Genomic DNA, 51057 nt, shown 5'->3' with positions numbered 1-51057 from the left:
ATAAAGTTACACACACACCAACAACAACACAAATCGCCAGTTCAGACAGCATTTTTATAACTTCATATCAGGGTTCTTTTGGGCTCCGTTTACACGTCCCGCGACGTACAGCGTGAGCGTCGCGAGTGCCACCAGCAATGCGCATCCAACTACTGGCAGCGTCCAGGCCAAGGGCTCTGGGTCGCGGATGAACTGCCAGAGGATCATGACGGCCATGAACGTCACTAGCTGGTTGCGCCCCCATGCCAACGGCATCGCAAGTCCGGTGAGGACCAAGATGAACGTCGCCCAGACAGGTGCGGTGGTGAGGGTGTGGGCGTCGAAAAGTGTGGGAAGGGAACGCAGCGCTACGTAGATCCCGGCGGACACCACCACTGCACCCAGCCCATGCAGACCCCACGTGCGCCGGGGGATTCCGTACGCGCGAGCAGTAGCCGGGGAAGCCGCGCCCCACGAGTAGATTACCGCGAAAGCGCCGAACAGGAACAGGTCAGGGACGGTCGCCACGAACGAGACCCACTCTTTGTCGACAAAGCGCTGGAACAGGAGCTGCATGGCAATCGAGACGAGACCGAGGGCAGCGGCCAGGAGAAGCGGCTGCTTCCAGAAGAGTTGGAAGATGAGGGGCTGGTCCAGACGCAGCCCCATGATGGCCGAACCGTTGTCGGAAGAGTTGAGTTCTTCGCCGGTGGTGGAGTCGTCAGCTACGTATAGGGCAAGCCAGCCGGTGACCAGTGCGATGGCGAGCAGGCCGTACAGCGATGGGCTCACGATCAGCGTCGGGATGCAAAGTACGGCCCAGACCACGAGGGCGGCGCGGCGCTTGTACGCGAGGGCGCGCTTGCGGTTCATCCCATAGGAGCGAAAAACGTCCGATTCGGGGATGAAGGTCGCGTAGAGGAGGAGCGAGGAGAATGTCGCGGCTGTAATGACCAGCGGGACGCTGCCCAACCAGTCGGCAAAGATGGTCGCTGCGCCCATGAGCAGGCCGAAGAGTGTCATCCAGAAGCGCCATTTGGAGCCTGCGAACATTTGGGCGCGGAAGAAGCCGGGGCGGACAAAGGTCTGCATTTAGCTCACCTCCAGGAGGTGCTCGATGACGTCGCCGAAATCGACAGGTCGCAGGGGGTTGCTCAGGTCGAGGCGCTCGGCGTGGGCGTCGGCATCGTCGGCGGTCACGTGCGCACTGACCTTGCCGTCGCGGCCCAGCACCAGGGCGCTGCTCAGAATTTTCGACGCCTCTTCGATATGGTGCGTGGCCATCACAAACGTGCGCCCGCCCTCGGCGACGTCGAGGAGGTGGCGGTAGAACACGTTGGTGTTGTGGACGTCGAGGCCGACGTAGGGTTCGTCGAGAAGCGTGAGCTCGGCGCCGGAGGCGATGCCGATGATGTTGCCAACCATCGCGCGCTGACCGCGCGACATCTTGCTGTACGTGGTGCCGAGCGCCTCGCCGAGGTCGAAGTCGTCGATGAGGCGGCGCGCGAGCCCATCGTCCCAGTTCGGGTACCGCAGCTGCGCGCCTTTCAGGATGTCCTTGCCGCTCCAGCTCGCCGGGTAGCCGACGTCGACGCCGGTGAGCGCGACGCGGTCCATCACCTCAGCATTATCGAACGGTGCCAGGCCGAACACCTCGACGGCGCCACCGGAGGATTTCAGTTGGCCCGCGACGATCTGCAACAACGTCGACTTACCGACGCCATTTCGCCCCAGCAGCCCGTGAATACCACCAGACGGCAGGTCGAAGGCCACCCCGTTGAGGACGTGCTTCTTACCAAAGTGCTTCGCTAGCCCATCGGCGCGGATAATCATGGCGTTCATTGATACATTCCTCTACTTTCTGCTACTCGATGTACAAGGTCGATCAAGTCGTCGCGGCTCAGGCCGACGCGGACGGCTTCGTCGATAAGAGGGGCGACGAACGTACCCGGGAACGCTTCCCGGCGGGTTTCCAGGATCCGTTCGCGCGCGTCCGGGGTGACGAACATCCCGAGGCCGCGGCGCTTCTCGAGGACCTGGGCGTCGACAAGTAAGCCGAGGCCCTTGCGTGCTGTCGCGGGGTTGATGTTGTGGAAGGCTGCGAGCTCGTTTGTCGACGGCGCCCGCTCGCCCGACTTCAGTGTCCCGTCGACGATGAGGTCCTCCACCAACTTCGCGATCTGCACGAAGAGTGGCTCTGAATCCCCAACCACCATTTCTCCCTTCGAGCTCGTTGGTTAGTTACTGCACTAACTAACTATAGAACCGTGGCCAGGTGGCTCGCAAGGACCCCTACGAAATTTCTTGAACTACTAGCATGAGTAGGCACACAAACATATGTAGCCTTGTGATGAAAAGAATTTAACGACAATAAAGAATCGGAATTTAGGAGCCATGCTTGAACGCACACTGGTGTTCGTCGACACTTCTTACCTACTGGCGAGCTTTTACAACTCATGGGAAATCGGCGCGCGAGCACAATTAGAAATCGACTTACCCGAGGTAGTCGCCAACCTCGGAGTCATGATCAGCCACCAACTCCACCAACCCATCCACCGTCAAATGTGGTACGACGGCATCCCCGACTCCGGACCCCACCGCTACCAGCGCGCCCTGCGCTCCTGCGACGGGGTCCAACTCCGCACGGGGCAACTCATCGAATGGGGTGAGCGGCGCACCCAAAAAGGCGTCGACACCCGACTCGTCGCCGACCTGGTCATCAACGCAACACGTGGCCAGTTCAGCGACTTCGTCCTTGTCTCCGGCGACGCCGACATGATCCCAGGCGTCGAAGAAGCCACCAACAACGGCGTACGCGTCCACCTCTACGGATTCGGCTGGGACTCCATGTCCTCCGCCCTCCGCCACGCCTGCGACACCACCACCATCCTCGACCCACGCGAAGACTTCGCAGACTCCATGCAACTCCGCGTCCTCGAAGGGCCCCTCCCACCAAGCATCCGGGAACGCCCGATCGCCGACGCCGAACCCGTCGAAGACAACCAGGGCCCCACCGAAGTACCCGGCCTGGGACCCGATCCACTCGCTGCGCCGGAGGAGCCTGCCGCTGAGGAGCCTGCTTCGGACCAGCCGGTCGATCCACCGGCCGCGGAAACCCCAGTTACCCCGGCGACCCCATCGCCTGCCGATATGCCGAAGCCCGGCCCAAAGCCTGGCCCGGTACCCACGGAACCACCGGCACCGGTCAAGTCGGCAGAGCCTGCAACACCTGCCGAGGACCCGAAGCCGGAAACCATCTCCGACGAGGACACCGACGACGTACCGGCCCCCAAACCGGCACCGAAGCCGTCGATGATGGCACCGCGCCGCAAACTCCGCTCGCGCTACGTGCCGCTTCCGGAAGAAGTCTGGACGTCCTCCGGCTTCCAAACCCCCTACGACGTGGGACAACAGTACGCAGCCTGGTGGTTCGAGAACGCCGCATCCAGCGAACAGCGCGACAAGGCCCACATGCTTTCCGGTGGCGGTCTGCCGCCGGAGATCGATAGGCCGCTGCTCCAGTTCGCCTGCGAGACCCTGCACGAGTACACCCTGACGGAAACCCAGCGCGTCAACCTTCGCGACGGCTTCCACTCCGGCATCCGGGGCGTACTCATCAATATTCGCCGCGAAAGCTAACACACTTTCGAGACAGCAAGGCCCCTGTCCGACACATTCAGGTCGGGCAGGGGCGTTCTTTTTGCGTTGTGCGCTGCGGTTTTTCTAAATGTGAGCAACAGGATTGTAGTAATCCCCATTTCGAACGTATTTTCGGGGATTACTACAATCCTGTTACTACAGTTTGCGGCGCTGAGGTTTTCCTAGTCCTTGTTGTCCTCGATTTCCTTCGGAGCCTCGGATGAGGATGAGGAGGACTTGCCGCCGGAAAGCTCAGCGCGGATCTGATCCAGGCGGGCGCTGGCGGCGACATCGCTGCCAGCGGACTCGATTTCGGCCATGCGGTCGGTCATGGAGGACTTGGCCAGCTCCTGCTCGCCGAGCGCCTGGGCGTAGCGGCGTTCGATCTTGTCCCGAACGCCGTCGAGGGTCGGGACGTTGTCGTCGCCGCCGAACTGGTTGAGGGAGTCCATGGCCTTAGTGGTCTGCTCTTGCATTTTCGCCTGGTCAAGCTGGGATTCCAGCTGGGAGACCTGGGCGAGCTGTTCCTGCAGGCGCGCCTCGGATTCCTTCTGCTTCGCTTGGGCTTCCTGTGCGGCTTGCTCGGCGGCGGCGTAGGCCTGCTTGGTTTGCTCGAGTTCCTGCTCGACGGACACCAGCTGGGTGGCGATGACCTCGGCGGCGGCGTCATCGTTCGTTTGGAGGGCGGTCTTGGTCTTCGCCTCGAGGTCCTGTTGGGACTTGAGCAGGCGGTCCAGTTTCATGCTGAGCTGGTTGCGGTTGCCGATGATGGCGGCTGCGTGCTCAGTAATTTCCTGGTGCTGCTTCTTCGCGGCGGCGACGGCCTGCTGGATTTGCACCTTCGGGTCGGCGTTTTCGTCGATCTTGGTGTCGAAGGACTGCATCAGGTACTTCCAGCCCTTCACGAATGGGTTTGCCATTACTGTCCCTCCTGCGCGTTTTGGGCCTCGACCTGGCGGCGGACCTCGTCCATGTCGAGTGCCTTGACTTGCTCGACAAGGTCGTTGAATGCGGATTCCGGCAGGGCACCGGCTTCGCGGTAGACCATGATTCCGTCACGGAACGCCATGAGCGTCGGGATTGCCTGGATATCCAGGGCGACCGCTACTTGCTGGTATTCCTCGGTGTTGAGCTTCGCAAAGGTCACATCCGGGTGCTTCTCGGAGACCTTTTCGTAAACAGGCGCGAACTGGCGGCAGGGCCCGCACCAGGACGCCCAGCAGTCGACGATGACAATACCCTCTCCGAGAACGGTTTCCTGGAATGTTTCCTCAGTGAGGTCGGTTGTGGCCATTAGGTAGCTCCTTTTCGCTTTTTGTTAGATTGGCAGCTATCAATGCAACACTAACAAGTGCGGGGCGATTCCCGCAGGAAGGAAGGAAATATTATGGCAACGCAAACATTCCAGGTTGAGGGCATGAGCTGCGGGCATTGCGAGCTCAGCATCCAGGAAGAGGTCGGGGAAATCCCGGGCGTGACCTCGGTGAACGCTGATCACACGACCGGCAAGGTTGTGGTTGAGGGCGCAGAGGTGAGCAGGGAGGACGTCGATAAGGCGATTGAGGAAGCGGGGTTCAAGCTACTCTAATGTCGAATGCACAGATAGAACTCGGCGTTTCGGGCATGACGTGTACGTCGTGCTCGTCCCGGGTGCAGCGGAAACTGAACAAGATGGAGGGCGTCGAGGCGTCGGTAAACTTTTCGACGGAAACCGCATCCGTCGAGTACGATCCGGCGCTCGCTGACCCTGATGCGTTGATCAAAACGATTCGGAACGCGGGCTACGACGCCTTCACGTTCTCCGACGCGGACGAGCCGCTTGACGACGCCCCCTCCGAACCCGAGCGCGACACCCTCTTGTGGACCATCGTGTGGTCCGCGGTGGTGTCGCTGCCGGTGATGTTGGTGTCGATGATTCCGGCACTGCAATTCACGTACTGGCAGTGGGCCGCATTCGCCGCGACGACCCTGGTGTATTTCTCGGCAGGGTCGCTTTTCCACCGCGCGACATTGGTGAATTTGCGCCACGGCAGTATGACCATGGACACACTGATTTCCATGGGCACCACGGCCGCCTACGGGTGGTCGATATACGCACTGTTCTTCGGCAACGCGGGCGAGCCGGGCATGAAAATGCACATGAGCCTCATGCCGAACTCGGCGGCGATGGACGAGGTCTATCTGGAGACGGTGTGCGTCGTCATCACGTTCTTGCTGCTTGGGCGCTGGTTTGAGCACCGCGCGAAGGGGCGCAGCTCCGAGGCGTTACGCAACCTGCTGCACATGGGCGCGAAGGACGCGACTGTGCTGCGCGACGGCGTGGAGACGCGCGTGCCGATCGCCGACGTGAAGGTCGGCGACACGTTCGTGGTGCGCCCAGGCGAGAAGGTCGCGACGGACGGCACGGTGGTCGAGGGACGCTCGGCGATCGACGCCTCAATGCTCACCGGCGAGTCTGTTCCTGTCGACGTCAAGGAAGGCGACGACGTCACCGGCGCGACCCTGAACACACACGGGCGCCTCCTTGTACGGGCGACGCGCGTTGGTTCGGACACGACGCTCGCGCAGATGGGTCAACTGGTCAAGGACGCGCAGGCAGGCAAAGCGCCGGTAGAGCGGCTGGTAGACAGGATCGCGCAGATCTTCGTCCCGACCGTGATCGCTATCTCGGCGGTATCCCTGGTGGTGCACCTCCTGTTGGGCTACAGCGTGGCTGCCGCGTTTACGGCGGCGGTGGCGGTGCTGATCATCGCGTGCCCGTGCGCGCTCGGCCTGGCCACCCCGACCGCCATCCTGGTAGGCACCGGGCGAGGAGCCGAGCTGGGCCTGCTGATCCGCGGCCCGGAGATCCTGGAATCCACCCGCCAGGTGGACACCATCGTGATGGACAAGACCGGGACCGTCACCACCGGCGAAATGACCGTGGTTGACGCGAATGGCGGCAGCGACGCACTCGCACTCGCCGCCGCGGTGGAGGCGCACTCAGAGCACCCGATCGCCCGTGCCATCACCGCTTACGTCCAGGACGCGCCCACAGCAACCGCAACCGACTTCCGCAACGAGCCCGGCATCGGCGCCAGCGCGACCGTCGACGGCAAGCACGTCCGAGTCGGCAGGCCATCGGGTGACCTGGGCGAGTACCGTGGCGCCTTCGACGCCATGGAGGCGACTGGTGCCACCGTGGTCGTTGTCGAGGTCGACGGCGTGCTTGAAGGGGTTATTGCGGTGCGCGACGCCGTGAAGGAAGACTCCCGGGTGGGCGTCGAGAAGCTGAAGGAGCTGGGGCTCGAGCCGCACCTGCTCACCGGCGACAACCGCGCGACCGCGCTCGCCGTGGCGAAGGAAGTGGGTATCGACGCCGCCAACGTCACCGCCGGCGTGCTTCCCGCCGGCAAGGTCGAGCTCGTGCGCAGCCTACAGGACGCGGGCAAGCGCGTAGCGATGATCGGCGACGGCGTGAACGACGCCGCGGCGCTCGCGCAGGCCGACCTTGGCATGGCGATGGGCGCCGGTACCGACGTGGCCATCGAGGCCTCCGACATCACCCTGATGAATAACTCGCTGGTCAGCGCCGCCGACGGCATCCGCCTGTCGCGCGCGACGCTGCGCACCATCAAAGGCAACCTGTTCTGGGCCTTTGCGTACAACGTGGTGCTCATCCCCGTGGCAGCCATCGGGCTGCTCAACCCCCTGCTTGCAGGCATAGCGATGGCATTTTCATCCGTGTTCGTGGTGACGAACTCGCTGCGGCTGCGCCGCTTCCGCGCTACGCGCTAAACAGGCCGCGGAGGCGGTGCAGGACACCGCTTGGCTGGGAGGTGGCGGCCAGCTCGTCGATGCTGCGGGGGAGGTTCAGCAGCATCGTCGAATCCTGGTTCTTCGCGACGGTAATACGTTCCTCTAATTGGGCCACCGTGTGGGCGCACGCGGACGGTGCGTCGTGCATCATTCGGACAGACATTGTGACTTTTCCTTCGTTCGTAACTGTGTTAGGCCACAATGCTAGCCAGAAACGCGCAGCGTGTCATGCATGGCGAGCCAACCCTAAGCAAGGACAGCCTTGGCTGTCCACCCCCGGACGGGTGCAGGATTAGCCGTGCGCCATGTTCACGAAGCGCGAGTAGTGCAGCTGGTGCGCAACCGGAATCGTGTCGATTGGTCCACCGCGGTGCTTCGCCACGATGATGTCGGCTTCGCCGGCGCGCTCGTCGTCGCGGTCCTGCGAGTCCGGGCGGTAGAGCAGGAAGACCATATCCGCGTCCTGCTCCAGGGAGCCGGATTCGCGGAGATCAGCGAGCTGCGGCTTCTTGTCCGTGCGGGCCTCAGGGCCACGGTTGAGCTGCGAAATCGCGATCACAGGGACCTCGAGTTCCTTCGCCAACAGCTTCAAGTTACGGGAGAACTCGGAAACCTCCTGCTGACGCGACTCCACACGCTTGCCGGAGCTCATCAGCTGCAAGTAGTCCAGCACGATCAGGTCGAGGCCCTGCTGCTGCTTCAACCGGCGCGCCTTCGAGCGGATCTCCATCATGGTGAGGTTGGGGGAGTCGTCGATAAAGAGTGGGGCGTCCTGGATCTCCTCGAGACGACGGGTGAGCTTCTCCCAGTCCTGCTCCCCCATCTGACCCGAGCGCATCGAGGACAGCTTGATCTCCGTTTCGGCGGAGAGCATGCGCATGATGATTTCGGACGCGCTCATTTCGAGCGAGAAAATCACTGAGGTCTTGCCCTGCTGGATTGAGCAGGAGCGCATGAAGTCGAGCGCCAGCGTCGACTTACCGACGCCCGGGCGCGCCGCGATGATGATCATCTGCCCTGCGTGCAGACCGTTGGTGAGCTTGTCCAGGTCAATGAAGCCGGTGGGCACGCCCTGCTCCAGGCCACCGCCCTGCGCGATGGCTGCGAGCTCGTCGACGGTGTCCTGCAGCAGGTCACCGAGCACCTTGTAGTCCTCGCCGGCGTTCTTGCGCGAAATCTGGAAAAGTTCCTGCTGCGCGCGGTCGACGACGGCGTCGATCTCCATGCCGTCCTCACCCTCGTAGCCGAGCTGCACCACGTGCGTACCTGCGTTGACCAGCTGGCGAAGAATCGACTTCTCTTCGACGATCTCCGCGTAGTAGCGGGCGTTTGCGGCCGTCGGCACCTCGGAGATGAGCGTGTGTAGGTAGGGGGCGCCGCCGACGCGCTCAAGCTCGTTGTTGCGGTCCAGCTGGCCCGCGACGACCACCGCGTCAATGTCGGATCCGTGCGAGTACAGGTCGGTGATGGTCTTGTACACCAGCTGGTTCGCTGGGAAGTAGAAGTCTTCCGGGCGCAACGCGTCCGAAACGTCAGTGATGACGTCCTGGTTGAGCAGCATGGCACCAAGCACGGAACGCTCCGCGCGCTCGTCGTGCGGGGGCTGGCGGTACTCCTGCAGGTCCTTGCGGCCCCGGTTAAAGTTCGACGACCCACCGTCCCACTGGCGTGGCTCCGGTGGCGCCGAGGACTCTGGAGGCTCCGGTGGTGGAACGTAGTCGTCGTCAAAATCGTCGAAGCTCGCGGCACTCGAGTTCTCAGCCATGCAGCACCCTTTACCCTTTCGTGTTGCACAACAGCGTACCGGATACCCCGGAAATTCACGTACCGCCAGTTGAGTTATCCACAGGGGCTGTGAATAGTTTTCCATTGTGCCTGGGATCTATCCACAGGGGGTGTGCACAACGTGTGGAGAGTGTGTGGAAAAGCCATCGAAGGCGCGCCCTACAGCAACCTCTTCGCAGGTCACACCACTTTTATTCAAGACGATACCCATTGGCACCCCCGGTGGATAACCCGCTACCAGCCGGTTTGACTAGGCGCCTTCGGTGCGCTAAATACACCGTCACATGAGGGTCACACCGCCTCGCTGTGGAGAGTTATCCACAAGCGCAGGTAGGCAAACGAAAACGGGCCCCGCTCCTCACAAGCGGGACCCGTTCTCAAGCTGTTGTCGTTGGACTACCTATCGGTAATCGTCGTTATTTGCTAACGACCTCGAAGTTCACTTTGCCTTCCACGCTGTCGTGGAGGTTCACCTTGACCTGGTATCCACCGGTCTTGGTAACAAGGCCCTTCGGTACATTGATGCGGCGCTTGTCCAGGGATGGACCGCCGGCTGCCTTGACAGCTGCTGCGATGTCGCCAGGCTTGACGGAGCCGAACAGCTTGCCCTTCTCGGAGGTACGCACTGGCACCTTCACGCCGGTCAGCTGGTCGAGCTGATCACGCAGCTCCTTTGCGTGGTCCAAGTCGCGGACCTCGCGCTCCTTCTGTACACGCTGAATATCACGGATCTGCTTCTCTGCACCGCGGGTGGCTGGGATAGCCAGGCCACGTGGGAGCAGGAAGTTACGGCCATAGCCGCCCTTGACCTCGACGATCTCGCCTGCCTCGCCAAGGTTATCAACGGCAGCGGTGAGGATCAGTTTCATGAATCCTAACCTTCCTTGAGTTGAAAATGCTTATGTGTGGGAAATGCTTAGAACGGGGGCTCGTCGTCCATCCCGCCGAATCCACCGGCAGGTGGAGCCGAATTCCACGGATCGTTTTGCGGCTGCGACTGCTGTGCCTGCTGCTGTTGCTGTGCAGGCTGCTGCGGTGCCTGACCAAACCCACCCATGTTCTGAGGCTGCTGCTGTTGTTGCTGCTGCTGTGGGCGACCGTAACCCGAGTTGCCCTCGCGTGGCGTGCGCTGCACGTTCGCGGTGGCGTACTTCAGGGACGGGCCCACCTCATCAACTTCGACCTCAAACACGGTGCGGTTTTCACCCTCGCGGGTCTGGTAGGAGCGCTGCTTCAGGCGACCGTTGACGATAACGCGCATACCCTTGGTGAGGGACTCTGCGACGTTCTCCGCCATCTGACGCCAGCAGTTACAGGTCAAAAACAGGGCCTCGCCGTCTTCCCACTGATTCGTGTCGCGGTTGAACTGGCGTGGCGTGGAAGCGATGCGGAAGTTCGCTACCGCTGCACCACTTGGAATAAACCGCAGTTCCGGGTCCGCAACCAGGTTGCCGACGACGGTGATCGGTGTATCGCCTTGTGCCATTGTTTTGACTCCTTCGTTTCCGTGGTTCCGAAAGCCGTTCTTTACTTGTCGGTTCGCAGAACCTTGGTGCGCAGCACTGATTCGCTCAGGCTCAGCACACGATCGAGCTCTTGGACGGTATCTGCTGCGCATTCAAGATTGATGACAGCGTAGATGCCCTCTTCCTTCTTGTTGATTGGGTACGCAAGACGCTGCTTGCCCCACACATCAACGTTTTCTACCTTGCCGTTTTCCTTACGGACGATCTCGAGGAACTTGTCCAGGGACGGGGCAACGGTGCGTTCATCCTGCTGTGGATCGAGGATGATCATTACTTCGTAGTGACGCACGGACCTCATCACCTCCTATGGTCTAGATTTGAATGTTTTCGGCCGCCGCATTGTGCGGTGGCAGGAGGGTCGTTGCGTCAAGCAACCCCACCAGCGTACCCCACCCGTTACGCTGGGCAAAATACTTCTCGACGCCCCCTCCGCCCTACTGCGGATTGGGCACGGCTACGAAGACCGCGAGGATCACCGGAATGACGGTAATGAAGACAAAAGCGGCAAGACCGTAGCCGACGGCGCGAGGGATTTCTTGACGGTTCGTCGCTACGAACGCTGCGGCGATGAAACCGAATCCGACTGCGATTGAGGCGATTCCGGTAACGGTTGCGGATCCCATGCTGGCTCCTTCCAATCTTCAGGGGTAGTCAGAAGCGGGTCGTGGCCGTTGTGCGCGGCAGCAACTTTGTCCTCGCGTTTGCCGAACATCTGCTGGATAACCAGCACCATGATGGCGATGATGAGTGCGTCGCGGGAGATGATGACGGTGTCCAGCAGCGCGCCAGGAGCACCCTTTTGGTCCTCGCCCATCATGTGCCACATCAGCACTGGCCACACCATCATGTCGACCGTCATCCAGGAAAGCAGGAGGCGCCAGTACGGCAGCGCCAGGACAGCGGGAACGATGAACCAGATGGAGTACTGGGGGCTCCACACCTTGTTGAAGAGGAGGAAGAACCCGACGATGAGCACGAACAGCTCGGCGACGCGCGGCGTGCGCGGCGCCTTCAGGCCAAGCACGAGGACGGCTGCGCAGCCCGCGAGGAAGAGCACCAGCGTAACCGTGTTCAGGATGACGGGGGCGCCTTCACCACTATCAAACCCGCTCCAGCCGAAGACGCGGTTGATCACTGCGTAGATGGTGGTCCACTCCCAGCCGCGGTCAGTGTTCAAGCGGTTGAACTCATTCCATGCCTCCGGGTTGTGCAGGTACACCGGTAGGTTCACCGCAGCCCAGGTCAGCGCCGTGGTGGCAACCATCTTGAGGAAGGGCACGAAATTCCGCTTCCGGATGGCCAACACCAGGTATGCGCCGAGGATAAACAGCGGCCACAGCTTGAACGCGGTACCGGCGCCAATCAGCACGCCTGCCAGCCAGTACTTCTTATTCCGCACGGCGAGCATCGCCGCCACCACGAAAAAGATTGAGGGGATGTCCCAGTTGGTAAACAGGTGCATGATCAGCAACGGGGAACCGACAACGAGCAGCGTGTCCCAGATTCGGTTGCCGGCAAGCTCCGCCACCATGCGCGCTGTAACCACCCAAATGGCGGCCAGGATGAGCACTGTTACGTAGAAGTACCAACCGGACTCCGGCAGGATGCGCGAGACTGCGAAGTAGGTGTTGCGGGAGATGAACGCGCAGAACTGCTGGAACAGGCCGGCGAGCACCGGGTACTCCATGTAGCGAGTCAGGTCGCCCTCAACCCAGGAGAAGTCGTAGACGAAGCCCGGCTGGTCCAGGCCGCGGCCGCCGTACAGCGGCAGGATGTCGTTATAGCAAAAGGAGGTGTACTGGCGGTTGCCGTCCCAGTTGACCTGCATCACGCCGGCGTCGTCAAGCTTGCCCATCGCGCAGTTTGACTTTGAGAGCGCGCCGAGGCCGATGAAGACGTAGGCGAGCGCGAAAATGGTGCGCAGCGGCGTCCAGAACTTAGAGCGTCCAATTTGGGCAAAGCGCCCCATAGGTCCGCCGAGGAACTCAACCCAACCGCGGGCGGCGGGTTCGGTGAGGGCTGGCTGGACGCGATCCTTCGGGTCAGGCCACGTGGTTGCTGTCATCGTTGCTCCGTTATCCAAAGATATCGTTTATAACCTGGTCGATTGCGTCCTGTACCGGGTCCGGCCGCGGCGCGGGCGCCGGTGCTGGCGCCGGAGCCGGAGCCGGTGCGGGGGCTGGTGCCGCCGGCTGGCCAGGTCCGGCCTCGCCCGTCGGCGCGTTGGCGTCGGCGCTTGGCGACGCCGCATCAGCCGGAGCACCCGTGGTCGAATTACCGGAGAAGCCACCGTAGTAGCCGCCCAGGTTCACGCCGCCCGAGTAGGGGTTGACGCCCCAGTACACAGGGGATGCCTCAGGGAAGTACTCGAAGTCCTGGCCCTGCAGGAGGGAGTCCAGCACGTTCTTCCAGATCCGGCCTGGAGTGTCGGCGCCGAACATGTTGCCGCCGTAGGAGTTGAAGATCGCCGAGGTGTTGTCGGCGGTACCGACCCACACGGCCACGGCGAGCTGCGGCGTCGAGCCGACGGTCCACGCATCCTTGTTCAGGCCGGTGTTACCAAGCTGGGCGGTACCGGTCTTCGCGGCGGACGGGCGACCGCCTGCCAGCACGGCGTTGGAGTACGGGACGACGGACTGCATCGCCTTGATCACGTTGTCAGCGACCTGCTGGGAAACGCGGCGTTCCGTGTAGCCGGGGTCGAACTCGTAGAGGACCTCGCCGTAGGCGTCGGTGACGCGCTGCACGAAGTGCGTCGGGTGCGCCAGACCGCGGTTCGTCAGCGTGGAGACGGCGGTGGCCATGTCGAGTACACGGGACTGATACTGGCCCAGCACGATGCCCTCGTAGGGCTGGCCACCGTTTTCACGCAGCGTGACCGGGATGCCCGGGATGGAGCGGGCCACGCCGAGGGCGTGCGCCATGTCCGCGGTGTCCTGCGTGGTGTTGTCCAGGTCATCCTGGATGCGCATGAACGCGGTGTTCGAGGAGGTGCGGGTGGCGTCGAGCATGGAGAGCATGCCGGAGCCGCCGCCGTCCCAGTTGGTCACTACGTGGCCGCCTGGCAGCGTCACCGGGGTGGCCGAGTACATCGCGTTGAGCGGGATGCCCTGCTGCAAGGCCGCGGCCAGCGCGAAGATCTTGAAGGTGGAGCCGGTCTGCAGGCCGGCGTTGGCGTAGTCCCAGCCGGAGGGGTCGTCGCCGCCGTAGTAGGCGCGTACTGCGCCCGTCTTCGGGTCGATGGCCACGACGCCGGTGCGGGCGTCGTCCTGCAGGAGCGAAAGCTGCTCGCGGGAAATCCGCTCAACCTCTGACTGCGAGTTCGGGTCAATCGTGGTGGTGATCTTCAAACCACGGTTGGTAAGGTCCGACTCGGAGATGCCGATGGTGGCCAGCTCCGTCATCACCTGGTTCTTAATCAGGCCGTTCGGGCCGCTCGCCTCGGTGTAGGCGGAGTAGGTCGACGGATCGCGGGTCTCCGGGTACTGCAGCCCGGCGCGCTTCGCAGGGTCGAGCTTGTTCGTCTCAACGAGCCCATCCATCACGTAGTTCCAGCGGGCTTTCGCGCCATCAGGGTTGGTCCACGGGTCGAGCTGGCTCGGCAGCTGGATGGAGGACGCAAGCACGCCGCCCTCCTCCAGCGTCAGCTCGCTGGCCGGTTTGTCGAAGAATGCGTGCGCGGCAGCCTCGATGCCGTATGCGTTGCGCCCGAAGTAGACGGTGTTGAGGTAGGCGTTGAGGATTTCTTCCTTGGTCCAAGAGTGGGTCATCTTGATGGAGTAGACGAGCTCTTTGGCCTTGCGCTCATAGGAGTGCTCATTGCCGACCAGGGCGTTCTTCACGTACTGCTGCGTAATCGTGGAGCCACCACCGGCTGATGCGTTGCCGGTAATCTGGCCGATCACGGCGCGACCGAAGCCGGTGAAGGAGAAGCCGGAGTTGTCCCAGAAGTCGCGGTCCTCGGCAGCGAGGACGGCGTTTTGCACGTCAACTGGCACCTGCTCCAGCGGGATCTGAACGCGGTTGCCCTCCGGCGGCACGATGCGAGCCAGGTCGGTTTTGCCGTCGTTAAAGTAGAGGTTTGAGATCTGCGCCGTTTCGATCTCATGCGGCTCCGGGATGTTCGCCCGCTGGTAGTTCCAGATAAACCACACAGCTGGGATGCTGGCCAGCAGCACCAAGAGCAGGAGCATGGCTAGGACCCATTGGCCCGTCCGCGACCGGGACTTGGATGGGGTCTTGGTTTTCTCGTCTACGTTAGTCACACATTGTCCCTGTACGATCACCTACAGAATTGCTACAGCACACACTACCCGTACCGGGCGTTTTTACCGCACTGGAGTGGCGGTCCATTCTTGCAACAAGTGGTTCCAGTGGCAGTGGGGGCACACTTCCACCTTGTGCACGGTGATGGGGCCGACCTCACCAACGAGGGTGTCAATCTCGGCCTCGCTGCGTGCTGTGCCGGTGCGACGTCCAAGCTTTTCGCTGTACACCCAGCGCACTTCTCGCATGTCACGGCCGCAAATTGGGCAGTTTCTTTTCGACGCCTCTCCGTGATGTTCTGCGGCTGCGCGGAGGAGGAAGTCGGCGTCGCAAAGCTCTTCTTTGGGAATGTGCCCGGCGTGATAGGCGCGAAGGGCCGCCCGGCGTTGCCATTCGTGCGAAACTTCGTGCTGGTAGGTGAACATCGCCGCCATACTAGCGCAACAACATAGTTTCCTTCGCCTATGTATAGAATGATGCGTTGCACGTTTTGTTCGTCTCTTTTGTACAAGGCAGGTCCTTATGGCTGATCGTCCTGACCCGTTGGAGTTGGCACAGCGTATTCGCCCGGCGATGACGAGTTTGTATGTCGCGTATTTCCGAAATACGGAACGCTCCGACCTCACCGGCCCCCAGCTTTCGATCTTGCGTCGCCTCGAGGTGGAAGGGCCAAGCCGGATCAGCCATATCGCCACGTCAGAGGGCGTGCGAATGCCGACGGCCTCGAACACCATCAACCAGCTGGAGAAGCGCGGCCTAGTGCACCGCACGCGCTCCGCGGAGGACAGGCGCGGCGTGCTCGTCGACCTAACTGACCAGGGCAAACGCGAGCTGAGGCGAGTGGGCAAGGAGCGCACGCAGTACCTCGCGGATATGCTCGCCACGCTTGATGACGCCTCGCTGCAGCAGCTCGACGCCGCCACCGAGGCAATTAATACCCTGGCAGACGTCTACGCGAACCCGGAAAGCTAATACACTAGGTCGGTATGGCGCCACGATCTTTCTCTTCTGAACTAGCCCAGTCCTTTGAGTCTGAGCGCCCACTTCGAGTGCTCGTTGGTTGGGATGCTTCCAACTCGGAGGCGATCGAGTTCGCCGCCTGGCTGGGGCGGAGCCTGCCCGTGACGGTGCGGGTTGCGGCGTCGGTGTCGGGTTCGTGGACGAAGTCGCTGTCGTCGAAGAAGTACGACAAGTGGCTGCAGAAGCAGCGAGACACCATCAGCGAGAAGGCCACGAAGGCGCTGAAGCACGAGTTGCCGCGTTCGCAGTGGGCGGACCCGGTGGCGCAGGTGCTGGAGCGCGGCAGCCTCGCGGAGTGCCTGTTCGAGATGGCGGACGGTTTCGAGGCTGATATTTTGCTGCTCGGCTCGAAGTCGAAGACATCGAAAGGCCGCTTCCGGCCGACCTCCGACGCGGACGAGATGATGCACTCCTCCCCGCTTCCGCTGGGCCTGGCGCCGAAGGGCGTGCAGCTTTCGAAGAAGGGCATCACCCGCGTCACCTACTCGCTCATCGACTCTGGCGCGGTGCAGCCGAGCTTCTCCGGCCTGGCGTACGCCACCACGCTCGCCTGCCTTCTCGACGTCCCGCTGCGCATCATCGCGTTTTCCCCCAGCGAGGGCGGCGGTTTCGACGATCAGGAAGACCAGATGGAGTGGAACGAGGCCGCGCTCGGCCTGTTGGACCGCGCACGCGACTCGGCGTTTGCTGTCGCGGAACACCTCGGGCCGGAGCACACCGAACGTCTCGACGTCTCCAACTTCGTCGCCACCGGCAAGGGTTGGAAGAAGGCCATCGACTCGGTGAAGTGGAAGAAGGGCGACATCTTGTGCCTGGGCTCGAAGTCCTCGGGCCCGCTCAAGCGCGTGTTCGTTGGCACCCGCGAGGGCGAGTTCATCCGCTTCGCCCCCGTGCCCGTCATCGTGTACCCACGAGGGAAGCACTAACCATGGCTGACGTATTTGACCACCCCGAAAACGATCTGCATTCCGGCGCGGACCGCTTCTCCCGCGTCCGGCCGGAGCCTGCCAGCTTCGACGAGCTTGCCCTAGAGCCGGACCCGCTGGAGGTCGCGCGGCGCAACAAGGCGTCGACGAAGCAGGCGATCACGCTTGCGGTGGTGACGGTGCTTGGCACGCTGCTGTTCGCGTGGGCACTCGCCGCCGTCGCCCGCGTGCAGGGCGGCCCCCTGTGTGAGGCCGGGGACGCGACGTGGCTGTGCACCGAGTCGTGGCGGACCTGGTGGGCCGTCGTCACCTCGATTCCGCCGGTGGCGGGCCTGCTCACCTGCGCGGTGCTGATGGTGCGCAAGCTCAACCGCTACGAGCGCTGGATCCCCTGGATGGGCGTGTTCTGGCTGCCCATCGTGCCGTTCACCATGTGGTGGCTGACGGTCACGATTGGGATGCTGGCGCTTGATGCGACGCACTAGCGCAATCAGCGCAGTACGGGTTCTCCTCCCGGCAGGCCTCGCAGCTTAAGTACTGGTGGCGGCACTCCGGTTCGTTCGCGCAGTTATAGAACATGTTCGACGGCGCCCCGCAGTGCACGCAGTGGCCCAGCTGCACATAGTCCGGGTCATTCTCCGGGCCGAACTCGGTGTGCATCCGTTTATCGAACACGTACAGCGAGCCCTCCCACAGGCCCGAGTTGCCGTACTTCTCGCCGTAGCGGACGATGCCGCCGTCGATCTGGTAGACCTCCTCGAAGCCGCGGTTCTTCATCAGGCTGGACAGGATCTCGCAGCGGATACCGCCGGTGCAGTAAGAGATGACTGGCTTGTCCTTCATCCAGTCGTACTTGCCGCTCTCCAGCTCCTTGATGAAGTCGTGGGTGGTGTCCACGTCCGGGACCACGGCGTTCTTAAACTTGCCGATCTCGGCCTCGCGGGCGTTGCGGCCGTCGAAAAACACAACATCCGGGTTGTTGGCCACCAGCTCGTTGACTTCCTCCGGCTTCAGGTGTGTGCCGCCCCCGACGACGCCATGCTCGTCCACCTTCAGCTCGCCCGGCGCGCCGAACGCCACGATCTCATCGCGCGCCTTGACCGACAGCTTCGGGAAGTCCTCCGCGCCGCCCTCGGACCACTTGAACTCGATGCCCCGGAAGTACTCCTTCGTCTTCTTCACGTAGGTCTTGCAGGCCTTAATGTCGCCGCCGACGGTGCCGTTGATACCGTCCTTCGAGATCAGGATGCGGCCGGTCAGTCCCAGGCCCTCGCAGAGGTCGCGCTGCCAGAGGCGTACCGCGTCCGGGTCCGCGATGGGCTGGAACTTGTAATACAGGAGGATCTTGCTCGTCATGCCCACGAGTTTAGCGCTTGTGGTAGAGCCCCTTCTTCCAGTACTTCGGCTCCGAGGTCACTAGCACGCCCAGGTTACGGAAAATGCCCTCGTCGACGGAGCCAAGAATGGTGCTGGTGTGCGCGTCGCAGCCGCGCAGGTTCTTCAGCTGCTCCAGCGCCGCCGCCGCATCACTACTTGTCGACGCCGACACCGACAACGCAATGAGCACCTCATCAGTATGTAGCCGCGGGTTCACGGACCCGAGGTGGCGCGTCTTCAGCGTCTGGATCGGCTCGATGGAATCCGGCGACAGGAGGTGGACAGAATCGTCGATGCCCGCGAGCACCTTCAGCGCATTGAGCAGCACCGCCGCCGACGGGCCCAACAGGTCCGTAGTCTTGCCGGTCACGATGGTGCCGTCCGGCAGCTCCAGCGCAGCGCCCGGCGAGCCGGTGGTTTGTGCGACCTCCAGGGCCGGAGCGACCACCACGCGGTCCTGCGGGGTCACCTCCGCCTTGCGCATGATGTTCAGGATCCGGTCGGAGACGGTGTGGTCGGTGTCGTCGCGACGCTCGTCCACGAGCGTCTTGTAGTACCGGCGCACGATCTCCTGCTTCGCCGCGTGGCGGCAGGCGGCGTCATCACTGATGCAGTAGCCAGCCATGTTCACGCCCATGTCCGTCGGTGACTGGTACGGCTCCTCCCCCGTCACCTCACGCAGCAACGCCTTGAGCAGCGGGAACACCTCAATGTCGCGGTTATAGCTGGTGACGGTCTCCCCGTAGGCGTCCAAGTGGTACTGGTCGATCACGTTGACGTCATCAAGGTCGGCCGTCGCGGCCTCGTAGGCCAGGTTCACCGGGTGCGACAGCGGCAGGTTCCAGATGGGGAACGTCTCAAACTTGGCGTAGCCAGCGTTAATACCGCGACGGTGCTCGTGGTAAATCTGGCTCAGGCACGTGGCCAGCTTGCCGGAGCCCGGGCCCGGTGCCGTCATCACGATCAGGTCGCGGGACGTCTCCACGTACTCGTTGCGGCCAAAGCCTTCCTCGGAGACGATGCGCTGCGTATCGTGCGGGTACCCGGCAATCATGTAGTGGCGCGACACCGTCAGGCCCAGACGCTGCAGCCTCTCAATGAACGCCTCCACCAGCGGGTTCTCACCCTCCAGCTGGGTCACCACCACATTCTCGACGAGGAACCCGCGCTCCCGGAACACATCCACGAGGCGCAACACGTCCTCCTCGTAAGAAATCCCGAGGTCCGCCCGCATCTTCTGACGCACCACGTCACCCGCGTTAAACGCGATCACGATCTCGACCTCATCCTTGATGCGGTCCAACATCGCAATCTTGTTATCCGGCGTAAACCCCGGCAGAACGCGGGAGGCATGATTGTCGTCGAAGAGCTTGCCACCCATCTCTAGGTAGAGCTTTCCCCCAATTGCTTTTCGTCGGGTCGAAATGTGCTCCGACTGCATCGCAATGTACTTATCCCGATCAAATCCAACGCTATATGGCATGGAACCTGAAGTATACCGGGCCAGCGCGCGCATCTCTATTTGTGCACGTTGGGGCGGGTTGGTTCCCGTCGACCTCTTACGGTCGACCAACCCTGGTCAGCGCGGAATCAGGTTTTTGGCGTCGAAAAGCCCCAAATTGCCGTGACCTGCATTGGTCGACGCTAAGAGGTCGACCGGAGCGGAAGCCGGCGCGCACTGTACCTTAATCGGTGAGATATAAGGAGTAGCAGAGTCCAATGCCCGAAGGCCACGTCATCCATCGCCTCGCCCACCACCTGAACGACACGTTTGCGGGGCAGCTCATCGAGATTTCCTCACCGCAAGGGCGTTTCGACGTCACCCCGCTCGCCGGCGCCACCCTGACGGAGGCCCGCGCGGTGGGCAAGCACCTGTTTTTGGAGTTCTCCACGGCAACGGTGCACGTGCACCTGGGTCTGATTGGCTCCTTCCGTTTCGAGCCCGCCGAGGACGTGTGGGGCCAGATCCGGCTACGCCTGGCCAACGAGGACGTGGCGGCGAACCTGCGCGGCCCGCAGTACTGCCGCTACGTCTCCCCACCGGAGGAGCAGGTGATTCTGGACCGCAGCGGCGAGGATCCCCTCGATCCGGGCGCGGATCCGGAGGCGTTGTGGAAAAGGGTGCGGGCGTCGAGACGCACGATTGGGTCGTTGATGATGGACCAGCAGTACTTCGCGGGCGTGGGCAATATCTATCGTGCGGAGCCGCTGTTCCGCCTGGGTATTTCGCCGTTTGTGCCGGGCTGCGCGTTGGACCATGGGGAGTTCCTGCGTCTATGGCAGGACGTGCGCGAGCTGATGGAGTATGGGGTGGAGCACGGCCGGATAGATACTGTGCGCCCCGAGCACAGCCCCGAGGCGATGGACAGACCACCCCGGAAGGACGACCACGGCGGTGAGGTCTACGTATACCGCCGCGCCGGCGAGCCCTGCTTTGTGTGCGGCACGCCGATCGAGGTGCGCAAGTACGAGGGGCGGAATTTGTTCTGGTGCCCCTCCTGCCAGGCGGAATAGCGCGTAGAATAGCGGAATGTTTGCTGCACCGTTTGCGTATTCCGCCGCGGAGATTCGGGCCGCGGAAGCTCCCCTCCTTGCCGCCGAGGCGTCTCCTGACGCGTTGATGCAACGCGCCGCGCATGCTGTGGCGCGCGTGGCGCGCGCGATGTCGGGGCCGCGAGAGCGTGTGCTGCTGCTGGTGGGTCCGGGCGGCAACGGTGGGGATGCGCTGTACGCGGGCGCGGAGCTCGCCAGGGAGGGGTGGCAGGTCGAGGCCTGGCTGCCGCTGGGCAGGGCGCAGCAGCGGGCGTTGGATGCGTTTGTGGGGGCCGGAGGTGGGGTCGTCGAGAAGCCTGGGGTGTGCGACCTTCTTATCGACGGCCTCTTCGGCCTCGGCGGGGCCGGCGACCTGCCCGACGGTGTCGCCGACATCGAGGCGAGCCAGGTGCTGGCCGTGGACGTGCCGAGCGGCGTGGATGCCGACACCGGCGAGGCCGGCCGCAACGCGCTGCAGGCCGACGTGACGGTGACGTTCGGCGGGTGGCGCTACGCGCACGCCCTCTCGACGCGCTGCGGGAATGTACTGTGCGCGGACATTGGCCTACCGCTGCCGGAGAGCCACGTGCGGACGTACCGCGCGGTGCCCAACACGGGCCTGGACCTCGAGGGCATCAGGCCGATGGGCCCAGTGCCGGTGGACGCCAAGGAGCCCGGCGCCGATGACGACAAATACACAGGCGGTGTGGTCGGCATCCACGCTGGCAGCGGCACGTATCCGGGCGCGGCGCTGCTGTGCACGGCTGGGGCGGTGACGGCGACACCGGCGATGGTGCGGTTCGCGGGCGCGCAGGCGCTTGAGGTGGTACGGGCGCGGCCGGAGGTCGTGGCCACCCGCGAGTTGGAGCAAGCCGGTCAGGTGCAGGCGTGGGTGTGCGGTCCCGGAATTGGACTCGGCGAGGAGGCGGATGCTGCCGTCGATTGGGTGTTGCGGCAGGGTGTGCCGGTGGTGCTCGACGCGGATGCGCTCACCCTTGTGGCCCGCGCGCCGCGTAAGTTGGCGCGGGTTGTGGTGACCCCGCACGACGGTGAATTTTCACGCCTGTATATAGGTATGATCAAAGATCGCGTCGGGGAGACTGCCGACTGCGCCCGCCAACTTGGTTGCACTGTGGTCCGCAAAGGGCGCGCCACTGTCGTTTCAGACGGTCAGGAATCCATCCTTATCGACGCCGGCTCCTCCTGGGCCGCCACACCCGGCTCCGGCGATGTGCTTGCCGGGATTATTGGGGCTCGTGTGGCGCGCGACGGGATAGACGACGTCCTACTTTTGGCCCAGTCGGTTCAGGTACACGCGGTGGCTGCGTGGCTCGCTTCCCGGACACCGTACGGCCACGCACAGACTTCTGCTAGCGAAATTGCATCCAATGTGCGTAGCGCTACGGCGTGGTGCGCACGTTTTTAGCAAAAGCAGTGTAAGGCCCCTAAATTACAGCGGTGTAATTTAGGGCCGATGAACTGCATTTTCACCCCGTACACCCCCAGAAAGGGTTAGGTGGGGTATGGTCCCTTTGTTTGGTTTGTGGCTTCCTTAAATGTAGATGTTGAACAATCCCGCAAACACATGTCATGGACCTGCGAGTATGTGAATATTAAGGTTTATTTACGGTTTTTCCTGGATAAATACAGAAACACGCGTCAACGAACGAATACGTTTCCGCAGCTCCCTCGGCTACACTCAGAAATATGTTCAACAATCGGAGACTCCAAGCAATCGCAATCGCGCTCTCGCTCGGCGCGTGCGCCATGGTCGCCCCTTCCGCTGAAGGTGCCACCGTTGGCGAGAATGTCTCCGGCGTATGCTCCATCCGCCTTAACGCCGAAGAGACAAAGCTTTATGAGCAGTCGAAGGGCAAGGCAGCAAGCTTCGACGTCGACAAGGCGTGGAAGCTCGCATTCGAGCAGGCTTTCCCAGCAGCCAAGGTGCACGGCGAGAAGCTGTACAACGATCTGAAGTCGGACTTTGCGTACCAGCAGCAGTTCCAGCCAGATCCTCGCCCGAAGCTCGCTGAGCTCGCTAAGCAGGTCGCTGAGGACTCGGAACTGCCAGAGTCTGTCGCACTCGACTACGTCACCCACAAGTGGAGCGACGCAGTCGTGGCAGGCTTCGAGAACCCGGGTCGCCTCCCAGAGATCCTGGAGTACGACAAGTACTTCGAGAACGGCGAGATCCCAGCCTCGAAGCAGTCGTTCCGCGCACCGGAACCAGTCTTCCCGACCATCGGTGACCGCGACGCCCTGATCCAGGAGAAGAAGGACCAGTTCAAGGGCCTCACCGACGAACAGGCAGCTGCTTGGGTTGACCAGTTCGAGAACCAGGAAGGCGTCGCAGAGACCCGCACCATGGCGGAGGTCGAAGCAGCGCTGAACCAGTCGAAGGACAACTGCCGCGACGGCAAGTCCGGCATCGTGCTCTTCCCAACGCAGCACTCCAACCCGGACGCAGTCTCGCAGGGTGCTGAGGGCACGGACCGTAACAAGGAACAGCAGCCAACCACCACGCCTTCCTCTCCGACCACCACGGTTTCCGTTGACGTTCAGGTCAACCCATTGAACGGGAAGACCACTGTGAACCAGGAGCCTTCGAAGACAGTCGATACGAGCGATAACTCGGCTGCCCTCATCGGTGGCATTGTTGGCACCATCGTGATTGCAATCCTGGCGGTCCTCGGCCTGACAGCAGCCAAGATGCTGTAATCTCATCTCCATGGAGTCTCGGAGATTTTTCACTGGCGTTGTAGCCCTCGGGCTCAGCGCCAGTTTGCTATCTCCAGTTGCGGACGCCGCCGTCATCGGCCCCCAAGATCCCGCAACGAAACTCTGCGCGTTCTACCTCTCCCCCGCCGAATACGCCCGCCTCATGAACGCAGCGCGCCTCCACTTCTCCGCGCCCGAAAAAGAGTACGCGCTGGACTATCAAACATTCCGGCAAGCGTTTCCGGAGCTGGGGAAGGTCGAAGAGGACGTCTATAAGCGGATTAGGGAAGAGGAAGGGCGAGAGTTTCTCGCTCCCAGCAACTTCGCGCGGCCCGACTCGCTGCAGCACACGTACGCGGTTGAGGCCTTCACTGAGGCGGGGCTGCCCGCGAGCGTCGCCGAGTGGTACCTATTCAAGTACAGTCCGCAACGCACCACACCGCAGGCGTCGGCGGATGACGTGCTGACCTACCACTACTACGAACTGATGGGGCAATACCAGGTGCTCGGGCCAGGGCAACGCGCCCTGTTCCGGCCGGTCACCCAAGCCACTGAAACCCCAGACATCGCGCGCGAGCTCCAAACCCGCTTCCCCGGGCTCAGCGACGCCGCCGCAACCGCCTGGGCGCAGCAATACGCAGACACGTTCTTCTACACCAACCTGCGGCGCGTCAAGGAATACGTCACTCTGCGGGATCGGGCTGAGAAGCTCTGTGCCGCCGGCGGCGACGCCACCCTGGCGCTACCGATCCCGCCGAACGCGGTGAATACGGTGGTGCCGCCGATCCCGACGCTGACTACCAGCACGGCACCAAAGCCCACGCCCACGACACCGGCCACGCCAACCACCCAAGCACCCGAGCCGACCGCAACGGCCACAACGAGGCCCGCGGCAAAGCCGACTACGGAACCGACCCCAACCACGACTACGCCCGAGACCGTGGAAGAGAAGGAGCTCACGCCGCTCGCAATCGCGGGAATCGTGCTTGGGGTACTCGGCGCGGTGCTAGCGGGAGGCACCGTGATCATGCAGGCGCTGAACCTGGGGGCGTTCGCCTAACACGCGCGGTGTAGGTTGTCACGTGTGAGTAAACAGTCGTCGCTCCCTATGCTGCCGTTGTCCGCGATGAGCTTCGCGGCGTTCGTCTACGTCACCTACGAGATGTTCGCGGTGGGTCTGATTCGGCCCATGGCACAGGACCTCGGCGTGACGGAAGGCCAGATCGGCCTCCTCATGAGCGTGTACGCCGGCCTGGTCGCCGTGGTGACCATCCCGCTGATGCACTTCACGCGCAACTGGGACCGCAGGCCCGTCTTCCTGGCCACGCTCGGCTTCCTCGCCGGGGGCGTGATCCTGCAGGGCATCGCGAACAGTTACGCGGTGCTGGTGGCGGCGAGGGTGACCGCGGCGTTTACGCACGGGCTGTTCTGGTCGCTGATCAACCCGATGGCGGCACGGCTGGCGCCGAAGGGAAGGACGGGCAAGGCGGTGGCGACGGTGTCGTTCGGGTCGACGATGTCGGCGGTGATCGGTACGCCGTTGACCACCATGCTCGGCGGGATGATCGGGTGGCGTGGCGCTACCTGGGTGTTGGGCGTCGCGGTGATTTTCTCGGTGCTGGCGTTGGTGGCGTCGCTACCCTCGATGCCGGCGAAGCACCCGGAACCGGCAACGGGCACAAAGCGGACAAAGTCGGCGATCCCGTCGCTGGTGCTCTTCCTGACGTTCAACGTCACCGCCGTGTTCACCACCTTTACCTACCTGGCGCTGCTCATGACGACGACAGCAGGGCCGAAGCTGGTCCCGTTCGGGCTGTCCCTCTTCGGCATCTGCGGGGTGATTGGCGTGCTGACGGCGGGCAACACGGTGGACCGGCGCATGATCCGGGTCAACGGGTTCGTCGCCGTGCTGCTGGTCGGGTCGGCGGCGCTGGGGCTGCTCGCGCTGGAGACGAAATCGGTGCTGCTCATTATCGCGATGATCATCGTGTTCGGGCTAGCAAACGGGGCGCTGCCGCCGTCGGCGACCACCATCTTCCTGCACGCCGGGAAGCGCAACGAAGACCTGGCAAGCTCCATCTACGTGGTGACCTACCAGGTCGGGATCGCGGCCGGATCCGCGCTCGGCGCCGCGGTGGTGGACGCCGGCTTCCTGCCCGGCACGCTCTGCATGATGGCCGGACTGGCGGCCTGCGCGTTCATCACCTTGGCGCTTGGGTCGCGCCCGAAGCTACGCTAGCGCGCGTTCCCGCGACACACGACCGTCGCGGACGCGGACAACCTCGTCGCTCTCGGAGATAAGGCTCGCGTTGTGGGTGACGAACCCGCAGGCAATATCGTGCTCCTGCACCAAGGTGCGCAGCAGCGCCACGATCTCGTGGGAGCGCTCGGAGTCAAGCGCCGCGGTCGGCTCGTCCGCCAGGATCAGCTTCGGCTCCCCCATCAGCGCGCGGGCAATGCCGACGCGCTGGCGTTGCCCGCCCGAAAGCTGCTGCATACTGCGGTCCCCGAGGCCGTCCAGGCCGACTTCCGCGAGCAGTTCGTTCGCGCGGTCCACGCGGGGCTTCACACCACGGATATGGTCGGTGACCAGCAGCTGATCCCGGACATTCAGCGCCCCGATCAGGTTGGCCTGCTGGAAAATCATCCCGATCTTCTGCAGACGGACTTCGTCGGAGACCGGGGTGGCGTCGACAAGAATGGTGCCACTGTCGGGCTTCAGTAGCCCAGCCGCTGCGGAGAGCAGCGTGGACTTGCCGGAGCCGGACTCGCCGATGATGAATGTGAGGTGGCCGGGGTTGGCGTCGAAACTGATGTTGTCCAGCGCCGTGAGTGTGTCCTCGCCGTCTTGGTACGTGACGGTGACGTGTTCCATGTGCAACATTTACGCAATACCTCCCAGTGCGAGCTGCGGCTCAACTTTTGTAATTTGGCGCGTCGCGATGAACGCGCCCACCATCCCGATCGCCCAAATCGCCAGCGGCGGACCGGCGACTGTGAGCACCGTCAGCGAGAACGGCGCCACCTTCGACGCCGCCAGCCCAATGCCCAGCGCAATCAGGGCGCCAACCGCCGCGCCGATGCCCAGCAGCACCGCCGCCTGACCCAGCGCATCCTTGCGCAAGTAGCTATTCGACGCCCCAATCGCTTTCAAAATGGCCAGGTCACGGGTGCGCTGCATGGTCCACACCGTCAAGAAGGCCACAATGACCAGCGCCGCGATGGCGTACAGGAAGCCCAGGATCATGTTGAAGGACGCCTGCTCCGACTTGTACGCAGCCAGGCCGTTGAAGGAGTCCTTCATGCTCATGCCGCGGTCATCGCTAGCGAGCAGCACCGTGCCGTCCGCGTCGGTGTGCATGGCGGCCTTCCAGTCCGCCGTGTTCACCCACAGGACCGCGGTGTGGGAGAAGTACAGGTCATCCGTGACGGCGTCGACGGTGATCGGGGTGCCGCCGACGGAGAGCTCGTCGCCAGGCGCGACGTGTAGCTCACGCGACGCGACCGCGCCGTCGCCGAGCACCTCCCCACCCGGAAGCTCAGTGCCCTTCGGCAGACCCAGGATGGAGATGGACTCCTCCTTGCCGTTCTCGCGCAGCAGCAACGTCTGGCCGGTGCCCAGCGGGACTGTGCCCTCCTCCGCCGTCACGCGCGACGTCATATAGGAAGGCTCATCCATGTCCTGGAAGACCACCGACTTTGCATCCAGTGCCTCCAAGGCCTCCGTGTTCTGCTCGCCCAAACCGTTGGTCAACCCGGTCAGCATCACCACGAGCAACGTGATCAACCCGACCGTGCCAACAATGAGGCCGAAGCGACCCTTGGCTTTCATAATTTCTCTCAATCCGACGAACATGCCCACATTGTGCGTGTGAGCAGGCACGTTCCACATCGGGAGCGGGGTTGAACCTCGAATCAACCGTCCGGTTGATCCGCCCTCCATCGGATGTCGGGTGCACCGTCTAAGGTGAGCAACGTGAACACCACCAACCGGATCCTCACCTTCCTGCGCGTCAGCCTGCACGTGCTGGTTGCCGTGCTGCTGCTCGTCGGCGTTGTCTCCAGCAGGTGGAACCCGCTGGCCATCTGCATGGCGGTCCCCTTCGCGCTGCTCTACCTGGCCGGGACCGTGGCCTACAACGAAGGCAAGCGCTTCCCCCGCGCTGCCATGTACACCTGGCTCGCCGCCGTCCTCGCGCTGTGGGTGGTTATGGCGCTGCACGCCGCGGAGTTCGTCTGGTTGGAGTTCCCGCTGGTCATCCTGGTCTCCGTGGTGCTGCCCACCTGGTCCGGTATCGCGGTGGCGGCGCTGCTGCTGGCCTTCACGCTGTCGGTCACAGCGCCGGGCGCGGGAATCGGCGGAGTGGTCGGACCGCTGCTCGGCACCGTGCTGGCGCTACTGATCTACCACTCCTACCGGGCACTCCGCGCCGAAGCCGACCACTACAAACACCTCGCCTACGAACTCCAGGCCACCCACATGGAACTCGCCGCCGCCGAACACGCATCCGGCGTCCTCGAAGAACGCGCCCGCCTCTCCCGCGAAGTCCACGACACCATCGCGCAAGGCCTCAGCTCCATCGTGCTGCTCGGCCGCACGCTGGACAAACAAATCACCGAGCCCGGCGCGAAACAGATCCTCGACACCATCCGGGCCACCGCCTCCGACAACCTCGCCGAAGCACGCCGCTTCGTCGCCGTCAACGCCGGGCCCGCCGAACCCCTGCCACGCAGGCTGGAGGAGCTCGCGCGGGGAGCGGAGGGGCGTCAACAAGCACTCGGGCAGCGGCTGACGGTGGACCTCAACGTCGAGGACGTGCCCGAGCCCGCCGCCGGCGTCATCGAGCGAGTCGTGCGCGAGGGGCTCTCCAACATCGTGCGCCACGCCGGCGCCACCCGCGCCGTGGTCACGGTGGAGAAGCTTGGGGACGTCGCCACCGTCGACGTCTTCGACAACGGCCGCGGCATCACCGGGCCCGAAGGCTACGGCCTGCGCGGGCTGCGGGCGCGCGTCGCGGAAGTCGGCGGCACCCTCAGCGTCGAAGGTAACGTACTAGCAGCAAGCATCCCCCTGGGAAAGGACACCCATGAGTGAGATCAACGTCATGCTTCTCGACGACCACCCCGTCGTCCGCGCCGGCCTCCGCGCAGTACTCGACTCCTTCGGCGACATCACCGTTGTTGGCGAGGGCGCGGACGGGCGCGCCATCGAGCGGATGCCCGACAACGTCGACGTTGTGGTCACCGACATCCAGATGCCGAACGTGGACGGCATCGAAGTCACCCGGCGCCTCGGCGAAGCAGGCGGCCCGCCCGTGCTCATCCTGACCACCTACGACACCGAAGCTGACGTCGTCGCCGCCGTCGAGGCCGGCGCGCTCGGCTACCTGCTCAAAGACGCCCCCGAGGACGAACTCCACGACGCCATCATCGCCGCCTCCCAGCGCAAACGCGTCCTCTCCCAGGAAGTCGCCGGAGTCCTCGCCGAGCGCCTCATGCGCCCCGACGAAGCCCTAAGCGCCCGCGAAATCGAAATCCTGCGCGCCCTGCAGACCGGCGCCTCCAACCGCGCCATCGCCGACCGGCTCTTCATCTCGCAGGCCACGGTGAAAACCCACCTGATCCACATCTATAACAAGCTCGGCGTGGACAACCGGACCGCCGCCGTGGACCGGGCGAGGGAGCGCAAGATTATTTAGGTGTTGGTTGGGCGCTAGATTGCTCGGCAGTGCTTGAGCTTGAATCCTTTTCCTCGTGGAGGCTTTTTCTGCGCTGGGAAGACTTCCGATGCTGGCTTCGGTGCATAAGCACTAGCACTCGGCGCAACCGAAATTGCTGCCCCCGTGAAAGCTAAACTTACTATCCCAACTACTCATGAACGGAGCGGCTTTCGAATGACCAGTCTTTCTTCCTTGTCAAATGGTGAGCTGCAAGGCTTTTACGAAGAGCTTTACGTGTATTGCTCTGAAAAGGATTCTTACCACATTGCAGAGCGTTTCCAGAAGGAACTCAAACTTTCCTTCTCCGAAATTGACGCTCTTCCTGATTTCACAGTTAGTGAATGCGATGAAGACGAGTACGAACTTGCTAAAGAATTAGAACCTGGTAGCAATCAGGAGAGCTTTCGTCCATACGTGATTACCCAGCACTTCTTCCTGGAAGTCTTAAACCTAAGTGACCAGGTAATTGACCCTATTAGTGATGCTGTTTTCGAAGCCGTTCAACGAGCGACAGAAGATGTCCCATACTTCAGTTTCATGGGCTTTCTCAAGGACAATCGCTCTGAGGATAAGTAGAACCGGATCGAAATCGATAGCTCTTTTTCTCTAAGTTCGAGCGTTGAGCTGGACGTGCACGCAAAAGACCAGGTCGCTGATTGTTAATGTGGGTATTTGGCGCTAACCGCGGCAGAACGTGCACCAAATTCCCGATTTTCCGGAAAGGTGCCTGGCTATTTCCCCAGGTCGCGATCTCTGCGCAAAGGAATTTGGTGTCACCCTCGCCGACCCGAGTGACAAAAGACGCAACCCACTTTTCACGACCTGGGCTTTTACCGGGTTCAGCCGACAGGATTGCGTCCATTGTCACTCGCTCCCCACTCCATGCACCAAATTCCAGCATTTGAAAAGCGGCCCCAGGATACCTGCACGCCACAGAAGTGCTAGATGTTTTTAGTCCTGGAATGTGGTGCCGCGCTCCCCAACAGCACGCCAAGCAGGGCCAGGCCGGCGCAGGTGAGGATGCCGGTGGCCATCGATGCGGTCGGGTTGGACCCGAGCGCCACCAGGGGCGGGACCAGGCCGCCGATGATGAATTGGAAGAAGCCCATCGCGCCGGTGCCGGCGCCGATCCCGATGTCCCGGATCTCCTCCACGGCGAGCGCCGAGGCGTTCGCCATGATGAACCCAGCCATGGCGGAGAGGATGGCGATGAAGGGGACCATCGTGAGGCTGGGGCCGAGCTGGCTGTAGGCGAGCAGGATCAGGCCGGCGAGGATGTCAACAGATAACGCCACAACGAGGAGGGTGCGCGGCTGGTGGGTCTTCACCAAGCGCATGTTGATGGAGTTCGACAGCGGGATGAGCAGGGCGATGCCGCCGAAGATGAGAGAGAAGGCAGTCGGAGTAACGCCAAGTTGCACCTGCAGGACCAGCGGAGATGCCGAGATATAGGAGAACAGGGTGCCAAAACCGAGACCGGCGGCGAACATGTAGCCGAGGAAGGCGGGGCGCCGCAGGCACTGGACCATGCGAGGGAAGATGGTGCGCAGGGTGCCGCGGGTCCGCTGCTCGGGTGGGAGGGTTTCGGGGACGAAGCGCCAGGCGATGAGGATCTGGGCGAGGTTGACGGCGGCGATGGTCCAGAAGACGCCTCGCCAGGTGAAGGTGGGGATGATCAGGCCGCCGAGGACTGGGGCGATGGCGGGCATGAAGCCGGAGATCGCCATCAGGCCCGACAGGCCACGGGCGGCCTCGCGGCCGTGGGCGATGTCGGGGATGACGGCCCTCGTGACGACGACGGCACAGCCCCCGGCCAGGCCCTGCAGGAACCGGACGGCGATCAGGAAGGAGATCGTGGGGGCGAGGGCGCACGCCACCGATGCCGCGAGCGCCACCACCGAGGAGACCAGGATGGCGGGTTTGCGGCCCGTGCCGTCAGAGATGGCGCCGAAGACCAGGTTGCCGAGTGCCATCCCGAGCATGAACCCCGAGATGGTCAGTTGGGCGGAGGAGGGGGACGTCGATAATTGGGTGGCGAGCTCGGGCATGCCGGGCAAGTACATGTCGATGCCAAGCGGGCCCGCCGCGGTGAGCAGGGCGAGCGCGAACAGGAGGCCACCGGAAAGTTTCTGCACGCCGGTAGGATAGTCGCATGCGTGCAACTGTAGAAATCTGTTCGATCGACGATGTGCCGGAGTCGCTGCAGGCGCTCACAGACCGCGAGCCCTCAGCGTGGGTGGCGCTGCGCGCGGTGGACACCACGCCGGGCGGGAAGCTGCGCGTCCACGCGGGGCGCCTGGCCGGGCAGGAGGTGCCGGGGCCCAAGGGAAGGCTTGCCGCGGAGCTGCGGGTGGCGCCCGGCGCGCAGGTCACCGTGTGGGTCAACGACGAGTACGAGCACCACGTGCTGGCCCAGTCGGAGGGGCTGCGCCTGGAGGGTGTGGCGCTGAAGCCGGGCCAGGTCGGGCGGATTGCGGCTGGGCACCTGGCCGTCACGGTGCGCAATACGGGGGAGGAAACCGGCCGAGCGCTGCTGTTTGGCCGCGTTGCGTAGTTGGCCAAACGGGCCCGGCGGGCTTAGCGTAGGTGCATGCAATTGCCTAAGTATGGCCCCGCGTGGGCCGGGTCCCTGATGGGGACGTCGATCGCCTCTACACTGTCCGGGTTGCACGGGTTCCGCCTCGGACAGGTTGCGTTTGCACTGGTGGCGGCGGTGTTGCTGGCGGTGTTCACGGTGGGCATCCGTAACGAGCCGCCGCGGCACCAGAACATGGCGGCGTGGGGCATGTACACGATGGGGGCTTTTGGCGTGCGGCTCGGCGTGGACGGCGCTGACCGGCAACGACATCTTCCAGCTGATCAGTTGGTGGATCGGCGCGCCACTATCGATCGTGGTGTGTCTATGGCAACTGTGGGGCTTCTGGAAGGTCTCGGAGCACTACACCACCCCGGCGTTCCCGTGGGGGCTGGCGCCGGTCACGCCGATGGTCGCCGCGACATCGGGCGGGCAGCTCGCCGCAGAGCACGGCATGTTCTACCACCACGCGGGCATCGTGTGCTTCTTCTTCACGTTCATCCCGGCGATCCCACTGTTCGCCTATTGCTACTGGTCGCTGTGGCGGCGTCGCGAACGCCCGCGCGGCGCGGCGGCCGGCACAGCCTGGATTCCGCTCGGGGTTGTCGGCCAGTCGACGGCCGCCTCCACCTTCCTTTTCGACGCCCACCTCTACGGCATCATCATGTTCGCCATCGGCGTACCGTGCGTCCTCTTCGGCATGTACTGCTTCTACCAGGCGGTCTTCACCTGGGCGCCGTACGGCCCGGGCTGGTGGGGCTCCACATTCCCGGTGGGCACCCTGTGCCTGGGCTCCTGGACCGAGGGCTGGCACGCCCTCTCCTTCGGGCTGCTGCTCCTGCTGCTGTTCCACTGGTGCGCGTGCGCACTCCGATTCCGTTCCTGGCAGCGTGAGCGCGTGTGAAAACCAGGACCAGCTATAGCCTGCCGCCAGCGGGCCCGGCGTGGGGCGGCAGCCTCATGGGGACCTCGCTGGTGGCGACGCTGCTGGTCATCAGCGGACTCGACCCTCTGGCGTGGGTCGTGGCCTGTATCGGGGTGGCCATCCTGGTGGCGCTCGTCGTCGGGTTCATCATCTACCGCACGCCCCGCTTCCACCAGGACATGATGGCGCCGTGGGCCATGACGTTCATCGGGATCATGTCGCTCGGCACCGCGTGGACCAACCTCACCGACAACCTCGCCTTCATCCTGGTTGGCTTCTGGGTCGGGGCGCCCGCCTGCCTCGCCGTGTACGCCAACCAGCTCCGCGGCTTCCAAGGGGAACCGAACTTCGCGTGGGGGCTCGCGCTCGTCGGCCCCATCATGGCGGCCAACACGGCCGGGACGACCCACGCCAAAGGCGGCGGCGACATCTACTGGATACTCGGCGTGTGCTGCTTGGTGGCGTCGATAGGCGCAGCGTATCCGCTGTTTGCCAGGGTGTATGTGGCGGCGTGGCGTCGAAAAGTGGACCTGAGCGGGCCGAACGCGGCGACCGCCTGGATCCCCCTCGGCGTCGTCGGGCAGACAGTGTCCGCCGTGGACCTGCTGTTCGGCAAGGATGCCGAGCTTATCGTTGGCACCGTGCTGCTCATCATCGCGATCCCCATGATCGCCTTCGCCATGTGGCACTTCTACCCCGCCGTCGCGCACTGGGTGCGATACTCCCCCGCCTGGTGGGCCTCCACCTTCCCCACCGGCACCATCAGCGTCGGCAGCCACCACCTCGCCGAAGTCTGGAACCTCGAATGGCTCACCATCATCGCCACCGCACTGCCAGCCCTCCTCGTCTTCCACTGGCTCCTCTGCGTCACCCGCTGCACATTCTGGGTAGTTCGCGAGCGCTAAAAGATACAAAACTATAGAGTGAACGACATGAACATCTCTCTATTAATCACCGTAGAAAACTCCCGACCCGAGATTTCACGATGCATTAATGTTGATCACTCGATGTACCTGGGGGAACTCGCACTCATTATCGACGCCACCCTCGGCTTCTCGAGCGCAGCAACACACATGTTTTCGGGGAACATCAACGGCGAACAACGCGTCTACACCGCCCAACCAGCCGCCGGCGAATACGACGAAAACGACCTCACCGTCCAAGACATGCCCGAAACCATGAGTTACATCTACGACGCCGGCGCCAACTGGAACATCAACGTCCAAGTACTCGGGCCATCCACCATCGCAGGCCCGACCCCCGTCCTCATCTCCGCACTCGGCCCCGACGTCATCGAGCACCTCAAAGGCCCCGCCATGATGAGCGAGCTCTATGACGAAGCCGTCCGCCTCGCAGCCGGCCAACCCGCCGACATGCACATCACGCCAACCCTGTTCTCCGCGATGCCCGTCATGTCGCCGGGCCACATGGTGGACAGGCTTACCAAGGCAGACCCGGTCAGTATCTCGAACCGCATGTACTACAGCGTCGAAACCATGGTCGCCCGCAACATGATGAACCCCGAGGCTGCCGCCGAAGAAGACGAAGACGTTCGCGAAGCGCTCCGCGAATACCTGGCCAACCGCGAAGACCTCAAAGACATCATGGCCATCGACCCCAACCCCGAAAGCAACCCCGCCGTCATGGCCGCCATCGGCGAATTCCTCGAGGACTACTACGGGCCCAACCCAACCTTCGACTCCCCCGTCTACACCGGCATCACCGAAGCCCTCTACAACCTCATGGACGGACTCCTCCCCGACGACCCCATCTGGCGCAGGCACCTCCACAACTTCTTCGTCGAATCCGGCTTCATGCGCGCCGAACAAACCGGGCGCTACACCATCACCAACGAGGGCGTCGAGCTGCTCAGCGGCGGCGACAACCCATTCGACTTCGCCGAAAACATCGCCCGCGGGTTCTACGCGACCTTCGGCCGCGAAAACTGGAACCAACTCATGTTCAACCTCATCTCCGACTCCCCCCACCTTCCCGACTCAACCATCTACAAGGAAGGCACCGCCCTGTTGGAGGCCTTCGGATTCGGCGAGGACACCGGCGACGGGTTCGCCCTCAACGGGGATGGCTACGACATGCTGAAGTGCATCGCCATCGACTTTTCTTCGTAGGCCTGGTGCCAAAGGACGCACTTCGTTTTGGTATAGATGTTCATAGTGACTGGTCAGAAAAGGGCTAGTTTTTCCTAGCTGCGTGATTTGGCACTGCGCCCCGCCACAAGACACCAAATTCCTGGTTTTCGCACGCAGCCCGGCGCGTTTCCCCAGGTCGCGGATTCCTCTGGCAGGAAAAAGGTGCGCAGAATCGGCAGCCAGTGCCAAAGGACGCAGCCAGGCTTGGTATAGATGTTCATAGTGCCTGGTCAGAAAAGGGCTGGTTTTCACTAGCTGCTTGGTTTGGCACTGCACCCCACTGCAAGACACCAAATTCCTTGTTTTCGCCCACGGCCCGGCGCGTTTGCCCAGGTCGCGGATTCCTCGGGTAGGAAAAAGGTGCGCACACCTACTGCGCAAGGACCAGGCACAGACCCAACCCACCCAGACCGACTAGCGCACACGCAGTGGCGAAGACGGAAACCGTGTTTGGTTGGGAGCGCTCCTGGGCGAGGTTGTGCGCTTCGGTGCGGTAGAGGCGTCGATATCTGGCGATGAGCACTGTCGCGAGCGTGAGTAGTAACCCGATGGCGCCGAAGACGGGCACGGGGTAGGCGTAGGACCAGCGCAGGAGCACCATCGAGCAGACGAGCATGGCCAGGGCGGTGCGGGTCCAGCTCAGGGCGGTGCGCTCGGGCTGGAGGCCGGGGTCCGGGACGGGGATGGTCACGAGAGCAGGCCTACCAGCACGACGATGGAGGCGACCAGGATCCCGACGCCGAGCAGCGGCGCGATCGCGGGGGCGGGCAGGGGACGGCCGTGGCGCAGGGCTCGCTCGACGCGGACCCAGCGGATGGCGGCGCCGGCAGCTATGGCCATGCCGATCACGATCACGGTGGCGGCGGCGAAGGTTTGAGTCTCTGGGGTGATGCCGGTGACGTCGAAAGCACCGAGGGCGATGCCGCCTGCCAGGAATGCCAGCGCAGTGCGGGTCCAGGCGAGGAAGGTGCGCTCGTTAGCGAGGGTGAAGCGGGCGTCGGGTTCGTCGCCGTCGGGGAAGACAGTGCGGGTGAAGCTGGGCATGTGGGCAAGTGTAGCGCCCAGGGCGCCGCCGGCGGTGTTGATGAGGAGGTCGTCGATATCTGAGTAGCCGGCGGCGAGCGCGTACTGGGCTACTTCGATGCTTAGGGACGCCACCATCGAGAAGAGGGTGGCCTTCCAGATCTTGCCGAGCCGGAGGCGGGCCAAGTAGCCGACGGGAAGGAAGAGGACGATGTTGCCGATGAGGTTGAGCCACGGCCCCCACCAGACTCGGTAGTAGATGAAGGAGCCGAAGGGGATGAGGCGCAGGTGGCGGACCTCGTGGGAGATTGTGTCCCACACCCCGGGCAGGCCAACGTACGCCTTGCCGACGGTAAAAAAGAGCACGGCCGCGGCGGTCAGTGCCACGGCCGTGTAGTAGGTGCTGCGCTTAGGCAACGGCTACCTCGTGCGGGACGGGGCCGCCGGAGACCTGGCGGTAGGCGTATACCATCGCCAGGAGTGCTGGGGCGGCCAGCAGCGTGCCCAACACCAGAGAGACAAAAGCGGCCACGCTGGAGGCGGCGCCACTGCCGGAGACGGTGGCCATCAGGATCCCGCAGACGATCATCAGGCCGAGCAGACCACCGTAGTTGCGCTTCGCTGTGGTGAAGCCGGCCTTGAAGGCGTCGCCGAAAGTGCCGTTGTTGTCGGCTGCGTAGAACGACTGGAAGATGAAGAACGGCGAGATAAGCAACATGATCAGCACCGCGATGCCGATCCCAACGAATAGGGTCACGAACGCGGATGGGTCGATAGCGCTGAGATCACCGCTCGAGGCGGTCAGGAGCGCCTCCGGGTCCGCGCCGGCGAAACCAGCGACGAACCCGATCACCATGAGCAGGGCGAAGATCAGAGTCGTGATGATGCCGACGACCACCGACATACCCAGCGTCTTGCCGTAGGCAGCCGACTTGATGTCCTTCAGGACGAACTGCTTCGGGCCGACCAGGGTCTGCTGCAGCGCGGCGGCCAGGAACAGCGGCGTGACGAAGAATAGGGCCAGCATGCCCAGGGCGCTGACCGTGTCGCTCTGGAAGACGGCCCCGATGTTATTCAGCAGCGCGTACACGAACGCCAGCACCAGCCAGGTGCCCGGGTTGGAGTAGGTGGTTTTGAAGCCGTACTTCAGCGCAGCGCCGACGGACAGCTTCCCGGTGCCCAGTTCGTGGGCGACGCCATTGACGGCCGGGTTGCTGATCGGGTGCGGGGTGACGCCGTCGCCGTACTGGGCGGGCGTGATGCCGACGAAGCCGTCGTCGTTAGCGAGCATGGCGGCTGCGGGGCTCGTCGGGACGGCGAGCTGGGCGCCGTGGTAACGCAACGCGCTCTCGTCGGACGCCTGGGCGGCCGAGTTGACGTCAAACGCACCGAAATCGGCCTGCTCCCCGTAGGGCTGGCTGGAGGGCTGGCCGTAAGGCGACGCGCCGTATTCCGGGTAGGACGGGATGCCACCCGGGTTCTGCGGATCGTTGTTAGGTGTATTTGGTTCAGTCATGGTGCCCAACAGTACACACAAACGCTCCGCAGCACCTACACGTTTCCTGAACGTTTACTTAACGACCAGGTTCACCATGCGTCCCGGCACCACAATCACCTTGACCACGTTCTTGCCGTCGGTCAGCTCCTTGACCCGCTCGTCAGCCAGGGCGAGGGACTCGGTGTCCTCCTTGGAGGCGTCCGTCGGGACGTTGATCCGGGCCTTCACCTTGCCGTTGATCTGGACGGGTAGTTCGATGGTGGCGTCGACAAGGAATGATTCCTCGAAGGTCGGGAACGGCTCGAACGTGATGGTGTCGGCGTGGCCGAGTTTTGCCCAGAGTTCCTCGGCGATGTGCGGGGCGAGCGGCGCAACCATCTGTACCAGCGGAGTGACCGCCGCGCGCGGGGCGCCCGACGGGTACGTCTTGGTCAGGTAGTTCGTGAACTCAATCAGCTTTGCGACGACCGTATTATCCCGCAGGTGCTCGTAATCATCGCGGACACCGGCGATGGTGCGGTGCAGCTGCTTGTTGTCATCCTCGGTGAGCGCGGCGTCGGTGACGGTGACCTCGCCGGACTCCTCGTCCACAACCAGGCGCCACAGGCGCTGCAGGAAACGATGCGCGCCGACGACGTCCTTCGTCGCCCACGGGCGCGACGTGTCCAGCGGGCCCATCGACATCTCGTACACACGCAGGGTATCCGCGCCGTAATCGCGGCAGATGTCATCCGGAGCAACAGCGTTCTTCAACGACTTGCCCATCTTGCCGTACTCGCGGTTGACCTCCTCGCCGTCGCGGTAGAACTTGCCGTCCTTCTCCTCCACCTCGGCGGCCGGGACGTACACGCCACGCGAATCCGTGTAGGCGTACGCCTGGATGTAGCCCTGGTTGAACAGGCGGCGGTACGGCTCCTTCGAGGAGACAAAGCCCAGGTCGTAGAGCACCTTGTGCCAGAAACGGGCGTAGAGCAGGTGCAGCACCGCGTGCTCCACGCCGCCGACGTAGAGGTCCACGCCGCCCGGATCGTTCTCGCTGCGCGGGCCGGTCCAGTAGCGCTCGTTCTCGATGTCGCAGAACGCGTCCTGGTTCGTCGGGTCGATGTAGCGCAGCTGGTACCAGGAGGAACCCGCCCACTGCGGCATCACGTTCGTGTCGCGCCAGTACTTCTTCGTGCCCTCACCCAAGTCGAGCTCCACCTCAACCCAGTCCGTGGCCTTCGCCAGCGGCGGCGCCGGCTCAGAATCCGCGTCCTCCGGGTCGAAGGACACCGGGTTGTAGTCCTCCACCTGCGGCAACTCGACCGGCAGCATGTCCTCCGGCAGGCCGTGCGCCTGGCCGTTCTCGTCGTACACGATCGGGAACGGCTCGCCCCAGTAGCGCTGGCGGGCAAAGAGCCAGTCGCGAAGCTTGTACTGAATCTTCTCCTCACCAGCACCGTTGGCGGCCAGCCACTCGATCGCCTTCGCGATACCCTCGTCCTTACCCAGGCCGTTGAGGTCCAGGCCCTGCTCGTTCGCCGAGTTAATGTGCGGCGCGTCGCCGGTGAAGGCAGTTTCTGCGATGTCGCCGTCAAGCACCGGCACAATCGGCAGGCCAAAGACGCTCGCGAACTCGTAGTCGCGCTCATCATGCGCTGGCACAGCCATAATCGCGCCCGTACCGTAGCCCGTCAACACATAGTCAGCAATAAAGATCGGCACCTGCTTGCCGCTCACCGGGTTCGTCGCAAACGAACCCAAGAACACGCCAGTCTTCTCCTTATTCTCCTGCCGCTCCAAGTCACTCTTGGCAGCAATCGCCGCCCTATACTTCTCGACGGCCACCTTCGGCGACCCCGCCCCATTCATCCAACGCTCATCCGTGTCGGCCGGGAAGGCATCGGCCGTGAGGGCGTCGACAAGCGGGTGCTCAGGCGCGAGCACCATGTAGGTGGCGCCAAACAGGGTGTCCGGGCGCGTCGTGAACACCTCGAGCGGGCCCGCCTCCGACGCGAACGCCACCTGCGCACCACGCGAACGACCAATCCAATTACGCTGCATCGCCTTGACCTTCTCCGGCCAATCCAGCAGATCAAGGTCATCGAGCAGACGATCCGAGTAGTCAGTAATGCGCATCATCCACTGACGCAGCCGCTTGCGGAACACCGGGAAGTTCCCACGCTCCGAACGGCCCTCCGCCGTGACCTCCTCATTCGCCAGCACCGTGCCCAAACCAGGGCACCAGTTCACCATCGAATCGGACAGGTAGACCAAGCGGAACTCATCAATCGCCTTGTGCTTCTCCGCGTGCGTCAAGTCGCGGAAGTTACGGCCATCCTTGGTTGTGCGGGCGCCCGTGAGCAGGTCACGGACCAACTCCTCGATCGGACGAGCCTTCTGCAGCTCCTCATCAAACCAAGCGTTATAAATCTGCAGGAAAATCCACTGCGTCCACTTATAAAACTCCGGATCCGTCGTCGCCACCGAACGACGCGGATCATGGCCCAGACCCAACTGGCCCAGCTGACGCTTCATATTCTGGATATTCGCCTCAGTCGTGGTGCGCGGATGCGTACCCGTCTGAATCGCGTACTGCTCCGCCGGAAGACCAAACGCGTCATAGCCCAACGTGTGCAGCACGTTCTTGCCCAACATGCGGTTGTAGCGGGCAAACACGTCCGTCGCGATGTAGCCGAGCGGGTGACCCACATGCAGCCCCGCGCCCGACGGGTACGGGAACATGTCCTGCACATTCAGTTTGTCCTCGGGCAGTGGGTCGCCCGTGGCGAGGTCGCCGACCGGGTTCGGCGCGTTAAACGTGCCGTTGTCCTTCCAGAACGTCTGCCACTTCTGCTCAATCTGATTTGCCAGGCCAGCGCCGTAACGGTGCGCTGGGGATTCGCTCGCGTTAGTCATGGATACACAGTGTAGTGGGTGGGGCCCGGAGGTGGGGTGTGTGGTGGTGTTGGCGGGTGGGATATGTCCTCTCGATTTTGTTCGAGATTTCGTGAACAGAATTGCATGGGGTCCAGACCATTTGCCTGTCGACCGGCGAGACGTTCCGGTCGACCTCTTAGCGTTGACCAATGCAGGTCGGCGTGAGATGGAGGAATTGGCGTCGAAAAGCTTCGAAATCTGCTCGGTCAACGGAAGTTTTGAAAGCCCAGGTGTAGACCGTTCGGGGGTAGAAGCTTGCGGAAAGCGTATGGCTGACTGAATATGATAAGTGATTCTTAACAGTTCACTGTCAACGCAAGGAGCATCCCCTGTGAAGAAGTTTGCAACCGCAGCCGTAGCTGCAACTATGACCCTCGGCCTGCTCGTCCCGGCGGCTGGAGCCGCAGAAGACAAGGGCAGCAGCCTTGACGACGCCTACTCGGTGACCACCGTTGTCTCCGGCAACAAGTGCACGATCACCTACTCGAGCGGCTTTAAAGAAGTACTAACGCGAACCGAAGCTGCTGCAAAACTGCGGAATACCTCTATGGTTGACAATCAGCTTCAAGCCCGCAAGGACTTTCTGCAAGGTACCAAGGATTCAACACGCTCCGACTTCGAGCGCGGAGAAGGCAAGCTCGCGCTGCAGGCTTGCGCGAATGGCCAGAACTACACCACTGGCTTCGAAAACAGGCTTTCTTCGATGATCGAGCCACACGAGGGCCGCGCGGCAGCGTACTGGCTTTCGGTCATCGTTCCTACACTCCTGGGTATCGCTGCACTTGGTGCAGCCTTCTCGCCTGAGTTCCGCCACATGCTGCCAGCACCGGTGCTGAGCTTCCTGACCGAGTACTTCAAGTAAGTACCCCAACCCCATTGGAGCTCCGCCCACCGCGGAGCTTTTGCATACGAAAAGGACGCAATCATGAAAAAGATCACCGCTACCGTCGTCGCTACTGCGATGGCTGCCTCCATGCTCGCGCCGACTGCCGATGCTGCGTCGAACACGATGAGCCACAAGAACTACCAGCCGCACTGCACGCTGAAGTTCGACAGCGCCAACATGACCAAGAACAACGGCACGCACACCCAGAACGAGGTCAGGATTTGGGTTGCACAGCAAGCGGATGCCAAGAAGCTGGCGGAGGCAGACCTGACCAAGCTGCAGCAGTCGTCGCAGGTCAGTGAGGCGTTTGGCTCCTCGATTGCTGAGGACACCGCAGCCATCAATGACGGCATGGCGCTCCAGGCATGCCTGCAGGGCAAGGATTTCAAGGCTGAGCCGATGGATGACGGCACGAAAGCCGGCATCATTATCGGCGTCGTGTTTACGGTGCTGGCCGGTATCGCAGGCCTGGCAAAGCAGGCCGGTTTGATCCGCTAGCTGTTGTCGCGCACCCAGGCCTCGACGGGGGCGAGGCGGGTGAAGTCGACGCGGTCGACGTCCTTGTTATAGGTGTCAATCATCATGCGGTCGTTCGCGGACTTGCGCGGTTTGAGCCGCAAAGCGCCGACGACGCCCGCCATCGTGGCGGCGTGAGCAGCGGATAGTTCGGAATAGTTCATGCGCCCGGGCAGGTAAAAGCGGGTGACGCTGTCCGCGCGGCTGCCCAAAAGTTTCGCGGAAAAGTCCTTATCGACGGCCACTTCGTCCAGGCTCATGCCGACGGTGACGAGGGAGACGGAGTGGGCGTCGAAAAGTGGGTCAGGGAGCTTGCGGATGAAGCTGGCGCCAGGGTTGTTCGGGCCGTGGATTGGGGCGAGGACCACGATGGGACCTTCGGGGGTGAAGTCGGCGTCGGAGATTGGTTCGGCGGTAGTTCCGAGGCGTTTTGCCAGCTCATCGGCGTATTCCTTGGTGGAGCCGTAGAACGAGGCGTACAGGATAGTGCAGGCAGTCATACAACTATTGTTGCATGTTCCGGCTAGAATGTGGCGACGATGCGGTACGTGTACATGATTGTGGGGCTGGTGGCGCTTGGCCTGGGCGCGGTGGGCGTGTGGTTGCCGATCCTGCCCACGACGCCGTTTCTGCTGCTTGCGCTGGTGTGCTTTACGAGGAGCTCGCCAAGGTTGGAGCGCTACCTGCTCCGCCACGACACGTTCGGGCCGTTCATTATTGACTACTACTCAGGCCAGCTGACACGAGCACAGAAGCTGCGGATTCTGGGGCTGCTGTGGTTAGGGATGGGCGCCTCCATATGGGTGGTGATAGTGGTGGTCGGGCTGTGGCCGGTGGCGGTGCTGCTCGCTGCGATCGGCGCCGCGGTGAGCGCACACATCTGGCGGCTGCGGCCACGCCCCGAGCGCGCCGCCGAACTACGCCAGCGCGCTGGGCTGCCTACTGACCACGCACGTTGAAGCCGATGACGCCGGGGTTGACCAAGGGGGCGTCGCCAAGAAGGGCGTGGATGTTGCCCTCCCTCTCGACGGCACTGGTGACCGCTTTGGGGCGTTGCTTCTTGTCATCTTTGCCGCGGCCCTGCGACATTGGCGCACCCATGAAGCCGCCTCGCTGACCTTGCTGACCTGCGGTGTTGGTGGAAGATCCTGCGGCGCTCGCTGCACTGGTCTGGCCGCCGAAGCCGCCTGTCGACCCGGTGCCCGGCCGCCCGGCGAAGCCTCCCGCGCCGCCGCCGGCGAGGCCAGCGTTGGAGCCGAAGCCTGTGGCTGAGCCTGCGCCTGCGCCTGCTGAGGAGCCGAACCCTGCTGATTGCTGGTGCAGTGACCCGGCGCGATGGCGGCCACCACCGCCTGCGCCGCCCATTGGCATGCCACCGAATGCGCCTTGGCCTGCGCCTACGCCGGAGCCTGCTGCGGAGGCGGCGCCGGTCGTCGCACCGCTGAGCCCGCCTGCACCGGAGGCGAGACCGCCATGGAGGCCAGCGCCCGGCGCGACATTCGCCGCCGGGGCGTTCAGCGCACCTGGTGGAGGCAGTGTCGGGGCCTGGGCGGAGGCAACCTGGGTCGGGGTGGCGCCGGACGCGATGGCGTTGAGCATGTCCGGGTTCGGCTTCCCGAACTGCTGCAACACATCCTGCGGGCCACGCGCGTTGGCGAGATCTGTGTAACCGTTGTTCGCAAAGATGCTGGCAAGCCCCGCCGGCATTGGTGCGTCCGTGAACTCGGGAGCGGTCGGGCTCGGCGGGCCACTGATGGAGAAGTCGGAACCGGTGACGTCGGTGAGATCCGGAAGCAGCTTGACGAAGGTCGGGTTCGTCGCTGGCAGGTACGAGTTGACGTACATCGGGTAGGAACTGACAAAGGCCTCCTTCACAGCCTTCACCGCGGCCGGGGATACCGCCTCAGCTGCTATCGCCGCAGCCTGAGCTGCCGCCGCCATAAGTTGCGACGACGACGCCAACGCCGCCAACCCCGTGTTATTCCCCGCAAGCGCCGCCGAGTTGGCTGCGTACTCAGAACCCGCTGCCTGAATCAGCTGGAGACGCGCAATCGCCTGGGCCACAAATTCGGTCTCTGCTGAAGATTCCAGGGACGCAATGGCCGGGGCGATGGCCTCCACCATCTCGTAAATACGCTGCGCATTCGACGTCCAATTCGACGCCAACCCCGACGGAATCGCTGTGTTCGTGGTCAGGATGTTGCTCACTAGCGACTCGAAGCTCCCATCCGTCGACGCATACACCGAACTGTTATTGAACGGCTGCGTCTTGTAACTCTTCGCGACAGCGGCCGCCGACGACATCCCAAGATTGGAACCCAAACCACTCAACCCAGGCGTTCCACTAAGCCCGACCGCGTTCACAATGCCCGCAATCGAATCGTCCGCCATCACCGTATTGTCCAGGCAGACCTTCAACACCTTTGCCGACGACTTCACATTCCCCGTAAACGCGTCCGTCGCAAGTGGAGCGTGCTCCGAGTAGATCGCCCCGTGCTTCTCCCCTGCCTCGCGGAGGCCGGAGACGGCGGAGAAGGTGGAGGCTGGCGAAGCATATCCACCAAACATGCTCTCACTAAGAGTCATTACCGTTGAGTTCAGTGAGTTGACTGCATCTTCAACGTCGTTAACTTCAATCAAAATTCTTGTCATTATTCCCCCTGATTAGAATTTTCGTTGCCCAATAGATAGAGCGCTTCCATAGCTTCTGTCGCAATTCGGCAGTGCTCGTCCACAGGGACAGATTCATCGATCGTGTAGTAAGCAGCTGCGATACCACCGCGTTCAGTATCAACTTGAGAAATGCAGGTATTCGGCAAGCTCACATAATATCCGCGGTGATATGCATATAGTTCTGGGAGCACCTTAGAAACGACATTCTCCTCTACCCCTCCCAACTCCTCAGCCACTTTCCGATTTCCCTCCACACTCATCAATCCAATAAATGTGAGGTTCTCAGGATCTCTGAACGTACAAACCGAAGTCCCATGCGGCGAGTCGATCTCCCCGTCCGTGCTCCGCTTGATTTCGCCGGTGAAGCCCGCGCGGCGGAATTCTTCGTCGGTGATGTCGTTGCAGGGATCGAAGTAGTCTTCTGGTGCGAGGGTGAATGGGTCGAAGGCGCCGATGGGGACGGTGCCGGATTCGAAGACGAAAGCTTTCTCGCCCGAAGCATCCGAGGGAGGGGCGTTGGTTCGGGCGGAGGGGGCGTCGATAAGGGTGGTGCTGGAGCAGCCAGCGAGCAGTGTGGCGGCGAGCAGTGGTGCCAAGGTATAGGTGCGCAAAGTGTCCCCCCGTTTTGAAAGTGTTTCTACACAACCTAATGCATTTCGCGCGATTGTAAAGGGTTTTGTGTACACCATGGTGGACATCCGGTTTTCAATAACCGCCAACAAACCGCCACGCACCGTCCTAATATAAGGCGGTATGAAACGCCTTCGTACTCGTTACTTCGCCCAGGCTAAGGCTGAGGGTCGCAAATTTACAGCTCTGACCAGCTACGACACCATGACCGCCCAACTCTTCGACGAGGCCGGCATCGACTTCCTGCTCGTCGGGGATTCGGCAGCCAACGTGGTGCTCGGCCACACCAGTACCCTACCGATCACGCTCGACGAAATGATCACGTTCGCCTCGGCCGTGGTGCGCTCGACGCAGCGTGCGTTTGTGGTGGTTGACCTGCCGTTCGGCACGTATGAGGAGTCGCCGGCACAGGCGCTCGCCGCGGCGGTGCGCGTCATGAAGGAGACCGGGGCGCAGGCAGTGAAGCTGGAGGGCGGCGTCGAGGTGGCGCCGACTATCAAAACGCTTGTCGACGCCGGCATTCCCGTCTGTGCCCACATCGGGTTCACGCCGCAGTCCGAGCACGCGCTCGGCGGCTACGTGGTCCAAGGTCGCGGTGACGCAGCTCAACAACTACTTGACGACGCCACCGCCGTCGCAACCGCGGGTGCTTTCGCGGTCGTTTTGGAGATGGTGCCTTCGGAGATCGCGACGCGGGTAACGAACGAGGTTCCGATCCCGACCATCGGCATCGGCGCAGGTAACGGCACTGACGGGCAGGTGCTCGTGTGGCAGGACGCGTTCGGGTTCCGCGCCGGCGGAAAAACGCCGCGGTTTGTACGTCAGTATGCGGACCTGGGCGCGCAGCTGCTGGAGGGCGCGCGGAGGTACCGGGAGGACGTCGAAAAGGGGGACTTTCCTGCTGCTGCCGAATCGTTCGAGGACTAAGGAAGGCCACCATGCGAGTCATTACCACTGTTGAAGAACTGCGCGCGGCGCGCGCCGAAGCGACCGGGACCGTCGGCCTGGTGCCGACAATGGGCGCGCTGCACTCCGGGCACGGCACGCTGATTGAGCGGGCCCGGGGAGAGGTCGACACGCTGATTACCAGCGTGTTCCTCAACCCACTGCAGTTCACCGACCTCGGCGACTGCGACGACTACCGCAACTACCCACGCGATATTGAGGCGGACTCAACGTTTTGCGAGGAGCGCGGCGTCGACATCGTGTTCGCGCCCAGTGTCGAGGAGATGTACCCGGGAGGGGTGCCGCAGATCTGGGTTCGCACCGGCGAGATGGGCACCGTCCTGGAAGGCGCGTCGCGGCCGGGGCACTTCGACGGCGTAGCGACCGTCGTAAACAAACTGTTCAACCTGGCCAAACCGGACGTGGCCTACTTCGGCCAGAAGGACGCGCAGCAGGTAGCGGTGCTGCGCCGGATGGTTCACGACCTGAACCACGACGTGGAGATCCGCACCCTGCCCATCGCACGCGCCGCGGACGGACTGGCGCAGTCTTCCCGCAACGTGCGTCTCTCTGAGGCGGGGCGCTCGCAGGCGCTGGCACTGTCGCGTTCGCTGCGGACGCTGCAGGAACAGGTCGACGCGGGCGCGTTGGACGTGGATGCCGTGCGTGCGGAGCTCGCGGCTTCCGAGGGCGTGACGCTGGACTACCTGGTGGTCGTTGATCCAGATACGCTGCAGCCGACGTCCGGTCCTGGCCTGGCGCTGGTTGCGGCGACGGTGGACGGCGTGCGCCTCATCGATAACGCGCTGTTGGGGTAGCCCGGGGCTGCTGGTTCGGTGTTTTTCGGCGTTCCGTGTTTTCGGGGGTGGAAGGTGTGCTGAAAAGGTTGCTCGGGATTTTGTGAACAAAATTGCACCTGCGCCACAAGCCGAATACAGCTGCCTAATCGTCCAAGGTTTCCCCAAAAACACCGAAACCTTGGGAGATTAGGCACCTCTATTCAAACAATCGCAGGTCGGAAGCCTAAGTCGAGTTTGCGTTTCCGCTACGGTAGTTAATATGTCAATCGAATATTGGAATGATCAGGCCCCGACTTGGGCACGCAACCTGGAAGAAGGGCCCGACCTTCTCCTCGAGGTGTTGGATGAATTCGACGTGCTCACACCGGATTCCACGGTGCTGGACATCGGCTGTGGGCCGGGGTGGCACCTCGGCAAGATGGCACCGCATATTGCTGAGGGCTACGGGTTCGATATTTCGTCGGCGATGATTGGGGCTACACCGACGTCGAAAAACCTCACCTTTTACACACACGACTGGTCCGCCGGAATCCCCGAACCGCTCACGGGCCGTACGTTTTCCGCGGTGATCGCGAATAGGAGCCCGGGCGTTAACACTATTGATGACGTTGCTGCGCTGATGCGGTTGTCGTCGCGGTGGTGTGTCGTCAATAAGCCAACGTACCGCAGTACGAGTTTACTTGAGCAAGCATTGCGTGACGCGGGTGTCGTGGCGAAACCCTTCGGCGGATCGCTGCACGTCGACTGGTTAATATCCCAAGGTTACCTGCCGCAACTGCGCTACCAGACGCGTGTGCGATCCCGAAAGTACGACGCCCACGATGTCTCTTACGAAGCCGAACGCGCGAGGGCGCAGTATGGGGATGAGGTTGCAGAGAGGATGCTCGCTGCGTTGCCGGGCGAAGGCGTCGATAAGCGTATTGACGTCACTCTCACGATGGCGTACGCGCTCGCAATTTGGCGCGTGGACGAACGCCAACCATAAAATACTGTATCATTCAATTGAATGTATTTTTGAGTAGGGGTCAACCCAAGGAGAGTGCGTTGTTCAAGAAGATATTGCTGTCGGTCGGTGCTGCGGTCACGCTGACGCTCACAGGCTGCTCGAGTCCCGCGGAAGATACAGCCGCGCCGACGACAACCGCCAGCGATGCCACCATCACCGTGACGGACAATATGGGCCGCGAAGTGACCATCCCAGAACAGGTCAATAGCGTCGTCGCGGTCGGGTCGATGGGGCCGCGCATCGCCGCCTACATGGACCTGGTGGACATGCTCGTCGGCTCGGAGCAGACCGACCAATCCGGCCCACGCGCAACGTACGACTACAGCAACGTGTACGCGGACAAGCTTGGGAAACTACCCGTCATCGGTAAAGGCGGCGGCTCCGGCGAAAACAATGCCTTCCCGGAAGAAATTCTCACCGCGAACCCCGACGTCATCCTCGCCGGCTTCAACGCAGAAGCCGCTGACGAACTGCAAAAACAAACCGGCATTCCCGTCGTCAGCATCCGCTACCTCTCTAAGGGATTTATTGACGACGACTTCGCCACCACCCTCGAAATGGTCGGAAAAGTGACCGGCAAGGAAGACCGTGCCAAGGAAATCAACGACTACATCGCCACCGCGAAGAAAGACCTCAAGGACCGCGTCGCGGGCGTCGCTGAAGAAGACAAACAGAAGGTCTACACAGGTGCCGTAACCTTCAACGGCGCACACGGGTTCGCCTACACCTACGTGGACTTCCCAGCATTCGACGCGATCGACGCCCACAACGTCGCTGACGTGCTGAAAGAAACGCAGACGTTCGAGAACGGCCGTAACGGCGCCGAGGTCGACTGGGAAGTCATCCCCGAGTGGGATCCCGACGTCATCTTCCTCGACCCAGGCAACCTTGACCTGGTCCGCGACGAATACAAGCTGCGCCCCGACTACTTCAACGGGCTACGCGCTGTCCAAAACGGCCAGGTGTACACAATGCCGGCAACCAACGCAGCCGGGCCAAACATCACCTACCTGCTGATCAACGCCTACCACGCCGGAAAGGTGCTCTACCCCGAGCAGTTCGCAGACATCGATCTGGAAGAGAAGGCCGAAGAAATCATGCAGGTCATGCTGGGCAAGAGCTTCTTCGACGAAATGGAAGCCGGTGGCCTGTACTACGGAAAGATCGACCTCAGTGACCAAGCCAACGGCTAAGCCACAACGGCCCGCCAGTACTGCCGACTACCATCGGCACACACTGCGCAAATACGCAGTCTTACTGGCGGCGTTCCTGTTGCTATGCCTCTGTTTCCTTGGCTCGCTCAAGGCCGGATCGGCAGAGATGGGGATGGGCGACGTCCTGCGGGCACTCCTGCATCCGAGCGGGGAGCGCGACTCACTCATCGTATGGAACATCCGCCTGCCCCGAGCATGCATCGCAGTCACAGTTGGAATGTGCTTAGCCATGTGTGGTGCGATCATGCAAAACGTGCTGCGCAACCCCCTCGCCTCATCCTCAACGCTCGGGGTGTCCCAAGGCGCCGCGTTTGGTGCGGCAGTTGCCATCGTCTACTTCGGCGCGGGCGCCCAGGTCAATAACGTCAGCGGCGACGCCGCCGTCAGCATTAGCAACCCCGCCCTCGTGACGGCATTCGCGTTCCTCGGAGGCATGGGCACCACCCTCGTGATCATGTTCATTTCGCGCGCACTCAACGCTGGCCCCGCAGTACTCGTACTCGCAGGCGTGGCGCTGAGCGCAATGTTTAGCGCCGGCACTTCGCTCGTCCAATACTTCGCCGACGACATCAAAGTCGCCTCAGTCGTCTACTGGACCTTCGGCTCCCTCGGCCGCGCAAGCTGGACACAAATCTTCTTCACCGCAGGCATCGCCGCAGCAGCATTCGCCTACTTCATGTACAACCGCTGGAACTACAACGCCTTCGAGGCCGGTACCGACGCCGCCAAAAGCCTCGGCGTACCCGTCCCAGTGCTCGTACCCATCAGCCTGCTCGTCTGCGCCCTGATCTCCGCAGTCTCTGTCGCCTTCGTGGGCGTCATCAGCTTCATCGGACTCGTCGCCTCACACATCATTCGACGCCTCGTCGGCAACGACATGCGCTTTCTCCTCCCAGGCACCGCCCTCTGCGGCGCCACCCTCCTCCTCCTCGCCGACATCGCCGCCCGCACCATCATTAGCCCAGTCGTGCTCCCCATCGGCGCAGTAACCTCCATCGTCGGCGCGCCCATCTTCCTCTTCCTCCTACTCAAACGGAGAGTCCGCGCATGAAGCCACACAGCGCACCCATGATTACATGCAACAACCTCCACTTCTCGTACGGCACCAACCACGTCCTACGCGGAGTCAGCTTCGAAGTCGCGCGCGGCGAATGCATGGCCGTCCTCGGACGCAACGGAGAAGGCAAGTCCACCCTCGTCAAAAACCTCATCAAACTCCTCACCCCACACACCGGAGAAATCACCCTCAACGGAACCCCCACCACCGCGCTCAACAGGCAAGACATGGCAAAACTTGCCGCCTACGTAGCCCAACACTCCGAAGCCACCCAAATGACCGCCTTCGACTACGTCCTCCTCGGCAGAAAACCACACATCCAATGGGCAGTCGGCGAATCAGACCTCCAAATGTGCGCCGACATGCTGGAACTCGTCGGAATGGCAGACAAACAACTCCATGACATCAGCACCCTCTCCGGAGGTGAGCGTCAAAAAGTCATACTCGCACGCGCGCTCGTCCAAGAACCATCAATCCTCATTCTCGACGAACCAACCAGCAACCTTGACCCCCGCAACCAATACGAAATGCTCGGTCTCGTCCGCCAACTCGCAGTTGAGCGCGACATCGCCGTCATCGCCGTACTTCACGACCTCAACGTAGCACTACGCCACTGCGACCAATTTCTCTTTCTTCACGACGGCACCAGCTACGCCAACATCAGCCGCGACGAAGTCACCGCCGACATCATCTCGCACGTCTACGAAGTCACCGCCGACATCATCGAACACAACGGCCACAAACTCGTCGCAATCGACGTCTAACCAGCGCGCTACCACGGCACCGACGAGCTCTTCATCGAAGGACAGGTACCGAAAGCTGCTCTGATTGTTGCGGCGGCTACAGGTTTCTGGGTGGCAGGTGTGATGAAAAGCTTGCTCGGGAATTTGTGAACAGAATTGCACCTGCCATCGCGCGCGGGCGACAGCCTTGACAAATGACGAGGGGGGGGGG

General features: G+C 62.7%; 53 protein-coding genes. 27 read left to right on the top strand and 26 right to left on the bottom strand.

The window, feature by feature from the left end; genetic code table 11:
- Positions 1-54: 54 nt before the first annotated feature.
- From HMPREF3170_RS06510 to HMPREF3170_RS06500, 3 genes are read right to left on the bottom strand one after another with little or no spacing between them, the layout of a single operon-like run.
- Positions 55-1071, bottom strand: coding sequence for a hypothetical protein (locus tag HMPREF3170_RS06510; protein ID WP_070478609.1), 1017 nt, complete (start codon positions 1069-1071; stop codon positions 55-57).
- Entirely contained in the window at positions 1072-1821 is a 750-nt protein-coding gene (locus HMPREF3170_RS06505; RefSeq protein ID WP_070478607.1) for an ATP-binding cassette domain-containing protein, read from the bottom strand.
- On the bottom strand, positions 1818-2195 hold the full coding sequence (locus tag HMPREF3170_RS06500) for a GntR family transcriptional regulator (protein WP_070361735.1): 378 nt from the start codon (positions 2193-2195) through the stop codon (positions 1818-1820). Before HMPREF3170_RS06500 ends, HMPREF3170_RS06505 begins: the two co-directional genes overlap by 4 nt.
- Positions 2196-2373: 178 nt before the next feature.
- Between HMPREF3170_RS06500 and HMPREF3170_RS06495 the strand changes: the two genes are divergently transcribed.
- Positions 2374-3618 carry an NYN domain-containing protein gene (locus tag HMPREF3170_RS06495; protein WP_070478605.1) on the top strand — a complete coding sequence of 415 codons (1245 nt, stop codon included), beginning with the start codon at positions 2374-2376 and terminating at the stop codon, positions 3616-3618.
- Between the two features lie 182 nt (positions 3619-3800).
- Here HMPREF3170_RS06495 and HMPREF3170_RS06490 read toward each other — a convergent pair whose 3' ends face one another.
- The gene (locus tag HMPREF3170_RS06490) at positions 3801-4538 is read right to left on the bottom strand and encodes a PspA/IM30 family protein (protein WP_070478603.1); all 738 of its coding nucleotides are present in this window, start codon (positions 4536-4538) and stop codon (positions 3801-3803) included.
- A complete protein-coding gene (gene trxA, locus HMPREF3170_RS06485; RefSeq protein WP_070361732.1) occupies positions 4538-4912 on the bottom strand; it encodes a thioredoxin in 375 nt (124 codons plus the stop codon). The genes HMPREF3170_RS06490 and trxA overlap by 1 nt, the downstream gene beginning before the upstream one ends.
- 93 nt (positions 4913-5005) lie before the next feature.
- Between trxA and HMPREF3170_RS06480 the strand changes: the two genes are divergently transcribed.
- Both HMPREF3170_RS06480 and HMPREF3170_RS06475 read left to right on the top strand, forming a co-directional pair.
- Positions 5006-5206, top strand: a complete 201-nt coding sequence (locus HMPREF3170_RS06480) for a heavy-metal-associated domain-containing protein (RefSeq protein ID WP_070478601.1) — start codon at positions 5006-5008, stop codon at positions 5204-5206.
- Positions 5206-7395, top strand: a complete 2190-nt coding sequence (locus HMPREF3170_RS06475; protein WP_070478599.1) for a heavy metal translocating P-type ATPase — start codon at positions 5206-5208, stop codon at positions 7393-7395. Before HMPREF3170_RS06480 ends, HMPREF3170_RS06475 begins: the two co-directional genes overlap by 1 nt.
- Here HMPREF3170_RS06475 and HMPREF3170_RS06470 read toward each other — a convergent pair.
- From HMPREF3170_RS06470 to HMPREF3170_RS06435, 9 genes are all read right to left on the bottom strand, one after another.
- Positions 7385-7579 (bottom strand): hypothetical protein, encoded by a 195-nt coding sequence (locus HMPREF3170_RS06470; RefSeq protein ID WP_070361729.1) that lies wholly within the window; start codon positions 7577-7579, stop codon positions 7385-7387. The two genes, HMPREF3170_RS06475 and HMPREF3170_RS06470, sit on opposite strands and share 11 nt — an antisense overlap.
- 129 nt (positions 7580-7708) lie before the next feature.
- Positions 7709-9181, bottom strand: coding sequence for a replicative DNA helicase (gene dnaB, locus HMPREF3170_RS06465; RefSeq protein WP_070478597.1), 1473 nt, complete (start codon positions 9179-9181; stop codon positions 7709-7711).
- 436 nt (positions 9182-9617) lie between these two features.
- On the bottom strand, positions 9618-10070 hold the full coding sequence (gene rplI / locus HMPREF3170_RS06460; RefSeq protein WP_070361727.1) for a 50S ribosomal protein L9: 453 nt from the start codon (positions 10068-10070) through the stop codon (positions 9618-9620).
- 47 nt (positions 10071-10117) lie between these two features.
- On the bottom strand, positions 10118-10687 hold the full coding sequence (locus HMPREF3170_RS06455; protein WP_070361726.1) for a single-stranded DNA-binding protein: 570 nt from the start codon (positions 10685-10687) through the stop codon (positions 10118-10120).
- A 41-nt stretch (positions 10688-10728) separates the two neighbouring features.
- Complete coding sequence (gene rpsF, locus HMPREF3170_RS06450; protein ID WP_070361725.1) at positions 10729-11025, bottom strand: 30S ribosomal protein S6; 297 nt, start codon at positions 11023-11025, stop codon at positions 10729-10731.
- 136 nt (positions 11026-11161) lie between these two features.
- The gene (locus HMPREF3170_RS11335; protein WP_071573826.1) at positions 11162-11350 is read right to left on the bottom strand and encodes a hypothetical protein; all 189 of its coding nucleotides are present in this window, start codon (positions 11348-11350) and stop codon (positions 11162-11164) included.
- The gene (locus HMPREF3170_RS06445; RefSeq protein WP_070478595.1) at positions 11278-12792 is read right to left on the bottom strand and encodes a glycosyltransferase family 87 protein; all 1515 of its coding nucleotides are present in this window, start codon (positions 12790-12792) and stop codon (positions 11278-11280) included. Before HMPREF3170_RS06445 ends, HMPREF3170_RS11335 begins: the two co-directional genes overlap by 73 nt.
- 10 nt (positions 12793-12802) lie before the next feature.
- Positions 12803-14992, bottom strand: a complete 2190-nt coding sequence (locus HMPREF3170_RS06440) for a transglycosylase domain-containing protein (RefSeq protein WP_070478593.1) — start codon at positions 14990-14992, stop codon at positions 12803-12805.
- 63 nt (positions 14993-15055) lie between these two features.
- Entirely contained in the window at positions 15056-15418 is a 363-nt protein-coding gene (locus HMPREF3170_RS06435; protein ID WP_070478730.1) for a DUF5318 family protein, read from the bottom strand.
- Positions 15419-15515: 97 nt separating this feature from the next.
- Between HMPREF3170_RS06435 and HMPREF3170_RS06430 the strand changes: the two genes are divergently transcribed.
- The 3 genes from HMPREF3170_RS06430 to HMPREF3170_RS06420 are packed head-to-tail and all read left to right on the top strand — an operon-like array spanning position 15516 to position 17424.
- Complete coding sequence (locus tag HMPREF3170_RS06430) at positions 15516-15965, top strand: MarR family winged helix-turn-helix transcriptional regulator (RefSeq protein WP_070361721.1); 450 nt, start codon at positions 15516-15518, stop codon at positions 15963-15965.
- A 14-nt stretch (positions 15966-15979) separates the two neighbouring features.
- Entirely contained in the window at positions 15980-16939 is a 960-nt protein-coding gene (locus tag HMPREF3170_RS06425) for a universal stress protein (protein ID WP_070478591.1), read from the top strand.
- A gap of 2 nt (positions 16940-16941) precedes the next feature.
- Positions 16942-17424, top strand: coding sequence for a hypothetical protein (locus HMPREF3170_RS06420; RefSeq protein ID WP_070478589.1), 483 nt, complete (start codon positions 16942-16944; stop codon positions 17422-17424).
- Here HMPREF3170_RS06420 and HMPREF3170_RS06415 read toward each other — a convergent pair.
- Both HMPREF3170_RS06415 and HMPREF3170_RS06410 read right to left on the bottom strand, forming a co-directional pair.
- Positions 17387-18295, bottom strand: a complete 909-nt coding sequence (locus HMPREF3170_RS06415) for an oxygen-dependent tRNA uridine(34) hydroxylase TrhO (protein WP_070478587.1) — start codon at positions 18293-18295, stop codon at positions 17387-17389. The genes HMPREF3170_RS06420 and HMPREF3170_RS06415 overlap by 38 nt on opposite strands.
- A 10-nt stretch (positions 18296-18305) precedes the next feature.
- Entirely contained in the window at positions 18306-19799 is a 1494-nt protein-coding gene (locus tag HMPREF3170_RS06410; protein ID WP_070478585.1) for a DUF1846 domain-containing protein, read from the bottom strand.
- Between the two features lie 236 nt (positions 19800-20035).
- Here HMPREF3170_RS06410 and HMPREF3170_RS06405 point away from each other — a divergent pair, with 236 nt between their 5' ends.
- From HMPREF3170_RS06405 to HMPREF3170_RS06385, 5 genes are all read left to right on the top strand, one after another.
- A complete protein-coding gene (locus HMPREF3170_RS06405) occupies positions 20036-20830 on the top strand; it encodes an Fpg/Nei family DNA glycosylase (RefSeq protein ID WP_070478583.1) in 795 nt (264 codons plus the stop codon).
- A 16-nt stretch (positions 20831-20846) separates the two neighbouring features.
- Positions 20847-22274, top strand: coding sequence for a bifunctional ADP-dependent NAD(P)H-hydrate dehydratase/NAD(P)H-hydrate epimerase (locus tag HMPREF3170_RS06400; protein ID WP_070478581.1), 1428 nt, complete (start codon positions 20847-20849; stop codon positions 22272-22274).
- Between the two features lie 281 nt (positions 22275-22555).
- Positions 22556-23566 (top strand): hypothetical protein, encoded by a 1011-nt coding sequence (locus HMPREF3170_RS06395; protein ID WP_070478580.1) that lies wholly within the window; start codon positions 22556-22558, stop codon positions 23564-23566.
- Between the two features lie 10 nt (positions 23567-23576).
- Complete coding sequence (locus HMPREF3170_RS06390; RefSeq protein WP_141742229.1) at positions 23577-24626, top strand: hypothetical protein; 1050 nt, start codon at positions 23577-23579, stop codon at positions 24624-24626.
- A 66-nt stretch (positions 24627-24692) separates the two neighbouring features.
- Positions 24693-25805: an MFS transporter gene (locus HMPREF3170_RS06385; RefSeq protein WP_083290910.1), complete on the top strand. Its 1113-nt coding sequence runs from the start codon at positions 24693-24695 to the stop codon at positions 25803-25805.
- On the opposite strand, the gene HMPREF3170_RS06380 is transcribed toward HMPREF3170_RS06385, so the two are convergent.
- Both HMPREF3170_RS06380 and HMPREF3170_RS06375 read right to left on the bottom strand, forming a co-directional pair.
- Entirely contained in the window at positions 25797-26450 is a 654-nt protein-coding gene (locus tag HMPREF3170_RS06380; protein ID WP_070478574.1) for an ABC transporter ATP-binding protein, read from the bottom strand. The two genes, HMPREF3170_RS06385 and HMPREF3170_RS06380, sit on opposite strands and share 9 nt — an antisense overlap.
- Entirely contained in the window at positions 26451-27422 is a 972-nt protein-coding gene (locus HMPREF3170_RS06375; protein ID WP_070478729.1) for an ABC transporter permease, read from the bottom strand.
- Positions 27423-27512: 90 nt separating this feature from the next.
- Between HMPREF3170_RS06375 and HMPREF3170_RS06370 the strand changes: the two genes are divergently transcribed.
- The 3 genes from HMPREF3170_RS06370 (at position 27513) to HMPREF3170_RS06360 (ending at position 29862) form a co-directional block, all read left to right on the top strand.
- Entirely contained in the window at positions 27513-28661 is a 1149-nt protein-coding gene (locus HMPREF3170_RS06370) for a sensor histidine kinase (RefSeq protein ID WP_070478572.1), read from the top strand.
- Positions 28654-29265, top strand: coding sequence for a response regulator (locus HMPREF3170_RS06365; RefSeq protein WP_070478570.1), 612 nt, complete (start codon positions 28654-28656; stop codon positions 29263-29265). Before HMPREF3170_RS06370 ends, HMPREF3170_RS06365 begins: the two co-directional genes overlap by 8 nt.
- A gap of 195 nt (positions 29266-29460) precedes the next feature.
- Positions 29461-29862, top strand: a complete 402-nt coding sequence (locus HMPREF3170_RS06360) for a hypothetical protein (RefSeq protein WP_070361708.1) — start codon at positions 29461-29463, stop codon at positions 29860-29862.
- 365 nt (positions 29863-30227) lie between these two features.
- On the opposite strand, the gene HMPREF3170_RS06355 is transcribed toward HMPREF3170_RS06360, so the two are convergent.
- Entirely contained in the window at positions 30228-31421 is a 1194-nt protein-coding gene (locus HMPREF3170_RS06355) for a multidrug effflux MFS transporter (protein ID WP_070478727.1), read from the bottom strand.
- A 17-nt stretch (positions 31422-31438) separates the two neighbouring features.
- Here HMPREF3170_RS06355 and HMPREF3170_RS06350 point away from each other — a divergent pair, with 17 nt between their 5' ends.
- From HMPREF3170_RS06350 to HMPREF3170_RS06335, 4 genes are all read left to right on the top strand, one after another.
- Positions 31439-31840 carry a hypothetical protein gene (locus tag HMPREF3170_RS06350; RefSeq protein ID WP_070478569.1) on the top strand — a complete coding sequence of 134 codons (402 nt, stop codon included), beginning with the start codon at positions 31439-31441 and terminating at the stop codon, positions 31838-31840.
- A gap of 250 nt (positions 31841-32090) precedes the next feature.
- Positions 32091-32765 carry an SLAC1 family transporter gene (locus tag HMPREF3170_RS06345; protein WP_246814932.1) on the top strand — a complete coding sequence of 225 codons (675 nt, stop codon included), beginning with the start codon at positions 32091-32093 and terminating at the stop codon, positions 32763-32765.
- Positions 32762-33691 carry an SLAC1 family transporter gene (locus HMPREF3170_RS06340; RefSeq protein WP_246814931.1) on the top strand — a complete coding sequence of 310 codons (930 nt, stop codon included), beginning with the start codon at positions 32762-32764 and terminating at the stop codon, positions 33689-33691. The genes HMPREF3170_RS06345 and HMPREF3170_RS06340 overlap by 4 nt, the downstream gene beginning before the upstream one ends.
- Positions 33692-33718: 27 nt before the next feature.
- Complete coding sequence (locus HMPREF3170_RS06335) at positions 33719-34915, top strand: IS1096 element passenger TnpR family protein (protein WP_083290903.1); 1197 nt, start codon at positions 33719-33721, stop codon at positions 34913-34915.
- Between the two features lie 391 nt (positions 34916-35306).
- Here the strand turns inward: HMPREF3170_RS06335 and HMPREF3170_RS06330 are convergent, their stop codons facing one another.
- Genes HMPREF3170_RS06330 through leuS form a run of 4 tightly spaced genes read right to left on the bottom strand, consistent with a single transcriptional unit; the run spans position 35307 to position 40355 of the window.
- Complete coding sequence (locus tag HMPREF3170_RS06330; protein ID WP_070478563.1) at positions 35307-35627, bottom strand: DUF202 domain-containing protein; 321 nt, start codon at positions 35625-35627, stop codon at positions 35307-35309.
- Entirely contained in the window at positions 35624-36325 is a 702-nt protein-coding gene (locus HMPREF3170_RS12085) for a VanZ family protein (RefSeq protein ID WP_371327491.1), read from the bottom strand. Before HMPREF3170_RS12085 ends, HMPREF3170_RS06330 begins: the two co-directional genes overlap by 4 nt.
- 43 nt (positions 36326-36368) lie before the next feature.
- Entirely contained in the window at positions 36369-37475 is a 1107-nt protein-coding gene (locus HMPREF3170_RS06320) for a hypothetical protein (RefSeq protein ID WP_141742228.1), read from the bottom strand.
- A 54-nt stretch (positions 37476-37529) separates the two neighbouring features.
- Positions 37530-40355, bottom strand: a complete 2826-nt coding sequence (gene leuS / locus HMPREF3170_RS06315) for a leucine--tRNA ligase (protein WP_070478560.1) — start codon at positions 40353-40355, stop codon at positions 37530-37532.
- 352 nt (positions 40356-40707) lie between these two features.
- On the opposite strand from leuS, the gene HMPREF3170_RS06310 reads away from it, so the two are divergent.
- Both HMPREF3170_RS06310 and HMPREF3170_RS06305 read left to right on the top strand, forming a co-directional pair.
- Positions 40708-41238, top strand: a complete 531-nt coding sequence (locus HMPREF3170_RS06310) for a hypothetical protein (RefSeq protein ID WP_070478559.1) — start codon at positions 40708-40710, stop codon at positions 41236-41238.
- A 63-nt stretch (positions 41239-41301) separates the two neighbouring features.
- Complete coding sequence (locus tag HMPREF3170_RS06305) at positions 41302-41760, top strand: hypothetical protein (protein WP_070478557.1); 459 nt, start codon at positions 41302-41304, stop codon at positions 41758-41760.
- Here the strand turns inward: HMPREF3170_RS06305 and HMPREF3170_RS06300 are convergent.
- Positions 41757-42278: a flavodoxin domain-containing protein gene (locus HMPREF3170_RS06300; protein ID WP_070478555.1), complete on the bottom strand. Its 522-nt coding sequence runs from the start codon at positions 42276-42278 to the stop codon at positions 41757-41759. The genes HMPREF3170_RS06305 and HMPREF3170_RS06300 overlap by 4 nt on opposite strands.
- A gap of 39 nt (positions 42279-42317) precedes the next feature.
- On the opposite strand from HMPREF3170_RS06300, the gene HMPREF3170_RS06295 reads away from it, so the two are divergent.
- Positions 42318-42737 carry a YbaN family protein gene (locus HMPREF3170_RS06295; protein WP_070478553.1) on the top strand — a complete coding sequence of 140 codons (420 nt, stop codon included), beginning with the start codon at positions 42318-42320 and terminating at the stop codon, positions 42735-42737.
- Here the strand turns inward: HMPREF3170_RS06295 and HMPREF3170_RS12060 are convergent.
- Both HMPREF3170_RS12060 and HMPREF3170_RS06285 read right to left on the bottom strand, forming a co-directional pair.
- The gene (locus HMPREF3170_RS12060; protein ID WP_070478552.1) at positions 42718-44430 is read right to left on the bottom strand and encodes a hypothetical protein; all 1713 of its coding nucleotides are present in this window, start codon (positions 44428-44430) and stop codon (positions 42718-42720) included. The genes HMPREF3170_RS06295 and HMPREF3170_RS12060 overlap by 20 nt on opposite strands.
- The gene (locus HMPREF3170_RS06285) at positions 44430-45185 is read right to left on the bottom strand and encodes a DUF3558 family protein (RefSeq protein ID WP_141742227.1); all 756 of its coding nucleotides are present in this window, start codon (positions 45183-45185) and stop codon (positions 44430-44432) included. The genes HMPREF3170_RS12060 and HMPREF3170_RS06285 overlap by 1 nt, the downstream gene beginning before the upstream one ends.
- A 19-nt stretch (positions 45186-45204) precedes the next feature.
- Between HMPREF3170_RS06285 and panB the strand changes: the two genes are divergently transcribed.
- The 6 genes from panB (at position 45205) to HMPREF3170_RS06255 (ending at position 50867) form a co-directional block, all read left to right on the top strand.
- The gene (gene panB / locus HMPREF3170_RS06280) at positions 45205-46008 is read left to right on the top strand and encodes a 3-methyl-2-oxobutanoate hydroxymethyltransferase (RefSeq protein WP_070478548.1); all 804 of its coding nucleotides are present in this window, start codon (positions 45205-45207) and stop codon (positions 46006-46008) included.
- 11 nt (positions 46009-46019) lie between these two features.
- Positions 46020-46844: a pantoate--beta-alanine ligase gene (gene panC / locus HMPREF3170_RS06275; protein WP_070478546.1), complete on the top strand. Its 825-nt coding sequence runs from the start codon at positions 46020-46022 to the stop codon at positions 46842-46844.
- 241 nt (positions 46845-47085) lie between these two features.
- On the top strand, positions 47086-47811 hold the full coding sequence (locus HMPREF3170_RS06270; RefSeq protein ID WP_070478543.1) for a class I SAM-dependent methyltransferase: 726 nt from the start codon (positions 47086-47088) through the stop codon (positions 47809-47811).
- Positions 47812-47870: 59 nt separating this feature from the next.
- Positions 47871-49025, top strand: coding sequence for an ABC transporter substrate-binding protein (locus tag HMPREF3170_RS06265; protein ID WP_070478541.1), 1155 nt, complete (start codon positions 47871-47873; stop codon positions 49023-49025).
- Entirely contained in the window at positions 49006-50097 is a 1092-nt protein-coding gene (locus HMPREF3170_RS06260; protein ID WP_070478539.1) for a FecCD family ABC transporter permease, read from the top strand. The genes HMPREF3170_RS06265 and HMPREF3170_RS06260 overlap by 20 nt, the downstream gene beginning before the upstream one ends.
- 17 nt (positions 50098-50114) lie before the next feature.
- Positions 50115-50867 carry an ABC transporter ATP-binding protein gene (locus tag HMPREF3170_RS06255; RefSeq protein ID WP_070478723.1) on the top strand — a complete coding sequence of 251 codons (753 nt, stop codon included), beginning with the start codon at positions 50115-50117 and terminating at the stop codon, positions 50865-50867.
- The last annotated feature ends 190 nt before the right edge of the window (positions 50868-51057 follow it).

Origin of the sequence: Corynebacterium sp. HMSC08D02 (assembly GCF_001807505.1) — a bacterium.
GTDB lineage: Bacteria > Actinomycetota > Actinomycetes > Mycobacteriales > Mycobacteriaceae > Corynebacterium > Corynebacterium pseudogenitalium.
Note: the sequence above shows the minus strand (reverse complement) of the source record. Positions and strands in the feature narration are given on the sequence as shown.

Bases quoted from the DNA above. Each gene is read 5' to 3' on its own strand.
- HMPREF3170_RS06510 (WP_070478609.1), bottom strand. From the start codon at position 1,071: ATGCAGACCTTTGTCCGCCCCGGCTTCTTCCGCGCCCAAATGTTCGCA.
- HMPREF3170_RS06505 (WP_070478607.1), bottom strand. From the start codon at position 1,821: ATGAACGCCATGATTATCCGCGCCGATGGGCTAGCGAAGCACTTTGGT.
- HMPREF3170_RS06500 (WP_070361735.1), bottom strand. From the start codon at position 2,195: ATGGTGGTTGGGGATTCAGAGCCACTCTTCGTGCAGATCGCGAAGTTG.
- HMPREF3170_RS06495 (WP_070478605.1), top strand. From the start codon at position 2,374: ATGCTTGAACGCACACTGGTGTTCGTCGACACTTCTTACCTACTGGCG.
- HMPREF3170_RS06490 (WP_070478603.1), bottom strand. From the start codon at position 4,538: ATGGCAAACCCATTCGTGAAGGGCTGGAAGTACCTGATGCAGTCCTTC.
- trxA (WP_070361732.1), bottom strand. From the start codon at position 4,912: ATGGCCACAACCGACCTCACTGAGGAAACATTCCAGGAAACCGTTCTC.
- HMPREF3170_RS06480 (WP_070478601.1), top strand. From the start codon at position 5,006: ATGGCAACGCAAACATTCCAGGTTGAGGGCATGAGCTGCGGGCATTGC.
- HMPREF3170_RS06475 (WP_070478599.1), top strand. From the start codon at position 5,206: ATGTCGAATGCACAGATAGAACTCGGCGTTTCGGGCATGACGTGTACG.
- HMPREF3170_RS06470 (WP_070361729.1), bottom strand. From the start codon at position 7,579: ATGTCTGTCCGAATGATGCACGACGCACCGTCCGCGTGCGCCCACACG.
- dnaB (WP_070478597.1), bottom strand. From the start codon at position 9,181: ATGGCTGAGAACTCGAGTGCCGCGAGCTTCGACGATTTTGACGACGAC.
- rplI (WP_070361727.1), bottom strand. From the start codon at position 10,070: ATGAAACTGATCCTCACCGCTGCCGTTGATAACCTTGGCGAGGCAGGC.
- HMPREF3170_RS06455 (WP_070361726.1), bottom strand. From the start codon at position 10,687: ATGGCACAAGGCGATACACCGATCACCGTCGTCGGCAACCTGGTTGCG.
- rpsF (WP_070361725.1), bottom strand. From the start codon at position 11,025: ATGAGGTCCGTGCGTCACTACGAAGTAATGATCATCCTCGATCCACAG.
- HMPREF3170_RS11335 (WP_071573826.1), bottom strand. From the start codon at position 11,350: ATGGGATCCGCAACCGTTACCGGAATCGCCTCAATCGCAGTCGGATTC.
- HMPREF3170_RS06445 (WP_070478595.1), bottom strand. From the start codon at position 12,792: ATGACAGCAACCACGTGGCCTGACCCGAAGGATCGCGTCCAGCCAGCC.
- HMPREF3170_RS06435 (WP_070478730.1), bottom strand. From the start codon at position 15,418: ATGTTCACCTACCAGCACGAAGTTTCGCACGAATGGCAACGCCGGGCG.
- HMPREF3170_RS06430 (WP_070361721.1), top strand. From the start codon at position 15,516: ATGGCTGATCGTCCTGACCCGTTGGAGTTGGCACAGCGTATTCGCCCG.
- HMPREF3170_RS06425 (WP_070478591.1), top strand. From the start codon at position 15,980: ATGGCGCCACGATCTTTCTCTTCTGAACTAGCCCAGTCCTTTGAGTCT.
- HMPREF3170_RS06420 (WP_070478589.1), top strand. From the start codon at position 16,942: ATGGCTGACGTATTTGACCACCCCGAAAACGATCTGCATTCCGGCGCG.
- HMPREF3170_RS06415 (WP_070478587.1), bottom strand. From the start codon at position 18,295: ATGACGAGCAAGATCCTCCTGTATTACAAGTTCCAGCCCATCGCGGAC.
- HMPREF3170_RS06410 (WP_070478585.1), bottom strand. From the start codon at position 19,799: ATGCCATATAGCGTTGGATTTGATCGGGATAAGTACATTGCGATGCAG.
- HMPREF3170_RS06405 (WP_070478583.1), top strand. From the start codon at position 20,036: ATGCCCGAAGGCCACGTCATCCATCGCCTCGCCCACCACCTGAACGAC.
- HMPREF3170_RS06400 (WP_070478581.1), top strand. From the start codon at position 20,847: ATGTTTGCTGCACCGTTTGCGTATTCCGCCGCGGAGATTCGGGCCGCG.
- HMPREF3170_RS06395 (WP_070478580.1), top strand. From the start codon at position 22,556: ATGTTCAACAATCGGAGACTCCAAGCAATCGCAATCGCGCTCTCGCTC.
- HMPREF3170_RS06390 (WP_141742229.1), top strand. From the start codon at position 23,577: ATGGAGTCTCGGAGATTTTTCACTGGCGTTGTAGCCCTCGGGCTCAGC.
- HMPREF3170_RS06385 (WP_083290910.1), top strand. From the start codon at position 24,693: ATGAGCTTCGCGGCGTTCGTCTACGTCACCTACGAGATGTTCGCGGTG.
- HMPREF3170_RS06380 (WP_070478574.1), bottom strand. From the start codon at position 26,450: ATGTTGCACATGGAACACGTCACCGTCACGTACCAAGACGGCGAGGAC.
- HMPREF3170_RS06375 (WP_070478729.1), bottom strand. From the start codon at position 27,422: ATGTTCGTCGGATTGAGAGAAATTATGAAAGCCAAGGGTCGCTTCGGC.
- HMPREF3170_RS06370 (WP_070478572.1), top strand. From the start codon at position 27,513: ATGTCGGGTGCACCGTCTAAGGTGAGCAACGTGAACACCACCAACCGG.
- HMPREF3170_RS06365 (WP_070478570.1), top strand. From the start codon at position 28,654: ATGAGTGAGATCAACGTCATGCTTCTCGACGACCACCCCGTCGTCCGC.
- HMPREF3170_RS06360 (WP_070361708.1), top strand. From the start codon at position 29,461: ATGACCAGTCTTTCTTCCTTGTCAAATGGTGAGCTGCAAGGCTTTTAC.
- HMPREF3170_RS06350 (WP_070478569.1), top strand. From the start codon at position 31,439: ATGCGTGCAACTGTAGAAATCTGTTCGATCGACGATGTGCCGGAGTCG.
- HMPREF3170_RS06335 (WP_083290903.1), top strand. From the start codon at position 33,719: ATGAACATCTCTCTATTAATCACCGTAGAAAACTCCCGACCCGAGATT.
- HMPREF3170_RS06320 (WP_141742228.1), bottom strand. From the start codon at position 37,475: ATGACTGAACCAAATACACCTAACAACGATCCGCAGAACCCGGGTGGC.
- leuS (WP_070478560.1), bottom strand. From the start codon at position 40,355: ATGACTAACGCGAGCGAATCCCCAGCGCACCGTTACGGCGCTGGCCTG.
- HMPREF3170_RS06305 (WP_070478557.1), top strand. From the start codon at position 41,302: ATGAAAAAGATCACCGCTACCGTCGTCGCTACTGCGATGGCTGCCTCC.
- HMPREF3170_RS06300 (WP_070478555.1), bottom strand. From the start codon at position 42,278: ATGACTGCCTGCACTATCCTGTACGCCTCGTTCTACGGCTCCACCAAG.
- HMPREF3170_RS06295 (WP_070478553.1), top strand. From the start codon at position 42,318: ATGCGGTACGTGTACATGATTGTGGGGCTGGTGGCGCTTGGCCTGGGC.
- HMPREF3170_RS12060 (WP_070478552.1), bottom strand. From the start codon at position 44,430: ATGACAAGAATTTTGATTGAAGTTAACGACGTTGAAGATGCAGTCAAC.
- panB (WP_070478548.1), top strand. From the start codon at position 45,205: ATGAAACGCCTTCGTACTCGTTACTTCGCCCAGGCTAAGGCTGAGGGT.
- panC (WP_070478546.1), top strand. From the start codon at position 46,020: ATGCGAGTCATTACCACTGTTGAAGAACTGCGCGCGGCGCGCGCCGAA.
- HMPREF3170_RS06270 (WP_070478543.1), top strand. From the start codon at position 47,086: ATGTCAATCGAATATTGGAATGATCAGGCCCCGACTTGGGCACGCAAC.
- HMPREF3170_RS06255 (WP_070478723.1), top strand. From the start codon at position 50,115: ATGATTACATGCAACAACCTCCACTTCTCGTACGGCACCAACCACGTC.